Source organism: Burkholderia sp. Ax-1724 (assembly GCF_011752995.1).
Lineage (GTDB): Bacteria > Pseudomonadota > Gammaproteobacteria > Burkholderiales > Burkholderiaceae > Paraburkholderia.
Genome location: NZ_VWWL01000037.1, coordinates 1 through 52,681 on the forward strand (window position 1 = coordinate 1; position 52,681 = coordinate 52,681).

The 52,681-nt window shown below is 65.2% G+C and carries 48 protein-coding genes and 1 pseudogene; 37 read left to right on the top strand and 12 right to left on the bottom strand.

Annotated elements, in window-relative coordinates; genetic code table 11:
• Positions 1–976 (top strand): dihydrolipoyllysine-residue acetyltransferase (locus F3J19_RS30355; RefSeq protein ID WP_167049861.1); only part of this gene is annotated, 976 nt, incomplete at its 5' end.
• Between the two features lie 258 nt (positions 977–1,234).
• Positions 1,235–2,998, top strand: a complete 1,764-nt coding sequence (gene lpdA, locus F3J19_RS30360) for a dihydrolipoyl dehydrogenase (protein ID WP_167049863.1) — start codon at positions 1,235–1,237, stop codon at positions 2,996–2,998.
• 372 nt (positions 2,999–3,370) lie between these two features.
• Here lpdA and F3J19_RS30365 read toward each other — a convergent pair whose 3' ends face one another.
• A complete protein-coding gene (locus tag F3J19_RS30365; protein WP_085480624.1) occupies positions 3,371–3,943 on the bottom strand; it encodes a phasin family protein in 573 nt (190 codons plus the stop codon).
• Between the two features lie 769 nt (positions 3,944–4,712).
• Here F3J19_RS30365 and pbpG point away from each other — a divergent pair.
• Positions 4,713–5,915: a D-alanyl-D-alanine endopeptidase gene (pbpG, locus tag F3J19_RS30370; RefSeq protein WP_167049865.1), complete on the top strand. Its 1,203-nt coding sequence runs from the start codon at positions 4,713–4,715 to the stop codon at positions 5,913–5,915.
• Positions 5,916–6,066: 151 nt separating this feature from the next.
• Here the strand turns inward: pbpG and F3J19_RS30375 are convergent, their stop codons facing one another.
• On the bottom strand, positions 6,067–6,879 hold the full coding sequence (locus tag F3J19_RS30375) for an IclR family transcriptional regulator (protein WP_167049867.1): 813 nt from the start codon (positions 6,877–6,879) through the stop codon (positions 6,067–6,069).
• Positions 6,880–7,057: 178 nt separating this feature from the next.
• Between F3J19_RS30375 and F3J19_RS30380 the strand changes: the two genes are divergently transcribed.
• Positions 7,058–7,783, top strand: a complete 726-nt coding sequence (locus tag F3J19_RS30380; RefSeq protein WP_167049869.1) for a (Fe-S)-binding protein — start codon at positions 7,058–7,060, stop codon at positions 7,781–7,783.
• A gap of 101 nt (positions 7,784–7,884) precedes the next feature.
• Entirely contained in the window at positions 7,885–9,300 is a 1,416-nt protein-coding gene (locus F3J19_RS30385; protein ID WP_167049871.1) for a lactate utilization protein B, read from the top strand.
• Positions 9,301–9,408: 108 nt separating this feature from the next.
• Here the strand turns inward: F3J19_RS30385 and F3J19_RS30390 are convergent, their stop codons facing one another.
• Positions 9,409–9,885, bottom strand: coding sequence for a hypothetical protein (locus F3J19_RS30390; protein WP_167049873.1), 477 nt, complete (start codon positions 9,883–9,885; stop codon positions 9,409–9,411).
• A gap of 277 nt (positions 9,886–10,162) precedes the next feature.
• Here F3J19_RS30390 and F3J19_RS30395 point away from each other — a divergent pair, with 277 nt between their 5' ends.
• The 10 genes from F3J19_RS30395 to iscX all read left to right on the top strand — a co-directional run bounded on the left by F3J19_RS30395 (position 10,163) and on the right by iscX (position 17,414).
• The gene (locus F3J19_RS30395; RefSeq protein WP_167049875.1) at positions 10,163–10,402 is read left to right on the top strand and encodes a hypothetical protein; all 240 of its coding nucleotides are present in this window, start codon (positions 10,163–10,165) and stop codon (positions 10,400–10,402) included.
• Between the two features lie 160 nt (positions 10,403–10,562).
• A complete protein-coding gene (locus F3J19_RS30400) occupies positions 10,563–11,060 on the top strand; it encodes a low molecular weight protein-tyrosine-phosphatase (protein ID WP_167049877.1) in 498 nt (165 codons plus the stop codon).
• A 189-nt stretch (positions 11,061–11,249) separates the two neighbouring features.
• Entirely contained in the window at positions 11,250–11,780 is a 531-nt protein-coding gene (iscR, locus tag F3J19_RS30405) for a Fe-S cluster assembly transcriptional regulator IscR (protein ID WP_167049879.1), read from the top strand.
• 80 nt (positions 11,781–11,860) lie between these two features.
• A complete protein-coding gene (locus tag F3J19_RS30410; protein WP_167049881.1) occupies positions 11,861–13,084 on the top strand; it encodes an IscS subfamily cysteine desulfurase in 1,224 nt (407 codons plus the stop codon).
• Positions 13,085–13,155: 71 nt separating this feature from the next.
• A complete protein-coding gene (iscU, locus tag F3J19_RS30415) occupies positions 13,156–13,569 on the top strand; it encodes a Fe-S cluster assembly scaffold IscU (protein ID WP_167049883.1) in 414 nt (137 codons plus the stop codon).
• Positions 13,570–13,698: 129 nt separating this feature from the next.
• Positions 13,699–14,022 (top strand): iron-sulfur cluster assembly protein IscA, encoded by a 324-nt coding sequence (gene iscA / locus F3J19_RS30420; protein WP_167049885.1) that lies wholly within the window; start codon positions 13,699–13,701, stop codon positions 14,020–14,022.
• A gap of 129 nt (positions 14,023–14,151) precedes the next feature.
• Complete coding sequence (hscB, locus tag F3J19_RS30425) at positions 14,152–14,679, top strand: Fe-S protein assembly co-chaperone HscB (protein ID WP_167049887.1); 528 nt, start codon at positions 14,152–14,154, stop codon at positions 14,677–14,679.
• Positions 14,680–14,785: 106 nt separating this feature from the next.
• The gene (hscA, locus tag F3J19_RS30430; RefSeq protein WP_167049889.1) at positions 14,786–16,657 is read left to right on the top strand and encodes a Fe-S protein assembly chaperone HscA; all 1,872 of its coding nucleotides are present in this window, start codon (positions 14,786–14,788) and stop codon (positions 16,655–16,657) included.
• 202 nt (positions 16,658–16,859) lie between these two features.
• Positions 16,860–17,201 (top strand): ISC system 2Fe-2S type ferredoxin, encoded by a 342-nt coding sequence (gene fdx / locus F3J19_RS30435; protein ID WP_167049891.1) that lies wholly within the window; start codon positions 16,860–16,862, stop codon positions 17,199–17,201.
• Positions 17,202–17,216: 15 nt separating this feature from the next.
• Complete coding sequence (gene iscX / locus F3J19_RS30440; RefSeq protein ID WP_013588918.1) at positions 17,217–17,414, top strand: Fe-S cluster assembly protein IscX; 198 nt, start codon at positions 17,217–17,219, stop codon at positions 17,412–17,414.
• Between the two features lie 162 nt (positions 17,415–17,576).
• On the opposite strand, the gene F3J19_RS30445 is transcribed toward iscX, so the two are convergent.
• From F3J19_RS30445 to F3J19_RS30465, 5 genes are all read right to left on the bottom strand, one after another.
• Positions 17,577–18,311 (bottom strand): glycine zipper 2TM domain-containing protein, encoded by a 735-nt coding sequence (locus F3J19_RS30445; RefSeq protein ID WP_167049893.1) that lies wholly within the window; start codon positions 18,309–18,311, stop codon positions 17,577–17,579.
• A gap of 398 nt (positions 18,312–18,709) precedes the next feature.
• Positions 18,710–20,251, bottom strand: coding sequence for a lysine--tRNA ligase (gene lysS / locus F3J19_RS30450; protein WP_167049895.1), 1,542 nt, complete (start codon positions 20,249–20,251; stop codon positions 18,710–18,712).
• A gap of 184 nt (positions 20,252–20,435) precedes the next feature.
• Positions 20,436–21,540 (bottom strand): peptide chain release factor 2 gene (gene prfB, locus F3J19_RS30455; protein WP_167049897.1). Its coding sequence is split into 2 segments (ribosomal slippage): positions 20,436–21,458 and positions 21,460–21,540, totalling 1,104 coding nucleotides; the frame shifts between segments, so codons are not numbered across the junction.
• Between the two features lie 191 nt (positions 21,541–21,731).
• Positions 21,732–23,438 carry a single-stranded-DNA-specific exonuclease RecJ gene (recJ, locus tag F3J19_RS30460; RefSeq protein ID WP_167049899.1) on the bottom strand — a complete coding sequence of 569 codons (1,707 nt, stop codon included), beginning with the start codon at positions 23,436–23,438 and terminating at the stop codon, positions 21,732–21,734.
• Between the two features lie 64 nt (positions 23,439–23,502).
• Positions 23,503–24,750, bottom strand: coding sequence for a regulator (locus F3J19_RS30465; protein WP_167049901.1), 1,248 nt, complete (start codon positions 24,748–24,750; stop codon positions 23,503–23,505).
• Positions 24,751–25,238: 488 nt separating this feature from the next.
• Here F3J19_RS30465 and F3J19_RS30470 point away from each other — a divergent pair, with 488 nt between their 5' ends.
• The 9 genes from F3J19_RS30470 to ftsB all read left to right on the top strand — a co-directional run bounded on the left by F3J19_RS30470 (position 25,239) and on the right by ftsB (position 36,425).
• Positions 25,239–26,492: a lipoprotein-releasing ABC transporter permease subunit gene (locus F3J19_RS30470; protein WP_167049903.1), complete on the top strand. Its 1,254-nt coding sequence runs from the start codon at positions 25,239–25,241 to the stop codon at positions 26,490–26,492.
• On the top strand, positions 26,485–27,240 hold the full coding sequence (gene lolD / locus F3J19_RS30475) for a lipoprotein-releasing ABC transporter ATP-binding protein LolD (protein WP_205193384.1): 756 nt from the start codon (positions 26,485–26,487) through the stop codon (positions 27,238–27,240). The genes F3J19_RS30470 and lolD overlap by 8 nt, the downstream gene beginning before the upstream one ends.
• A gap of 37 nt (positions 27,241–27,277) precedes the next feature.
• Positions 27,278–28,066 carry a TatD family hydrolase gene (locus tag F3J19_RS30480; RefSeq protein ID WP_167049906.1) on the top strand — a complete coding sequence of 263 codons (789 nt, stop codon included), beginning with the start codon at positions 27,278–27,280 and terminating at the stop codon, positions 28,064–28,066.
• 112 nt (positions 28,067–28,178) lie between these two features.
• Positions 28,179–30,845, top strand: coding sequence for a DNA internalization-related competence protein ComEC/Rec2 (locus tag F3J19_RS30485; protein ID WP_167049908.1), 2,667 nt, complete (start codon positions 28,179–28,181; stop codon positions 30,843–30,845).
• Between the two features lie 57 nt (positions 30,846–30,902).
• Positions 30,903–31,706 (top strand): alpha/beta hydrolase, encoded by an 804-nt coding sequence (locus tag F3J19_RS30490; RefSeq protein WP_167049909.1) that lies wholly within the window; start codon positions 30,903–30,905, stop codon positions 31,704–31,706.
• Between the two features lie 143 nt (positions 31,707–31,849).
• A complete protein-coding gene (locus F3J19_RS30495) occupies positions 31,850–33,523 on the top strand; it encodes a CTP synthase (protein WP_167049911.1) in 1,674 nt (557 codons plus the stop codon).
• Entirely contained in the window at positions 33,520–34,374 is an 855-nt protein-coding gene (gene kdsA / locus F3J19_RS30500) for a 3-deoxy-8-phosphooctulonate synthase (protein ID WP_167049913.1), read from the top strand. Before F3J19_RS30495 ends, kdsA begins: the two co-directional genes overlap by 4 nt.
• Before the next feature lie 225 nt (positions 34,375–34,599).
• Entirely contained in the window at positions 34,600–35,883 is a 1,284-nt protein-coding gene (gene eno / locus F3J19_RS30505) for a phosphopyruvate hydratase (RefSeq protein WP_075301327.1), read from the top strand.
• A gap of 107 nt (positions 35,884–35,990) precedes the next feature.
• Positions 35,991–36,425: a cell division protein FtsB gene (gene ftsB, locus F3J19_RS30510; protein ID WP_167049915.1), complete on the top strand. Its 435-nt coding sequence runs from the start codon at positions 35,991–35,993 to the stop codon at positions 36,423–36,425.
• 153 nt (positions 36,426–36,578) lie between these two features.
• Here the strand turns inward: ftsB and F3J19_RS30515 are convergent, their stop codons facing one another.
• The 3 genes from F3J19_RS30515 to F3J19_RS30525 all read right to left on the bottom strand — a co-directional run bounded on the left by F3J19_RS30515 (position 36,579) and on the right by F3J19_RS30525 (position 38,780).
• Entirely contained in the window at positions 36,579–36,968 is a 390-nt protein-coding gene (locus tag F3J19_RS30515) for a hypothetical protein (protein WP_205193386.1), read from the bottom strand.
• 271 nt (positions 36,969–37,239) lie between these two features.
• Entirely contained in the window at positions 37,240–38,190 is a 951-nt protein-coding gene (hslO, locus tag F3J19_RS30520) for an Hsp33 family molecular chaperone HslO (RefSeq protein ID WP_167049917.1), read from the bottom strand.
• 65 nt (positions 38,191–38,255) lie between these two features.
• Complete coding sequence (locus F3J19_RS30525; RefSeq protein ID WP_167049920.1) at positions 38,256–38,780, bottom strand: gamma carbonic anhydrase family protein; 525 nt, start codon at positions 38,778–38,780, stop codon at positions 38,256–38,258.
• Positions 38,781–39,234: 454 nt separating this feature from the next.
• Between F3J19_RS30525 and F3J19_RS30530 the strand changes: the two genes are divergently transcribed.
• From F3J19_RS30530 to F3J19_RS30575, 10 genes and pseudogenes are all read left to right on the top strand, one after another.
• Complete coding sequence (locus F3J19_RS30530) at positions 39,235–40,191, top strand: ferritin-like domain-containing protein (protein ID WP_240159362.1); 957 nt, start codon at positions 39,235–39,237, stop codon at positions 40,189–40,191.
• Between the two features lie 69 nt (positions 40,192–40,260).
• Entirely contained in the window at positions 40,261–41,145 is an 885-nt protein-coding gene (locus F3J19_RS30535; RefSeq protein WP_167049922.1) for an alpha/beta hydrolase, read from the top strand.
• 307 nt (positions 41,146–41,452) lie between these two features.
• Positions 41,453–42,283 (top strand): 3',5'-nucleoside bisphosphate phosphatase, encoded by an 831-nt coding sequence (locus tag F3J19_RS30540; protein ID WP_167049924.1) that lies wholly within the window; start codon positions 41,453–41,455, stop codon positions 42,281–42,283.
• Between the two features lie 212 nt (positions 42,284–42,495).
• Positions 42,496–43,131 carry an L-threonylcarbamoyladenylate synthase gene (locus F3J19_RS30545; protein WP_167049926.1) on the top strand — a complete coding sequence of 212 codons (636 nt, stop codon included), beginning with the start codon at positions 42,496–42,498 and terminating at the stop codon, positions 43,129–43,131.
• Positions 43,132–43,178: 47 nt separating this feature from the next.
• Complete coding sequence (locus F3J19_RS30550) at positions 43,179–43,841, top strand: site-2 protease family protein (protein WP_167049928.1); 663 nt, start codon at positions 43,179–43,181, stop codon at positions 43,839–43,841.
• A 6-nt stretch (positions 43,842–43,847) separates the two neighbouring features.
• Positions 43,848–45,050: a tryptophan--tRNA ligase gene (locus F3J19_RS30555; RefSeq protein WP_167049930.1), complete on the top strand. Its 1,203-nt coding sequence runs from the start codon at positions 43,848–43,850 to the stop codon at positions 45,048–45,050.
• 28 nt (positions 45,051–45,078) lie between these two features.
• Positions 45,079–45,680 (top strand): annotated as a pseudogene (locus F3J19_RS30560) (class I SAM-dependent methyltransferase).
• 43 nt (positions 45,681–45,723) lie between these two features.
• The gene (gene dapA, locus F3J19_RS30565) at positions 45,724–46,641 is read left to right on the top strand and encodes a 4-hydroxy-tetrahydrodipicolinate synthase (protein ID WP_167049932.1); all 918 of its coding nucleotides are present in this window, start codon (positions 45,724–45,726) and stop codon (positions 46,639–46,641) included.
• Positions 46,642–46,771: 130 nt separating this feature from the next.
• Positions 46,772–47,911, top strand: a complete 1,140-nt coding sequence (gene bamC, locus F3J19_RS30570; protein WP_167049934.1) for an outer membrane protein assembly factor BamC — start codon at positions 46,772–46,774, stop codon at positions 47,909–47,911.
• A gap of 7 nt (positions 47,912–47,918) precedes the next feature.
• Positions 47,919–48,692, top strand: a complete 774-nt coding sequence (locus tag F3J19_RS30575; RefSeq protein WP_167049936.1) for an MBL fold metallo-hydrolase — start codon at positions 47,919–47,921, stop codon at positions 48,690–48,692.
• 134 nt (positions 48,693–48,826) lie between these two features.
• On the opposite strand, the gene F3J19_RS30580 is transcribed toward F3J19_RS30575, so the two are convergent.
• Positions 48,827–49,525, bottom strand: a complete 699-nt coding sequence (locus F3J19_RS30580) for a Bax inhibitor-1/YccA family protein (RefSeq protein ID WP_167049938.1) — start codon at positions 49,523–49,525, stop codon at positions 48,827–48,829.
• A 298-nt stretch (positions 49,526–49,823) separates the two neighbouring features.
• On the opposite strand from F3J19_RS30580, the gene ndk reads away from it, so the two are divergent.
• The 3 genes from ndk to F3J19_RS30595 form a co-directional block, all read left to right on the top strand.
• On the top strand, positions 49,824–50,249 hold the full coding sequence (gene ndk / locus F3J19_RS30585; RefSeq protein ID WP_042322811.1) for a nucleoside-diphosphate kinase: 426 nt from the start codon (positions 49,824–49,826) through the stop codon (positions 50,247–50,249).
• Positions 50,250–50,492: 243 nt separating this feature from the next.
• Entirely contained in the window at positions 50,493–51,644 is a 1,152-nt protein-coding gene (rlmN, locus tag F3J19_RS30590; RefSeq protein WP_167049940.1) for a 23S rRNA (adenine(2503)-C(2))-methyltransferase RlmN, read from the top strand.
• Positions 51,645–51,859: 215 nt separating this feature from the next.
• Positions 51,860–52,681, top strand: an 822-nt coding sequence (locus F3J19_RS30595; RefSeq protein WP_167049942.1) for a helix-turn-helix domain-containing protein, incomplete at its 3' end; no start/stop codon positions are given.

Sequence of the window (52,681 nt, forward strand, 5' to 3'; positions counted from 1 at the left end):
GCCGTCCGCGCTCGCGCAGGCGCCGTCGATCCCGGCCGGCGAGGGCGGTTCGCGCCTGCCGAGCCACGCGTCGCCGTCGGTGCGCAAGTTCGCGCGCGAACTCGGCGTCGACGTCGGCCAGGTGAAGGGCTCGGGTCCGAAGGGCCGCATCACCCAGGCCGACGTGACCGCGTTCGTGAAGGGCGTGATGACGGGCCAGCGCGCGGCGCCGGCTGGCGCGACCGCGCCGGCGAGCGGCGGCGAGCTGAACCTGCTGCCGTGGCCGAAGGTCGACTTCACGAAGTTCGGCCCGGTCGATCCGAAGCCGCTCTCGCGCATCAAGAAGATTTCGGGCGCGAACCTGCATCGCAACTGGGTCATGATTCCGCACGTCACGAATAACGACGAAGCGGACATCACCGAGCTCGAAGCGCTGCGCGTGAAGCTGAACAAGGAGAACGAAAAGGCGGGCGTCAAGTTCACGATGCTCGCGTTCGTGATCAAGGCCTGCGTGGCGGCCCTGAAGAAATTCCCGACGTTCAACGCGAGCCTCGACGGCGACAACCTGGTGTTCAAGCAGTACTACCACATCGGTTTCGCCGCGGACACGCCGAACGGCCTCGTCGTTCCGGTGATTCGCGACGCGGACAAGAAGGGTCTCGTCGACATCGCGAAGGAAATGGCCGATCTGTCGAAGGCCGCGCGCGAAGGCAAGCTGAAGCCGGACCAGATGCAGGGCGGCTGCTTCTCGATCTCGTCGCTGGGCGGCATTGGCGGTACGCATTTCACGCCGATCATCAATGCGCCTGAAGTCGCGATTCTCGGTCTGTCGCGCAGCGCGATGAAGCCGGTGTGGGACGGCAAGCAGTTCGTGCCGCGCCTGACCATGCCGCTGTCGCTGTCGTACGACCATCGCGTGATCGACGGAGCGGAAGCCGCGCGCTTCAACGCGTACCTGGGTTCGATTCTTGCCGATTTCCGGCGTGTGATTCTTTGATGTGGTGAGGTGCGCGGGGCGCGGGCGTGTTGTCTGTGATCCGCGTCTCTCGTTGAACTTGCTTTCATGACGGTCTATTGGCGTCGCCCCTGTGCGGGGCGGCACCTACTTTTCTTTGTCTTCCAAAGAAAAGTAGGCAAAAGAAAGGCGCGTCCTTGGGCGGACGGCAAAGGATGATTCTGTCCGTGCTTGTGGCGCCTGTCCGACCGAATGTTGCGAGTTCTCCGCTCATCACGATCAACAGGAGAAGGGGACACTATGAGTCTCGTCGAAGTAAAAGTGCCGGACATCGGTGACTTCAAGGACGTCGACGTCATCGAAGTCAATATCAAACCGGGCGACGTCATCGAGCAGGAGCAGTCGCTGCTGACGCTCGAATCCGACAAGGCGTCGATGGAAGTGCCGAGCGACACCGCCGGCACCGTCAAGGAAGTGCGCATCAAGCCGGGCGACAAGGTTTCGCAGGGTACGGTGATCGCGCTGGTCGAGGCGGCAGCAGGCGGCGCGACCGCCGCGGCTCCGGCGCCGGCTCCCGCCGCCGCGCCTGCACCCGCTGCCGCACCGAAGGCCGCCACACCCGCGCCGCAGGCCGGCAGCTATGCCGGCGGCGCCGACATCGAGTGCGACATGCTCGTGCTCGGCTCGGGCCCGGGCGGCTATTCGGCGGCGTTCCGTTCCGCCGACCTCGGTATGAAGACCGTGCTGGTCGAGCGTTATTCGACGCTCGGCGGCGTGTGTCTGAACGTCGGCTGCATTCCGTCGAAGGCGCTGCTGCACACCGCGCTCGTCATCGACGAAGCGGCTGATCTCGCCTCGCACGGCATCACGTTCGGCAAGCCGCAGATCGATCTCGACAAGCTGCGCGACTTCAAGTCGGGCGTCGTCAAGAAGCTGACCGGCGGTCTCGCCGGCATGGCGAAGGCGCGCAAGGTCGAAGTCGTGACGGGCACCGGCGCGTTCGTCGATCCGTACCACATGGAAGTGCAGACCGAGGGCGGCAAGAAGGTCGTCAAGTTCAGGCAGGCGATCATCGCCGCGGGTTCGGAAGCGGTGAAGCTGCCGTTCATTCCGGAAGACCCGCGGGTGGTCGATTCGACCGGCGCGCTCGAACTGCGCCAGATTCCGCAGCGCATGCTCGTGATCGGCGGCGGCATCATCGGTCTGGAAATGGCGACCGTGTACTCGACGCTCGGCGCGCAGATCGACGTGGTCGAAATGCTCGACGGCCTGATGGCCGGCGCGGACCGCGATCTCGTCAAGGTCTGGGAGAAGTACAACAGCAAGCGTTTCGCGAACGTGATGCTGAAGACCAAGACCACCGCCGCCGAGGCGAAGGACGACGGCATCTACGTGTCGTTCGAAGGCGAGAAGGCGCCGGCCGGGCCGCAGCGCTACGACCTCGTGCTGGTGGCCGTCGGCCGTACGCCGAACGGCAAGCGCATCGGCGCGGAGAAGGCTGGCGTGGCGGTGACGGAGCGCGGCTTCATCGAAGTCGACCAGCAGCAGCGCACCAACGTGCCGCACATCTTCGCGATCGGCGATATCGTCGGTCAGCCGATGCTCGCGCACAAGGCGGTGCACGAGGGTCACGTGGCAGCTGAGGTCGCGCATGGCGAGAAGGCGTACTTCGACGCGATGCAGATTCCGTCAGTGGCTTACACCGATCCGGAAGTGGCATGGGCCGGCAAGACGGAAGACCAGCTCAAGGCCGCCGGCGTCAAGTTCGGCAAGGCGGTGTTCCCGTGGGCCGCGTCGGGCCGCGCGATCGCCAACGGCCGCGACGAAGGCTTTACGAAGCTGCTGTTCGATGAAGAGACGCATCGCGTGATCGGCGGCGGTATCGTCGGTCTCAATGCGGGAGATCTGATCAGCGAAGTGTGCCTCGCGATCGAGATGGGCGCGGACGCGACGGATATCGGCAAGACGATCCATCCGCATCCGACGCTCGGCGAATCGGTCGGCATGGCTGCGGAGTTGTATGAAGGCGTCTGTACCGATCTGCCGCCGGTGAAGAAGAAGTAAGACGGTTCGGCCTGCCTCGTCGCGATCGCGCGAGGCGGGTCGAAGCGGTCAATAAAAAAAGCGCACCCCTTGCGGAGTGCGCTTTTTTTCATGGCTGGGGAATGTGGCAGAGCAGGGCGCAAGCGTTGCAGTGAACTGCACGCATGCATCGTTTTCCGCATTCACCCGGCGGCGACGGCGGGAAAAAAAATCCCGGCAGTTGCGCCGGGCAAACGATACGTCATTTCAACGTATCGGAGCGTTCGGCCAATCAAACCGTGTGAGCGGCAACGGCACGACGCTGTTGCTTGCAAGAACGCCGGCGCAGCGGGAACGCTGGGCCGGCGTGAAAGCGACGCCCCGACGAATGCGGGGCGTGGACGGATGTGAAACTTAGACCGTCTTCTTGGCTGCGCGCGAAGCTTGCGCGGCGGCTTGCGAAGCTGCCTTCGACGCGGCCGTTGCAGCTGCGTTGAAGTTGCTTTCAGCGATTTCGACAGCCTGGCGGGTTGCCTTGTGGACCGTTTCGTACGTCGTGTTGGCAGCGGTGATCGCCGACTTCATCACGGCGACAGCGGTTTCCGAACCAGCCGGTGCGTTCTTCGCAACGTTTTCGACGAGTGCCTGGACCTTGCGGTTTTGTTCTTCGAATTGGGCTTCAGCGACGCGGGTGAATTCGCCTTGCGTTGCCGAGACGATTTCGTACACGTGACGGCCATACGACAGCGCCTTTTCAGCCACCGGCTGCGCGAGGCTCGCTTGCAGGGCCAGCAGTTCTTGTGCGTCCTTCACCGACAGCGCGCGCTGGGTGTTTTCCTGGCTTTCCGCGAGCGTCGACTTCACGACTTGCAGGTTCAGTTCAACCAGCTTTTCGACGCCTTCGAATGCTTTGGTCGTCAGGCCGAACAGGGTTTCGAAATTGGCTTTCTGGGCTGCGGCGAATTGCTCGGGGGTCAGCAGAGTCATGGTTTACGCTCCTGGATCGCGGTCTGTCTGTGCGGACCGCATTGGGTTAGTGGCGAGACGCAGGTGATCGTCTGCCTGGACCGCGATGTATTGTGCATCGCAGCAATGGTTCCCATTTTAAGATCGCTTCAAAGATTGTCAAGTATTTTTTGTGCGTCGCACAATATTAAGAAAGTGCTGATAAAACAATACGTTATGCGGTAGGCATGTCATACATGTGACGCAGAACGATTTGATCGTTGCACCGCGTCGATGCGAGATAAAGCACTCCATGCTCTCGTTTCGCGGAATTATTTTTCCTGCGGCCGGTGACGATACTGGTGGGGGAGCGAGCATGCGCCCGCAAAAACCGGCAAAATTGCGTTCGATGTAAACCACAAACTGCTACGGAACGTTAAGCGTTCATGACAGTCGAACGCGCGTTGTCGGCTTCGGCAGATGCTTAAGAAATATCTGTCGCCAAGCCACAACGCCCTCGCGGCACGGCGCTGCGGTACGTGCCGATGCCTGACCGTATTTCCCCGGATCAAGGTTGTCTCGAAATTGTCGTTATGCTGCAAGAATCTCCTCGATTCTTGCGCATGGCCGCAATGGCGGGACATGGCTAGCGACGATCGTTTTTTTCGATCGAGTCGCGGCACTTATTTGCGTTTTCGCGATCGGAGCTTACAAGCCGGTTTAAGGAGCGCGTATAAGTGCTTCAAATTGCTAATTTTTCGTTGCTTTACTACACTTGCGGAAACCTCTCGCCGCTCCCTATCGAACACCCATGAAAACCGACATGTTTTCGTCGCTGAAAGTGATCCACGGCGCGGCGCGCAGCACCGCTCTGTCGGTGGCCGTCTCCCTGGCCGTCGCAACGGCGTTTGCCGCGCCTGTCAACACTTTTGCAGCCACGACTGCCGCAACCGCAAAAACTTCCAAACACGTCAAAACGGCTAAAACCGCCAAAAAGCCGGCCCCGGCAGCCGCCACCGCGAAGGTGTCGAGCCGCTCGGTCAAGGCAGGCAAGGGTGCGGTCGTCAAGGCGGCCGCCGCCGAGGACGAAGCACCGCGCGCGGGCGCGCGCCGCAAGCGCGTGACGTTCGCGGCGAACGGCCGCCATCACTCGGCCGTGCGGCGCGTCGCGTATGAGCCGCGTTCGCCTTCGGTCGGGCAGGCTTTCGGTCTGCACGAAACGCCCGACGCGCTGATGCTGCGCTCGAGCGTCGCCTACGTGATCGACCAGAATAGCGGCGAGCCGCTCTTCGACAAGAACTCGCGGGCCGTTGTGCCGATCGCATCGATCAGCAAGCTGATGACCGCGATGGTCGTGCTCGATTCGAAAGAGCCGATGACCGATCAGATCGAAGTCACCGACGAAGACCGCGACTACGTGAAGAACACCGGCTCGCGTCTGTCGGTGGGCTCGGTGCTGTCGCGCGAAGACATGCTGCATATCGCGCTGATGGCGTCGGAAAACCGTGCCGCGGCCGCGCTGTCGCGCTATTACCCGGGCGGCCGCCCGGCGTTCCTCGCCGCGATGAACGCGAAGGCGAAGCAGCTCGGCATGACCGACACGCATTTCGAGAGCCCGACCGGCCTGACGAGCATGAATGTGTCGACCGCGCGCGATCTCGTGAAGATGGTCAACGCGGCGTATCAGTACCCGCTGATCCGCAAGTTCTCGACCGATCACAGCTACGAGGTGTACACGGGCAAGCGCACGCTCGCCTACAACAGCACGAACGCGCTCGTGCGCAACCCGACGTGGGACATCGGTCTGCAGAAGACCGGTTTCATCAACGAGGCGGGTGAGTGCCTCGTGATGCAGGCGACCATTCATGGCCGTCCGATGGTGATGGTACTGCTCGACTCGTCGGGCAAATACTCGCGTTTCGCGGACGCGGCACGTCTGCGCACGTGGATCGACAACGGCGGCGGCGAGCAGCCGCGCATTACGAGCGCCGATGCCGGCGGTTCGGGTATCTGATGTCTGAACGATTGCCGTAGCCGGTTTTCGGACCGGCAGCGCGTACCGGCAGCGGTGATCCTGCAAGAAAAAAGCCTCGCGAATGCGAGGCTTTTTGCATGGCGCCGGGAAAGGTGCCGCGGACGGCGCGGCCGCGTTTCGTCGACTCCCGCTACGTATGCTGGCCGTGCGAGTGCGAATGACCCTGCTGCGCGTGCGGCCGATAACCCAGCGCTTCCGAAATCATCAGTGCGGTCTGACTCAGTTGCCCGAGCCACGAGTCCTGCAGGCGATCCGCCGGCGCCGATAGCGACAGCCCCGCGACGAGCTTGCCGGTATCGTCGTAAATGCCGGCTGCGATGCAGCGCACGCCGAGCTCCAGCTCCTCGTTATCGCGCGCGCAGGCCTGCTGGCGCACATGCGACAACTCGCGTTCGAGTTTCGCCAGATCGGTGATGCTGTTCTGCGTATGGCCGGAGAGGCCGGTACGCGTGGCATACGCGCGCACGCGGGTCGCTTCGTCGGCGGCGAGGAACAGCTTGCCGACCGAGGTCAGATGCAGCGGCGCGCGTCCGCCGATGGCCCGCACCACCTGCATGCCCGAACGTTCCGAATACGCACGCTCGATATAGACGATCTCGTCGCCCTGACGCACCGACAGGTTCACGGTCTGCCCGGTCTGCCGATGCAGTTCGCGCATCGGCGTGAGCGCCGCGTCGCGCACCGAGAGGCGCGCCTTCACCAGATTGCCCAGTTCGAGCAGGCGCATGCCGAGGCGGTAGGTGCCGGGGTCCGACCGGTCGACGAGGCGGCACATCACCATGTCGTTCAGGATGCGGTGCGCCGTGGACGGGTGCAACTCCGTGCGGATGGCGAGTTCTTTCAGGCTGACCGGGTCGCTATGCGCTGCGAGTGCATCGAGCAGGCGCATCATGCGTTCGATCACCTGGATCGAAGTTTTGGGATCCGGGTTCGTATCGCTCATATGAGAATCGGTAGATGCGTCAAACAGCGAAAGCCGATTGTATCTCGTATGGTGAAAAAAGCGAACGCGCTTCGAAGCGCTCCTCGAATCCGCCGCGCGCCGCGTCCTATGCCTTCTGGCCGTTGGTGTTGCGCGGCAAACAGCGGATAATCAGGGACGTTTCCCCGAAGGAGGGTCCATGCGAGTCGGATTGTTCGTCACCTGTCTGATCGACCTGATGCGTCCCGAAATCGGTTTTTCGGTCATCAAGCTGATCGAAGGCGCCGGTTTCGAGGTCGCGGTGCCGCCCGCGCAAACCTGCTGCGGCCAGCCCGCGTATAACTCGGGCGACCGCCGTCTCGCGCGCGATCTCGCCGAGAAGACCCTGCGCGAATTCGAGCAGTTCGACTACGTGGTGGTGCCGTCGGGCTCGTGCGGCGGCATGATCCGCGCGCACTACGGCGACCTGTTCGGCGACGATCCCGAACTGATGAACCGCTTCGGCCGGCTGCGTGCGAAGGTGTTCGAGCTGACCGATTTTCTCGTCAACGTGGCGAAGGTGCAGTTGCAGCCGGGCCGGTTCGAGGGGCAGGTGACCTATCACGACTCGTGCTCGGGCCTGCGCGAACTCGGCGTGAAAGCGCAGCCGCGCGAGCTGCTCGCGCAGGTGGGCGTCGCGGTGACGGAGATGCAGGGCTGCGAACATTGCTGCGGCTTCGGCGGCACCTTCGCGGTCAAGTACGGCGACATCTCGACGGCGATCGTCGACGAAAAATGCGCGAACATCGCCGCGAGCGGCGCAGGCACCGTGGTGCTCGGCGACCTCGGCTGCATGCTCAATATCGAAGGGCGCCTGCGTCGCAACGGGGATTCGACGACGCGCGTGCTGCATATCGCGCAGGTGCTGGCCGGCGACGTGCAATGAGCCGCGGGCCGCGGCGCGCCGCCCGCCATGTGCCGCTTACGCTTCTTTTTGGCGCGCGTGTTTGAGGCGTGCGCCTCGCTCCGATTCCGTCCAAGGCTGCCATGCAAGTTCAATCGATGCAGTTCAAGGTTCGCGCCGGTCAGAAACTTGCCGACCAGCGCCTGCAGCAGAACCTGACCAAGCTGTCCACGAAGTTCGTGTCGGCGCGCGCCAGCGCGATGACCGAGATCGACTTTTCCTCGACCCGCGCCGCGCTCAAGGAGCGCCGCAATCGCGCGCTCGATAATCTCGACGTGTGGCTCGAAACCTTCGAGCGCGAGGCGGCCCGCCGCGGCGTGACGGTGCTGTTCGCCGAGACGACACAGGAGGCCGCGCGGCTCGTCGGAGATATCGCGCGCCAGCATGACGTGAAGAAGGTGATCAAGACCAAGTCGATGGTCACAGAAGAAATGCGCCTGAACGAAGTGCTCGGGCAGATGGGCGTGCAGTCGATCGAAACCGATCTCGGCGAATACATCCTGCAGATCAACGACAACGAGCCGCCGAGCCACATCATCGCGCCGGTCGTCCACAAGGATAAGGACGAGATCGCCGACCTGTTCGCGAAAACGCACGGCCGCCCGCGTCTGACCGAGATTCCCGACATGACGCGCGAAGCGCGCGAGATGCTGCGCCCGCACTTCCTGAGCGCGGACATGGGCGTGACGGGCGGCAACTTTATCGTCGCCGAAACGGGCTCGGTCGTCGTCGTCACGAACGAGGGCAACGAAGGCATGTGCACGGTGATGCCGCGCGTGCATGTGGCCGTCACCGGTATCGAAAAAGTGCTGCCGACGCTCGAAGACCTGGCGACCGCGATGCGTCTGCTGCCGCGCTCGGCGACGGGGCAAACCACGTCGAACTATTTTTCGATGCTGACGGGGCCGCGCGCCGCAGGCGACCAGGACGGACCCGAGCATATGTACGTGGTGCTTGTCGACGGCGGGCGCACAGGGCTCATCGGCGGCGACTTTCAGGAGATGCTCCGCTGCATCCGCTGCGGGGCGTGCATGAACCATTGCCCGGTTTATCAGAAGGTCGGCGGCCATGCCTATGGCTGGGTCTATCCGGGGCCGATGGGCTCGGTATTGACGCCGAGCTATGTGGGCATCGACAAGGCGCTCGATTTGCCGCAGGCGGCGACGCTATGCGGGGAGTGCAATAGCGTGTGCCCGGTCGGCATTCCGCTCTCCGACCTGCTGCGCAAGTTGCGCGAGAAACAGACGGAGCGGCGTCTGCGGCCGTGGAAGGAGCGCGCGGGGCTGGCCGTGTGGGGTTGGCTGGCGTTGCATCCCGATGTCTATGCGCTCGTCACCAAGCTTGCGGTGCGCGTGCTCGAACGCATGGGTGGACGCAAGCGCTCGATTGCCAAACTGCCGCTCGGTGGCGCGGGCTGGACCGATACGCGCGATATGCCGGCGCCGGTGGGACGTACGTTCAGGGAGTTGTATGCGGCGCAGCGCAGCCATATCGGCTGAGCGGGCTGTCGTGATGGGCCGGGAGTCTGCCTGACGCTTGTTCTGTTCTGGCCGTTCAGCCGTTGCGGCGGCGCTGGCGCGCATAAGCGCCAGCCGCCGGCCTGACCTTCAGTGGTCGTTCATCTGCCCGGAGTGACGCGGGGAGTTTCTGCTCCACGAGCCGCCGCCATGTCCGCCGCCGTTGCCGCCTTGCTGCTGGGCTTGCGGTTGCCCCGGCGGCGGGCCGCCCGCGCCCGGACGGGGGCCATTCCATCCACCTGGTCCGCCGTGCGGCTGGCCCGGGCCGCCACCATGGTCGCCATGATCGCCATGGTGCCAGTCGTTGTCGTTCGGTCGGCCTCGGTCCGGATATCCGTGATAGCCCGGGCCCGGCCCATAGTAGCGTTCCGGTCCCGGGTAATTGCCATATCCCATGTAGACATTGGTTTGCGGCACGACGGCTGCGCCGGGCGCGTAGCCGTCATAGCCTTCGTAGCCGCTATAGCCGTATCCGTTGCCGTACATCGGCGTGCCGTCCGGATAGACCGCGCAGCCGCCGAGCAGGGCGGCCACCACGAGGCCGGCGAGAGGTGCAAGACGTTTCATTGGTTGGATCACGTGCAAGGTACCAGGAAATGCTGATGTAAGAATGAGACCCGTATTATCGCCGCCTGTCACGCGAGCTTTGTATGTATTTGTAAGGTCTTCTTTTTCATGCCTTTATGTTCGATCGTGGGGCGAAAGAACCAGCAACTGACTGTTCTATTTCAAGCAACGATCTATCTCGCCAGATCCGGTTTTTCCCGATTGTGAATTTCTATAGCATTTGGGCTGGGAATAGTGGGTCACGAGCCCATGTGTCCCTTAATCGGAAAACGACATCATGAAAAAGACAATATCGGTGTACTGGCCCCTCGTCATTGTTGTGTCTCTCGCCGCGCTCGCCTATCTGCACATTTGCAGCAACGCCGCCTCGCGTGCGTCGCAGTCTCCGCTCGATGCGAACCACCTGACGGCGGAACTCGCGCGCGCGGTTTCGTACGGCATGATCGACGCTGCGTCGGCGTTGCCGGTCAAGCCTGTGCCTGCCGCGACGGCGATACCGCTCTCCGAGGCATCGTAAGCGCGCACCGTCGCAAGCGCTGCGGCTCGCAGCAGGGCGCATGGCTTGCATGGCACGTATCACGCCCGGCGCGATTGTGTCGAGGTTTGTATAATCGCGACGCAATTTGCTCAACGCTATCGGCCCCGCGCGTGGCGCCGTCGCACTTGAATATCCGCAGATGAAAACTGTGTCCGTGTGTTTCGTTTGTCTCGGCAATATCTGCCGTTCGCCGACGGCGGAAGGCGTGATGCGCCACCTCGTCGACGAAATGAAGCTCGCGGACCGGATCCTGGTCGACTCGGCCGGCACCGGCGACTGGCATATCGGCGAGGCGCCCGACGAACGCGCTCAGCAGGCAGCGCGCCAGCGTGGCTACGAGTTGGCGACATTGCGCGGCCGGCAGATCACGGTCGCGGACTTCGAGCGCTTCGATCTGCTGATCGCCATGGACGAGCGCAACGTCGCCGCGCTGCATCAGCTTTGTCCCCCGGCGCAGCGCGACAAAATCCGTCTGCTGCTGGAATTCGTGCCGCAGACCGAGAGCCGCTGGGCCGGCGCGCGCGAAGTCGTCGATCCCTACTTCGGTGGCGCGGCAGGTTTCGAGCAGGTGCTCGATCAGTGCGAGGCGGCCTGCCGCGGCTTGATCGCCGCGCTGCGCCCGCAACTGCTCGCCTAGGAATTGCCAGCGTAAGTCGGGCAGCGCCCGCCGCGCACCTTGGCGCAAGCCGGCAAAGACCGCACCGGGCGGCAAAAAATACGTCGCTCAATTAAGCAAACGACACAAATCGCGTCAGCCATACTTGACTAAATCGCTCATGTATTTATACTTGACAAAACTTGTCGAGAATTGCGGTTCCCACATCATATGAGACTCACCACGAAAGGCCGTTTCGCCGTCACGGCGATGATCGACCTGGCGTTGCGCCAGGAGCAGGGCCCGGTGACGCTTGCGGGTATCAGCCAGCGCCAGCACATCTCCCTGTCTTATCTCGAGCAGCTGTTTGGCAAGCTGCGCCGTCACGAAATCGTCGAGTCCGTGCGCGGGCCGGGCGGCGGCTACAATCTCGCGCGCCGTGCCGAAAACGTCACGGTGGCCGACATCATCATCGCGGTCGACGAACCGCTCGACGCCACCCAGTGCGGCGGCAAGGGCACGTGCGAAGGCACCAAGCAGCACGACGGCCATTGCATGACGCATGAGCTGTGGTCGACGCTGAACCAGAAAATGGTCGAGTACCTCGATTCGGTTTCGCTGAAGGATCTGGTCGACCAGCAGCGCTCGCGCGAAGGCGCGCCGGCGGTGCTGCGCGACAGGCGTACCGATGCGCCGGCGGTCGAGCCGGTCCGCGTGGCGCCGAAAGGGCCTAATTCCGTTTTCAACATGGCCGGTTCCTGACGGCGCGGCAGCGAAATACGACACCCGCCGTCCCATAGAGAACCCAGAAGCCAGAGCACATGACGTCCCCGGAGCAATTGATGAACAACGACTCTCTCCATCTGCCCATTTACATGGACTACAGCGCCACGACGCCGATCGATCCGCGCGTCGTGGACAAGATGATTCCGTATCTGCGCGAGCAGTTCGGCAACCCGGCATCGCGCAGCCACGCGTACGGCTGGGACGCGGAGCGTGCGGTCGAGGAAGCGCGCGAGCAGGTCGCCGCGCTCGTGAACGCCGACCCGCGCGAGATCATCTGGACCTCGGGCGCGACGGAGTCGGACAACCTCGCGATCAAGGGTGCCGCGCACTTCTACAAGAGCAAGGGCAAGCACATCATCACGGTGAAGACCGAGCACAAGGCCGTGCTCGACACCTGCCGCGAACTCGAGCGCGAAGGCTTCGAAGTCACGTATCTGGACGTGAAGCCCGACGGTCTGATCGACCTCGACGTGTTCAAGGCCGCGCTGCGCCCGGACACGATTCTCGTCTCGGTGATGTCGGTGAACAACGAGATCGGCGTGGTCCAGGACGTCGAGGCGATCGGTGAGATCACGCGCGAGAAGGGCATCATTTTCCACGTCGACGCGGCGCAGGCCACCGGCAAGATCGAGATCGACCTGCAAAAGCTCAAGATCGATCTGATGTCGTTCTCGGCGCACAAGACGTACGGCCCGAAGGGCATCGGCGCGCTCTACGTGCGCCGCAAGCCGCGCGTGCGCATCGAGGCGCAGATCCACGGCGGCGGCCACGAGCGCGGCATGCGCTCGGGCACGCTCGCGCCGCACCAGATCGTCGGCATGGGCGAGGCGTTCCGTCTCGCGCGCGAAGAGATGGCGACCGAAAACGAGCGCGTGCGCATGCTGCGCGACCGGCTGCTGAAAGGCCTCTCGGAAATCGAGGAAGTGTATGTGAACGGCGACATGGAAAAGCGTGTGGCGCACAACCTGAACATCAGCTTCAATTTCGTCGAAGGCGAATCGCTGATCATGGCGGTGAAGGACGTCGCGGTGTCGTCGGGTTCGGCGTGCACGTCGGCTTCGCTGGAACCGTCGTACGTGCTGCGCGCGCTCGGCCGCAACGACGAACTCGCGCACAGCTCGATCCGCTTCACGGTGGGCCGCTTCACGACCGAGCAGGATGTCGACTACGTGATCAACCTGCTGAAGACGAAGATTTCCAAGCTGCGTGACCTGTCGCCGCTGTGGGAAATGCACAAGGACGGGATCGATCTGTCGACCATTCAATGGGCCGCGCACTGACGCGCCAGTTGGGCGATGTGGGATACCCCGTTCATCGGATTGCAGGTTGAAACGAATCAAGGAGTGTAATCATGGCTTATAGCGACAAGGTCCTCGACCACTACGAAAACCCGCGCAACGTCGGTTCCTTCGCGAAGGACGACGACGCGGTCGGTACCGGCATGGTCGGCGCGCCGGCCTGCGGCGACGTAATGAAGCTGCAGATTCGCGTCGGCGCGGACGGCATCATCGAAGACGCGAAGTTCAAGACCTACGGCTGCGGCTCGGCAATCGCATCGAGCTCGCTCGTCACCGAATGGGTGAAGGGCAAGACGCTCGATCAGGCCATGTCGATCAAGAACACGCAGATCGCCGAAGAACTGGCGCTGCCGCCGGTGAAGATCCACTGCTCGATCCTCGCGGAAGACGCGATCAAGGCCGCGGTCGCCGACTACAAGCAGCGTCACGGCGAAGCAGCGGTTGCCGAAGACGGCAAGGCCGCCTGAGCCTCGCGAGAGTCGTTGAACCGCTGAGTCACCGGGTAACCGTCAGGCGCGCGTTGCATGCGCGCCTGACACACGGTGCGCGCGGCGCGGCACCCGCGTCGCGCACGCATTGCGCAATTGAGAAACGCTATGGCAATTACGTTGACCGAAAAGGCAGCACAGCACGTCCAGAAGTATCTGATCCGGCGCGGTAAGGGCATCGGGTTGCGCGTCGGCGTGCGCACGACCGGTTGCTCGGGCCTCGCCTACAAGCTCGAGTACGTGGACGAACTCGCGCCCGAAGATCAGGTGTTCGAGACGAGCGGCGTGAAGGTCGTGGTCGACCCGAAGAGCCTCGCCTATATCGACGGCACCGAACTCGACTTCGCGCGCGAAGGGCTGAACGAAGGCTTCAGGTTCAACAACCCGAACGTGAAGGACGAATGCGGTTGCGGCGAGTCGTTCCGCGTGTAGGTTCGGCGGTTTTCCGCGTGCAGCGGATGAAAGGCGGCGCGGGCCGCCTTTTTAGTTTGATCCGCGTACTTCCCGAGCGTGTTTTCAGATCGCACTCCGGTGCGCTTTCATCAACGGACTTTTAATCCGATGGCCTCGCTGAACGACAGCCACTTCGACCTGTTCGATCTGCCCGCGCAATTCGCGCTCGATGCCGCCGCGCTCGATCACGCGTATCGCACCGTGCAGGCGCAGGTGCATCCGGACCGCTTCGCGGCGGCCGGCGACGCGCAAAAGCGCATCGCCATGCAATGGGCGACTCGCACGAACGAGGCGTATCAGACGCTGCGTGATCCGCTTAAGCGCGCGACTTATCTGCTGTCGCTGCGCGGCATCGACGTCGGCGCGGAGAACAACACGGCGATGGAGCCGGCCTTCCTGATGCAGCAGATGGAATGGCGCGAGAACATCGAGGACGCGGCCGCGGCGAAGAACGTCGACGCGCTCGACGCGCTGCTCGCCGAGCTGCGCGACGAAGAGCGCCGGCGCCTCGACAAGCTCGGCGCGTCGCTCGACAGCGGCGCCAATCAGGCGGCGGGCGAAGCCGTGCGGCAGTTGATGTTCATCGAGCGCGTCGCGTCGGAAATCGGCGCGCAGATCGAGCGGCTCGAGGGATAGCGCGGTTTCGCGCACCACAGAAAAACCAGAGCGGCCGCGAGCCGCGGTATCACACCCCAGCAACGCGAAATTCAGGACGGGGCACCACGTCCCCGAGAAGATCCAGATGGCCTTACTGCAAATCTCCGAACCCGGCATGGCGCCGGCGCCCCACCAGCGGCGTCTCGCAGTCGGTATCGATCTCGGCACCACCAACTCCCTCGTCGCCGCTGTGCGCAGCGGCGTGCCCGATGTGCTGCCCGACGAAGACGGGCATGCGCTGCTGCCCTCGGTGGTGCGCTATCTCGAACAGGGCGGCCGTCGCATCGGCCGCAAGGCGAAGGCCGAGGCGGCGAGCGATCCGCGCAACACGATCGTCTCGGTCAAGCGCTTCATGGGCCGCGGCAAAGCGGAAGTGGAGGGCGCCGAAAACGCGCCGTACGATTTCGTCGACGCACCCGGCATGGTGCAGATCCGCACCGTCGACGGCGTGAAGAGCCCGGTCGAAGTGTCGGCCGAAATTCTCGCGACGCTGCGCCAGCGCGCCGAAGACACGCTCGGCGACGAGCTGGTCGGCGCGGTCATCACGGTGCCCGCGTATTTCGACGACGCGCAGCGCCAGGCCACCAAGGACGCTGCGCGTCTCGCGGGCCTGAACGTGCTGCGGCTGCTCAACGAGCCGACCGCGGCCGCGATCGCCTACGGTCTCGACAACGGCTCCGAAGGCCTCTACGCCGTGTACGACCTCGGCGGCGGCACCTTCGACCTGTCGATCCTCAAGCTCACGAAAGGCGTGTTCGAAGTGCTCGCGGCCGGCGGCGATTCCGCGCTCGGCGGCGACGATTTCGACCACGCGCTCTATCGTCACGTGCTCGCGCAGGCGGGCATTGCGCCGCAAACGCTCGCGCCGCAGGACGTGCGTCTGCTGCTCGACGGCGTGCGCGACGCCAAGGAGGCGTTGTCGAGCGCGCCGCAGGCCAGCCTCAAGGCAACGCTTGCGAACGGCACCGCGCTCGATCTGACGATCGACGAGGCCATCTTCGAGACGATCACGCAGGAGCTGGTTCAGCGCACCTTCGGTCCGACGAAGAAGGCGCTGCGCGACGCGAAGGTTGCGACGAAAGACATCAAGGGCGTCGTGCTGGTCGGCGGCGCGACGCGCATGCCGGTGATCCGCCGCGCGGTCGAAGCGTTCTTCGGCCAGCCGCCGCTCGTCAATCTCGACCCGGACCAGGTCGTCGCGCTCGGCGCGGCGATCCAGGCCGATCTGCTGGCCGGCAATCGCGGCGCGGAAGGCGACGAGTGGCTGCTGCTCGACGTGATTCCGCTGTCGCTCGGCGTCGAGACGATGGGCGGCCTGACCGAGAAGATCATCCCGCGCAACTCGACGATTCCGGTCGCGCGCGCGCAGGATTTCACGACCTTCAAGGATGGACAGACCGCGATGGCGATTCACGTCGTGCAAGGCGAGCGCGAACTCGTGAGCGACTGCCGTTCGCTCGCGCGCTTCGAATTGCGCGGCATTCCGCCGATGGCGGCCGGTGCGGCGCGCATTCGCGTCACGTATCAGGTCGATGCGGACGGCCTCCTGTCCGTGTTCGCGCGCGAGCAGACCTCGGGCGTGGAGGCATCGGTCGTGGTCAAGCCATCCTACGGTCTCGCCGATGACGACATCGCGCGCATGCTCGAAGACAGCTTCTCGACCGCCGAGGTCGACATGCGCGCGCGCGCGTTGCGCGAGGCGCAGGTCGAAGCGCAGCGTCTTGTCGAGGCGACCGACGCGGCGCTTGCCGCCGACGCCGAACTGCTCGACGACAGCGAACGTGCGGCGCTCGACGCGCTGCTCGCCGCCTTGCGCAACGTCGCGCAAAGCGACGACGTGAATGTGGTCGAAGCGGCCACCAAGGCGCTCGCCGAAGGCACGGACGAATTCGCCGCGCGCCGCATGAACAAGGGCATCCGCCGCGCACTGTCGGGTCGCAAGCTCGACGAGATCTGAGCGCGGCGTGAGCGGTGGCATGCGGCGGGCCGGGCCCGTCAAGCGCCGCGCCCGCTAAGTCCCGTGGAACCATCCTCGGGCGACTGGAACAACCGAAGCGCGCCTTGCGGACTTAAAAAGTCCGCAAGGCGCCAGTAGAATGGCACGGAGCCTGTACGGCATCGCTGGCAGCCACCGTGCCTCAGACCCAAACGGAAACCGTATGCCTCAAATCGTTGTGCTGCCTCACGTCGAACTGTGTCCGGATGGCGCCGTGATCGACGCCGTTCCCGGCAAGAGCATCTGCGACAACCTGCTCGATCACGGCATCGAAATCGAGCACGCGTGCGAGAAGTCCTGCGCGTGCACGACCTGTCACGTGATCGTGCGTGAGGGTTTCGCCGCCTTGACGCCGTCCGAGGAAGACGAGGACGATCTGCTGGACAAGGCGTGGGGGCTCGAACCGGCTTCGCGTCTGTCGTGCCAGGCGATCGTGCCGGACGAGCAGGATCTGGTCGTCGAAATTCCGCGTTACTCGATCAATCACGCGAAGGAAAACCACTAACAGGAGGACGCAGCCATGAAGTGGACCGATACGCAAGACATCGCGATGGCCCTGACGGACAAGCACCAGGACGTCGATCCTCAGCAGGTGCGCTTCACCGATCTGCACCGCTGGGTGACCGAGCTCGAAGGCTTCGACGACGATCCGAACCGTTCGAACGAAAAGATTCTCGAGGCGATCCAGGCGGCATGGATCGAAGACGCGGATTATTGAGCGCGTTGAATGCGTTAAGTGCTTGTGAGGGGGCGCGGTTCCGTACCCGCTTCCGTGCACTGTGGCGATGATGTTGCGATTAGCCGAAAAAGGCGATTCCAGTCGGAATCGCCTTTTTCGTTGCCGCGGCGGAAAAATAGCCTCGAACCCTGGCTGCGGCCATCAGCCCGCGACCAGCGCGCCGTTTTCGATTCGCACGCGTTGACCTTGCTGGAACGGCGGCGCTTCGTGATACGTGAAGTAGCGCGTCTTGCCGTTCTCCATCCGCACGCGCACCGAATACGCGGTCGAGCTGCGCAGATGCTTTTCGACCGAGTTGCCCGCGAACCCGCCACCGAGCGCGCCGAGCACCGTCATCGCGGCGCGGCCACCGCCGGCGCCGAACTGGTTGCCGATCACGCCACCGGCCACCGCGCCGCCGACCGCGCCGATCCCGGTGCCATGGCCCTCATGACGAACGGCCGAAATTGCGACGACCGTGCCGCAGGTCGAGCAATAGGCGGGCTGCGGCGCCGGCTGCTGGGCGTACTGTGGCGCGGCCTGCGCCTGCTGCGGCTGCGCATATTGCGGCTGCTGTGCCGGGACGGCCGGCACAGGCTGCGGGATCTGTGCGGCCTGAGGCGCTTGTCGTTGAGCCGGCGCGTCGACTGGCGCCGCCGAATCGACGATACCCGGCTGCTGCGCGTCCTGTTGCGCCTGCTGTTGAGCTTGTGCTGTGACCTGCGCGGCTTGCGTCTGATCGCTCTGCGCGCCGTTGCTCGACGCTTTCGGGAATACGCCGGTAATCGCCGCCGTGGCGACCAGACTTGCGACGAGCACCGCGCCCGCGGCGGTCGCAATCAGCGGATGAAGACGACGCGGTTGCGTCGGTTGCGTCGGTTGAGTGGGGTTGTCCATATTGGCCTCCGTTTCTGACAGAGCCGGCTTTTCTTGATGCTCGCTCTCTGGTGCTTTCGTTGCTGCGCTTGATGAGATCGAGTGTCAGGCAATTCGAGCGGGGTGGCGTTTCAATTTGTAACCCGGGCGGCGCGGGCAGCGCGCGAGGGCAAGTGGCTGGCGCACGGCGGGCCTTGGGCTGCGCAAGTTTCGAAACCCGGCCTCGCCCGAACCGCCGGGGCGGCATCGCGCAGCTTTTACTACTGGTTACAAACCATCGGTAGCAGAAAACGGTCCTGTTCCCTTTCGAGCGGATGCGAGTGAGTAATACAAAACGCCCGGCAGGGCCGGGCGTTTTCGGAGACGTCTGCGCGGGTCGCATGCCACGAACGGCAACGACCCGCAACCCGCAACGGCGATCAGTCCTCGCGGCGCAGATGCGGGAACAGGATCACGTCGCGGATGCTCGGGCTGTCCGTCAGCATCATCACGAGACGGTCGATGCCGATACCGCAGCCGCCGGTCGGCGGCATGCCGTATTCGAGCGCGCGGATGTAGTCGGCGTCGTAGTACATCGCTTCCTCGTCGCCGGCGTCTTTCTGGTCGACCTGCTTCCTGAAGCGCGCGGCCTGGTCTTCCGGATCGTTCAGTTCCGAGAAGCCGTTGGCGATCTCGCGGCCGGTGATGAACAGCTCGAAACGCTCGGTGATGCCTTCCACCTTGTCCGACGCGCGCGCGAGCGGCGACACCTCGATCGGGTAGTCGATGATGTAGGTCGGTTCCCACAGTTGCGACTCGGCGGTCTCTTCGAACAGCGCCAGTTGCAACGCGCCGACGCCCGCATTGAGGAACTGCGGCTGCGACGCGTCGACGCCGAACTTCTTCAGCTCGGTGCGCAGGAACGCGCTGTCGGCGAGTTGCTCGCTCGTGTATTGCGGCGCGTATTTCTGGATCGCCTGCGTGATCGTGAGCCGATGAAACGGCTTGCTCAGATCGAGCTCGCGGCCCTGATACGTGATCGTGGCCGTGCCGAGCGCGTCGATCGCGGCCTGGCGGATCAGGCGTTCGGTGAAGTCCATCAGCCACGTGTAGTCGGTGTAGGCCGCGTAGAACTCGATCATCGTGAATTCCGGGTTGTGGCGCACGGAGACGCCCTCGTTGCGGAAATTACGGTTGATCTCGAACACGCGCTCGAAGCCGCCGACCACGAGCCGCTTCAGATACAGCTCGGGCGCGATGCGCAGGAACATCTGCATGTCGAGCGCGTTGTGGTGCGTCGAGAACGGCTTGGCCGCCGCGCCGCCCGGAATCGGGTGCAGCATCGGCGTTTCGACTTCCATGAAGTTCGCGTCGGCCATGTACTTGCGGATCGACGCAATCGCCCTGGTGCGCGCGATGAAGGTCTTGCGCGTTTCCGGCGTGACGATCAGATCGACGTAGCGCTGGCGGTACTTCATTTCCTGGTCGGCGAGACCGTGGAATTTGTCGGGCAGCGGACGCAGCGACTTCGACAGCAGACGCAGCTCCGTGCAGCGCACCGACAGCTCGCCCTTGTTGGTGCGAAACAGCACGCCGCGCGCGGCGACGATGTCGCCCATGTCCCACTTCTTGAACGCGTCGTAGGTCTCCTGGCCGACGTCGGCCGGGGTGATGAAGAACTGGATCTGACCCGAGCCGTCGCGCACGGTCGCGAAGCTCGCCTTGCCCATCACGCGCTTGAGCATCATGCGGCCGGCGATCGCGACTTCGAGCGGATTCGCTTCGAGCGCGTCCTTGTCGCTGTGCTCGTATTGCCGCTGCAGGTCGTCGGCGTGATGGGTGGGGCGGAAGTCGTTCGGATAGGCGACGCCGTGCTCACGCAGCTCGCGCAGCTTTTCGCGGCGCTCGGCGATGATCTTGTTGTCGTCCACCTCGGGCGCGGTGTTCGGCTGGGCCGAATTAGGCTGGGTCGGTTCGGTCATGATGATGTGGTGTTCGGTGGCCCGCGGCGGAGTGCTCCGCGCGGGAGGCCAGTCAGTGTAAAAACCTCAGGCGGTACTGGGAAAACGGGGCAAGCAAACGGACTGCGAGCAAAGACGGCAATCGGGGACCGCAGGCCGGCGGCGAGCCAGCGGCGCAGGCCATGCCATGCCGCGCCGCCCGCGCTTAGACGCCCTGTTTCAGGCTCGCGCTGATGAACGGATCGAGGTCGCCGTCGAGCACGCTCTTCGTGTTGCTGATTTCGACGTTGGTGCGCAAATCCTTGATGCGGCTGTTGTCGAGCACGTACGAGCGGATCTGATGACCCCAGCCCACATCGGTCTTACCGGCTTCGAGCTTGTCCTGCTCGGCCTGACGCTTGCGGATTTCCGCTTCGTACAGGCGCGATTTCAGCATCGCCATCGCTTCGGCGCGGTTGCGGTGCTGCGAGCGGTCGTTCTGGCATTGCACGACGATGCCCGACGGCATGTGCGTGATCCGCACCGCGGAGTCGGTCTTGTTGATGTGCTGACCGCCCGCGCCCGAGGCGCGATACGTGTCGATGCGCAGATCGGCCGGGTTGATGTCGACTTCGATCGAGTCGTCGATTTCCGGATACACGAACACCGACGAGAACGACGTATGGCGGCCGCCCGACGAGTCGAACGGCGACTTGCGCACGAGCCGGTGCACGCCGGTTTCGGTGCGCAGGAAGCCGTAGGCGTATTCGCCCTCGATCTTGATCGTCGCGTTCTTGATGCCGGCCACGTCGCCTTCGGTTTGCTCGAGCACCTCGGTCTTGAAGCCCTTGCGCTCGCAGTAGCGCAGATACTGGCGCAGCAGCATCGAAGCCCAGTCGCACGCCTCGGTACCGCCGGCGCCGGCCTGGATGTCGAGAAACGCGTTGTTGGGGTCAGCCGGGTTCGCGAACATCCGGCGAAATTCCATGTCGGCGACGCGCGCCTCGATGGCCTGGGCATCGCCCTCGCAGGCGGCGAGCGTGTCGTCGTCGCCTTCCTCGCGCGCCATCTCGAACAGGTCCTGGGCGTCGCGCACGTCGTTCGTGATCGACGTGAGCTTGCCGACCGTGTCGTCGAGCAGCTTCTTTTCCTTACCGAGTGCCTGGGCGTGCTTCGAGTCGTTCCAGACGTCCGGGTCTTCGAGTTCGCGGTTGACTTCGATTAGACGCAGTGCTTTGTCGTCGTAGTCAAAGATACCCCCGTAGGTCGTCCGCGCGCTTGCGCAGGTCGGCCAGAGAGGCTTCGATCGCGTTGAGACGTTCCGCTTCCATGTCGATCTTTTATAGCTTCGTAAAAAAGGTGAAATTATAGCCGATCGGCACGCCGCGCCGGAGCCTTCGGGGCAATCCGGCGCGTGTTCGCAGTTGATTTTGCGGAGATTTTTCGCGGTTTCGCGAAGGACGGCGTGATCTGCCGGGGCGAGCGCGCCATGGGCGGCGGTGGCCGGCGTGCGCTGGCGGCGTCAGCTTGCCGCATGCTCGACGATCAGCTGCACGCGCGACACGCCGTTCCACGTATCGCTTGCGAGCCGGTAGGCGACGGTCGTGCGCGCGGGCAGCGTATCGGTATGGTTGAACCAGATCGCGTTGAAGCGCTGGCGGCCGCGCAACAGCTGCAGCTTCAGGTGCTTGTCCTTCACGAGCGCCTGCGAGGCGACCTCGAACTCGCCCGAAAACACCGGCGCCGGGAAGCCCTGGCCCCACACGGCCGCGTCGAGCATCTCGACGAATTGCGGCGTGAAGTACGCGTCTTCGAGCTCGCCGTCGGTTTCGACGGTGCGCGCGAGCGCCTCTTCGGACAGCCATTCGCGGCCGACCGCTTCGAACGCGGCCGTGAAGCGCGGCACGTCGGCGGCGGCGAGCGTCAGGCCCGCGGCCATCGCGTGGCCGCCGAACTTGACGAGCAGGTCCGGCTCGCGCTTCGAGATCAGATCGAGCGCGTCGCGCAGGTGAAAGCCCGCGATCGAGCGGCCCGAGCCCTTGACGGTGAGGCCGCTGTCGTCGGCGGGCGCGAACGTGAACGAGGGGCGGTGGAACTTCTCCTTGAGCCGCCCCGCGACGATGCCGATCACGCCCTGATGCCAGCCCGGATTGAACAGCGTGATCGTGGCCGTGCCCTCGGGGTTGACCGTCGAGAGATCGTCGAGCGCCTGCTGCTGCATGCCGGCTTCGATCTCGCGGCGCTCGCGGTTCATCGTGTCGAGTTGCTGGGCGAGTTCCCAGGCGCGGCCGACGTCGTCGGTGGTCAGGCATTCGATGCCGAGCGACATGTCCGACAGCCGGCCCGCCGCGTTCAGGCGAGGGCCGAGCGCGAAGCCGAGGTCGAAGCCCGAGGCGCTGCGCGCATCGCGCGCGGCGGCGCGAAAGAGCGCCGCGATGCCGGGCTGCATGCGGCTTTTGCGGATGCGCTGCAAACCCTGCGCGACCAGCACGCGGTTGTTGCCGTCGAGCTTCACGACGTCGGCGACGGTGCCGAGCGCGACCAGATCGAGCAGGCCGTCGAGGCGCGGTTCGGGCAATGCCTCGCCGAACGCACCGCGGCGGCGCAACTCCGCGCGCAGCGCGAGCAGCACGTAGAACATCACGCCGACGCCGGCAAGGCACTTGCTCGGGAACGTGCAGCCCGGCTGGTTCGGATTGACGATCGCGCGTGCGGCGGGCAGTTCGTCGCCGGGTAGGTGGTGGTCGGTGACGAGCACGTCGATGCCGAGCGCGTTGGCGGCCGCGACGCCGTCGACGCTCGCGATGCCGTTGTCGACCGTGATCAGCAGATCGGGCTTGCCGGCCGCGCCGCACGTTGCCAGATCGACGATCTCCGGCGTGAGTCCGTAGCCGTGCTCCATGCGGTTCGGCACGAGATAGTCGATGCGGCCGCCGAACATGCGCAGCCCGCGCACCGCGACCGCGCAGGCGGTTGCGCCGTCGCAGTCGTAATCGGCGACGACGAGCATGCGGCGCTGTTGCTGGATCGCGTCGGCGAGCAGCGCGGCGGCTGCCTCGCAGCCCTTCAGTTCGGCAGGCGGCACGAGCCGCGCGAGGCCGGTTTCGACGTCCTCGGGCAGGCATACGCCGCGTGACGCGTAGAGGCGCGCGAGCACCGGATGCAGGCCGTGGCGGGTGAGGACTTCGGCGTCGACGGGAGAGCAGGCGCGCGTAACGATTCGGGTCATGCGAAAGGGCCGTAGGGGATTCGAAGGGGCTGGCGGTGGCGCATGGCATGGCTCATGCGTTGGCTCACTCGATAAACAGCGAGGCCAGCACGCGCCGTCGCCAGAATTTGCGCAGATCGCCACGCGTGACCGTCAGCGTCACGGAGCCGGTGTCGCCGCACAGCGTGAGGCCGAGTTCGGCGAGTTCGCCCGCCTGCAAGGCCGCGAGCGCGGGCTCGAACCAGTCGGTCTGCAGCGCGGCGAAGGCCTGGTTCCAGCGCGCCCAGTCCTGTTCGATGTAGGGCGCGGAGAACGGATCGAGTTCGACGAGCGTGGCGCCTTGGCCCGGGCTGCCGGTGCCGCCGACTTTGTCGTTGGCGCTGGCGCCGCCATCATTGCCAGGATTGCCGCCTGAACCGCCTGAACCGCCTGAACCGCCGGTCGACGCGGCGTCAGCGGCGTTTGCCATGTCCGCATGCTTGCCTCTCGTCGCACCGCACCGCGCCGCCGTCAATTCGCCGAACGAAGCGGGCGGTGTGCCCGTCGCCGCGCCCGCGCTTAGCGCGAGGCCGCGCGTGGCCGTGGCATCGGACAACACCTGCGCGAACGGACTGCGCACCGGCCGCGCCGCGCCCTGCGCGTGAAACCAGATCGAATTGACGGCCGGCAGCCCGCGCACCTCGCGCGCTTCGTTGACCGGATGCTCGAACCATGCCATCTGCACTTCGTTCTGCAGCTTCATCCACGCGCGCGAGCGCTCGCCCGAATGCGCTTCGTGCGGCAGCCAGATTTCGATGTTGCGGCCGCTCGCGCGCAGCGGCGAGGCGCCCGCGAGCGTACCGAACGCGTCGCTCGACAGATACCAGCGCGCCGGCTTCGGCGCCTCGATGCGCACGCCGAGTTCCTCGATCAGTGGACGCGCGACCGCGAGCAGCGCGCTCGCTTCGTCGTCGGACAGGTCGAGCGAAGCGGGATCGATCAGCACGAGGTGGTCATGCGCGATGCGCACGTGCACCGGCTGCACGCAGGCCCATGTCGCGTTGCCGGGTTCGCCGCCGTCGGCGCGCAGCATGTAGGGCGCGAGCGGCGCTTCATCGGCGGCGGACGTCGCGCCGTCGGGCAGCGCGCCGAATTGCCGGGCGACCCAGCGCTCGTGCGGCAGCGTGCGCTGAAAATCCTCGCCGACCACGCGTTCGACGAGCGTCGCGCGCGCGATCAGCTTGTCGAGCGCCGGGCAGCGGATGTCGTGGAGGGCGGTGGAGGCGTCGGCCGCGGCGGGCAGCGCGAACGGCAGCAGAAGGTGGAAGCGGTCGGCAGGCATGATGTTGCGCATTGTAGGGTAAAGAGTGCGAATATTTCGACCGGAACGCTCACCGCGAGGCGGCCACGGGGCAGGTTGTAAGGCAGGACGATGCCGGATCGGATCGATATCGGACGGGCATGCCGGACGCACATAAGCGGGGTCGGTCAGCCGGGCGGATGGGAGCGGGCAGTCCGAGCGCCTCGCGTGAGCCGGGCGAACCGGAGCGAACCCCGGCCCGCCCGTGCCGCGCTTGCAGGACTAGCAGGACAGGCGCGCGCCATACGGTTCTGCGCCACGGGACACGACCGGCACGGCCGTTGCGGGCCGTTGCATTATCCGGCGCCATTTGTATGGCAAACTTCGCGCTTGATCGCAGAAGGCGGTGGCCGCGCTTCGCACCCCACGCGGAACGATCCGCGCCGCCGCGAGCCCAACGATCACGACGCCCGGGCCGCACGGCGGGCGCCACGCGCCGGTGGTGCACCGCACTCAGTCGAAGAACGCAGAAAAGGATTCGCTTGAAATTTCCCTACGAATGGCAGATTGGCTGGCGCTACACGCGCGCCGGCAAACGCACGACCGGTAACGGCTTCATCTCGTTCATCGCGCTGGTGTCGATGTCGGGCATTGCGCTCGGCGTCGCGGCGCTGATCGTCGTGTTGTCGGTGATGAACGGCTTTCAGAAAGAGGTGCGCGACCGCATGCTGTCGGTGCTCGCGCACGTCGAGATCTTTTCGCCGACCGGCTCGATGCCCGACTGGCAACTGACCGCGAAGGAAGCGCGGCAGAACAAGGAAGTGATCGGCGCGGCGCCGTACGTCGAGGCGCAGGCGCTGCTCACGCGCCAGGACGCGGTGAGCGGCGTCGCGCTGCGCGGCGTCGAGCCGACGCTCGAACCGGAAGTGTCCGACATCGGCAAGGAAATGAAAGGCGGCAAGCTGACCGACCTCGTGCCGGGCGACTTCGGCATCGTGCTCGGCGCGGACCTCGCCGCCAATCTCGGCGTGCAGGTCAACGACAAGATCACGCTGGTCGCGCCCGAGGGCACGATCACGCCGGCCGGCATGCTGCCGCGCCTGAAGCAGTTCACGGTGGTCGGCATCTTCGAGTCGGGGCATTACGAATACGACAGCACGCTCGCGCTGATCAACATCAAGGACGCGCAGGCGCTGTTCCGGCTACCCGCGCCGAGCGGCGTGCGGCTGCGCCTGACCGACATGCAGCGCGCGCCCGAGGTCGCGCATCAGCTCGCGCGCACCCTGTCGGGCGATCTCTACATTCGCGACTGGACGCAGCAGAACAAGACCTGGTTCTCGGCCGTGCAGATCGAAAAGCGCATGATGTTCATCATCCTCACGCTGATCATCGCGGTCGCGGCGTTCAACCTCGTGTCGTCGCTCGTGATGACCGTGACCAACAAGCAGGCCGACATCGCGATCCTGCGCACGCTCGGCGCGCAGCCCCGCTCGATCATGAAGATTTTCGTCGTGCAGGGCGTGACGATCGGCTTCATCGGCACGGCGACCGGCGTCGCGCTCGGCTGCCTGATCGCGTGGAGCATTCCGTGGCTCGTGCCGATGATCGAGCATCTGTTCGGCGTGCAGTTCCTGCCGCCGTCGGTGTACTTCATCAGCGAGCTGCCGTCCGAGCTGATTCCGGCCGACGTCGCGCGCATCGGCATCATCGCGTTCGTGCTCTCGGCGCTGGCCACGCTCTACCCGAGCTGGCGCGGCGCGAAGGTCCGTCCGGCGGAGGCGCTGCGCTATGAATGACCGCCTTGCCCATTCTTCAACCGAATCGTCCATGACCGCTCAGGCCCCCGCGTCGTATCCGTACGTGCTCGAAGCAACCGGCATTTCCAAATCGTTCGTGCAGGGCGGGCTGAACGTGCGGGTGCTCGACAATACGCAGCTTTCCGTGCGGCGCGGCGAGAAGCTCGCGATCGTCGGCGCGTCGGGCTCCGGCAAGAGCACGCTGCTGCACGTGCTCGGCGGTCTCGACGATCCGAGCGCGGGCCAGGTGTCGGTGCTCGGCAAGCCGTTCACGAAGCTCTCCGAGCGCGAGCGCAACGATCTGCGCAATCGCGCGCTTGGCTTTGTCTATCAGTTTCACCATCTGCTGCCGGAATTTTCCGCGCTCGACAATGTCGCGATGCCGCTGCGGATTCGCCGCGAGACGACCGAGGCCGCGCGCCGCGAGGCGCTTGCCGTGCTCGAACAGGTCGGCATGGGGCATCGTGCGAAGCATCGGCCGGGCGAGCTGTCGGGCGGCGAGCGCCAGCGCGTCGCGATCGCGCGGGCGCTGGTCACGAAGCCCGCCTGCGTGCTCGCCGACGAGCCGACCGGCAACCTCGACGGCGGTACCGCCGACACGGTCTTCAACCTGATGCTCGAACTGTCGCGCACGCTCGAAACGAGCTTCGTGATCGTCACGCACGACCCGGAACTGGCCGGGCGCTGCGACCGCATCATGCGGCTGCGCGACGGCGTGCTGCACGAGGAGCCGCCGGTACCGGTTTGAGTGCGCGGGGGCGCGCCCGCCGCTTGCGAGACGACTCATGTGGATCGATACGCACTGCCATCTCGATGCTGCCGAATTCGACGCCGATCGCGACGCGGTCGCGGCGGCCGCGCGCGGCGCGGGCGTCTCGCGCATCGTGATTCCGACGATCGGGCGGCAGAATTTCGCGGCGGTGCGCGAACTCGCGCATCGCGTCGAGGGCGGGGCGTACGCGCTCGGCATTCATCCGCTCTTCACGCCCGGCGCCGACGATGCCGACCTCGACCTGCTGCGCATGGAGATCGAGGCGAGTCTCGACGATCCGCGCTTCGTCGGCATCGGCGAGATCGGGCTCGACTATTTCGTCGAAGGTCTCGACGACGCGCGCCAGCAATTCTTCTACAACGGCCAGTTGCAGCTCGCGCGCGAATTCGATCTGCCGGTGATCTGCCACGTGCGCAAATCGCAGGATCAGGTCATCAAGGGGCTGCGGCGGCATCAGATCCATCGTGGCATCGCCCACGCATTCAACGGCAGTTTCCAGCAGGCTCAGGCGTATCTCGACCAGGGGCTGCATCTCGGCTTCGGCGGCAATCTGACGTTCGAGCGCGCGCGGCAAATCCGGCGTCTCGCCGAGCAACTGCCGTTCGATGCGCTCGTCGTCGAGACCGACGCGCCGGACATCGCGCCGTCGTGGATGTACAGGCAGCGCAACTCGCCCGAGCAGATTCCGGCAATCGGCGCGAGCCTCGCGCAGCTCCGCCATGTCACACCCGACTCAGCCGCCCTAAGCACAACGGCTAACGCGCTCGCCGCGCTGCCGCGACTCGCGCTTTCCTCTGCATAATCGATTCCATTGATCGAAGGGTTCGCGCCGGGCGACACCCCCGCCCGGTGGGCTTGCTGTCGCCTGTTCGCCGCGCGTGGGTTCGCCTCGCGTGGGGCGGCGCGGAGGGCGGATGCGAGCAGTGTGGTGCGGTTTTGCGTTGGGTGTGATCGGCTTGCAGCGGCAGGCGGCATTGCCGCGGACGGCCGGCTGGTGGACGCTGGTTTTGCTGGGTGGCGCGGCGCTGGGTGTGGCGATTTGGGGCTTGCGGGAACGCGCCGCGACGCCCCTTGCGTACAGGTGCGCGTTGCCGGATTCGCTGGCGTGGCGGTTGGCGTGTCGCCTGTGCCGCATGTACCGTAAGGCGAGCGTGCGGCGGATGATCGGCTGGAGCGCCGTGTGGTGCGCGGCAATCTGCGCGGGCTTTGGTTATGCCGCCGTGCGCGCGCATACGCGGCTCGTGGTGAGCTTGCCGCACGCGTGGGAAGGGCGCGATATCGAGGTCGCCGGCAGCATCAAGGGTTTGCCGTCGCATGACGAGAAAGGCGCGCGATTTCTGTTCGAAGTCGAGACGAACGATGCCGGGCTCGCCGCTTTTCCGCAGGTGATTCAACTCTCGTGGATCGCTCGCGACACACCGGCGCCGCCGCTCGAACCCGGTCAACGCTGGCGTCTGCCCGTGCGGTTGAAGCGTCCGCACGGCAATGCGAATTTCGGCGTGCGCGATGCCGAAGCGAGTCTGCTCGCGCGCAACGTGCGGGCGGTTGGTTACGTGAGCGCGGCGGATCGCGCGGTGCGTTTGCCGGGCTATGCGCGCGGGCTTGCGGTGTGGGTCGACCGTTCGCGTGCCGCGTTGCGTGCGCGGATCGACACGGTGCTCGCCGATGCGCCGCATCGCGGGATCGTCGTCGCGCTCGCGACCGGCGCGCAGGACGAAGTGAGCACCGCCGACTGGCAATTGATGCGCGGCACCGGCACGAGTCATCTGGTGGCGATTTCGGGGCTGCATATCGGCTTCGTCGCGGGACTGGCCGGCTGGCTGGCGGCCGCGGTATGGCGGCGCTCGGGCTGGCTCGGGCGCGGCTGGCCGTTGCGGCTGCCCGCGCAGATCGTCGGCGTGACGGCCGGTGCGCTGTTTGCCGCCCTGCATGCGGCGCTCGCAGGCTTCAACGTGCCGGCGCAGCGCACGCTGTGGATGGCGGCGGTCGTCGCGCTGGCATTCGTCGGCGGGCGCAATCTGGCGCGCTCGACGGTGCTTGCGTGGGCGCTCGGGCTCGTGCTGCTGATCGATCCGTGGGCGGTCGTGTCGGCGGGATTCTGGCTGTCGTTCTGCGCGGTCGGCGCGATTCTGTTTGCGATGTCGGGGCGGCCGCGCGTGCGCAGTCGTCTGCGCGGGCGGGGCGATGAACGTTGGGGCGAACGCGGCGATGAATGCGGCGGTGAATGCAACGAGGCCGCCCCCGGAACCGGCCTGCGGGCGCTGCGCGCCGCTTCGAGTCGGCGTTTGCGCGCGCTCGTCGAACGCCTGCGCGGCGCCGCGCACGTGCAGATCGCGGTGACACTCGCGCTCGCGCCGCTCACCGTCTACTGGTTCGCGCAGATTCCGCTCGTCGGGCCGCTGGCGAACGCGTTCGCGATTCCGTGGGTGAGTCTGCTCGTCACGCCGGCGGTGCTCACGGGCGTTGCGTTGCCCGCGCCGCTCGACGCATTCGCGTGGCACGTCGCCCATACGTTGCTCGACGTGCTCGCGCTCGGCCTGCAGGGGTTGACGGGGCCGCGCTGGACGCTCTGGTGGTTGCCGCAACCCGCTGCATGGGCGCTTGCCGCGGCGGCGGTCGGCGTGCTCTGGTGCCTCGCGCCACGCGGCTGGCCGCTGCGCTGGGCCGCGCCGCTGACGTGGCTGCCGTTGCTGATGCCCAGCGCGGACGGCGCGCTTGCCGCGCCGGCGGGCGCGTTCCGTCTGACGGCGCTCGACGTGGGGCAGGGCGCGTCGATCCTCGTGCAAACCGCGCATCACGCATTGCTGTTCGATGCCGGGCCGGGCGCGGAATCGACGCACGCGGGCGAGCGCGTGGTCGTGCCGTTCCTGCAGGCGCAGGGCGTGACGACGCTCGACACGCTGATCGTCAGCCACGCCGATTCCGATCATGCGGGCGGCGTGCCTGCCGTGCTCGATGCGATCGAGGTGCGTCAGATGGTGGGCTCGCTCGCGCCGGACAATGCGCTGTGGCCGTACGCGCAGCGGCACGGCGCGCGGACGCTGCCGTGCGCGGCGGGGCAGCGCTGGCAATGGGACGGCGTCGAATTCGCGATACTGTGGCCGGATGCCGGGCCCGCGAGCGGCAAGAACAACGATCGTTGCTGCGTGCTCAGGGTCAGCACGTTGCCGCGCGCGGGGCTCGCCGCGACATCGCGCGCTCGCACAGAGACGACGCGTTTCGCGGCCCTGCTGACCGCCGACATCGAGGCGCCGGTCGAGCGCACGCTGCTCGCGCGCGATCGCGGCGCCTTGCGCGCCCAGGTGCTGATGGCGCCGCATCATGGCAGCAGGACCTCGTCGACCGAGCCGTTCCTCGACTCTATCGAGCCGTCCATCGCGCTATTTCAGGTAGGCTACGAAAATCGTTTTCATCATCCGAATGCGGGCGTGTTCGAGCGCTACGAGGCACGCCATATCGAACTCGGGCGCAGCGATCGGGACGGCGCGGTGCGGGTGGACGTCGATCCCGGCGCGGACGGCCCCGCGCTCACGCTCGAGCGCTATCGCGAGACGCGGCGGCGCTACTGGATGGCGCGTTGAGCGCGCGAGACGCCTGTCAAAGGCGCACGCAAAAAACAGAAACGGAGATAGCCGCAGTTGAAAAACATCATTCATTTCTCTCATGCGAACGGCTTTCCGGCTTCCACCTACCGGACGATCTTCGCCGAACTTTCCGACGACTACGAGGTGCGCTTCATCGAGCGCATCGGCCATGACACGCGCTTTCCGGTCACGCAGGACTGGCCGCATCTGGTCGAGCAGTTGCTCGAAGACATCGGCCGCGCGTACGAGCAGCCGGTATGGCTCGTCGGACATTCGCTGGGCGGCTATCTGTCGCTGATGGCCGCACTGAAAAAGCCGCAGTGGGTGAGGGGCGTGGTGATGCTCGACTCGCCGGTGATCGCCGGTTGGCGCAGCAGCATGCTACGTGTCTCGCAATGGACCGGGCTCGACGAACGGCTCTCGCCGGCCGCCGCGACGCGCACCCGGCGCACGCAGTGGGCAAGCCGCGACGAAGCGTGGCGGCACTTCCATTCGAAGCCGGCGTTCGCGCGCTGGGACGAGCGCATGCTGTCCGACTACATCGACTTTGGCATTCCGCAGAGCGCGCCGGACGGCACGCGCGCGCTCGCATTCGACCGCCGCACCGAATACCGGATTTACCGCACGCTGCCGCACACGCTCGGCGCGCGGCTCGCGCACGGCGCGCCGGTGCCGGTCGGTTTCATCGCCGGCACGCGCTCGAAGGAAATCCGCCAGGCCGGTCTCGATGCGACGCGCCGCGCGACCGGCGGCCACCTTGAGTGGATCGAAGGCAGCCATCTGTATCCGATGGAGCGGCCGATCGAAACGGCGCGCGCGGTGCAGCGGATGTTGCGCGAACTGGAGCGGCTTGCCTGAGGCGCTGCGCGTGCGACTTGCGTGGCAAATGGCGGCGCCGGGTTGCACGCGAGGAGGGGGCGGCGCGCGCCGGGCCGGTCGTTTTTTGCTGGGTCGGGACCATCCTTTACGGTATAATCCGTTTTTCCCGCGAGCATCCAGCGATGACCAAATATGTTTTCGTCACCGGCGGCGTAGTTTCTTCCCTCGGCAAGGGTATTGCCGCCGCTTCCCTCGCCGCGATCCTCGAATCGCGCGGTCTCAAAGTCACCCTCCTCAAACTCGATCCGTACATCAACGTCGACCCCGGCACGATGAGCCCGTTTCAGCACGGCGAAGTGTTCGTGACGGAAGACGGAGCGGAAACCGACCTCGACCTCGGCCACTACGAGCGCTTCATCAGCACGAAGATGCGCAAGGCCAACAACTTCACCACGGGCCAGATTTACGAATCGGTGATCCGCAAGGAACGCCGCGGCGATTATCTCGGCAAGACGGTGCAGGTCATCCCGCACATCACGAACGAAATCCAGGCATTCGTCGAGCGCGGCGCGGCTTCCGCGACGTGCGGCGAGCCCGATGTCGCGATCGTCGAAGTGGGCGGCACGGTGGGCGACATCGAATCGCTGCCGTTCCTCGAAGCCGCGCGTCAGATGAGCTTGCGCCTCGGCCGCAACAGCGCGTGCTTCGTGCACCTGACGCTCGTGCCCTGGGTTGCCACGGCCGGCGAACTGAAGACCAAGCCCACCCAGCACAGCGTGCAGAAGCTGCGCGAAATCGGCATCTCGCCGCACGTGCTGCTGTGTCGCGCCGACCGGCCGATTCCGGACGACGAGCGCGCGAAGATCTCGCTGTTCTCGAACGTGCCCGAAGACGCGGTGATTTCGGTGTGGGACGCGGACAGCATCTACAAGATTCCGCAGATGCTGCACGACCAGGGGCTCGACGCGATCATCTGCGAAGAGCTCAGGCTCACGCCGAAGGCCGCGGACCTCGCGATGTGGTCCGACCTCGTCGAGAAGCTGCAGAATCCGAAGCACGAAGTGACGATCGGCATGGTCGGCAAGTACGTCGATCTGACCGAGTCGTACAAGTCGCTGATCGAAGCGCTGCGCCATGCGTCGATGCACACGTCGACGCGCGTGAACATTGAGTACATCGACTCCGAAGAGATCGAGACGCAAGGCGTCGAGAGCCTCAGGCATCTCGACGCGGTGCTCGTGCCGGGCGGCTTCGGCCGGCGCGGCACCGAGGGCAAGATCGCCGCGATCCGCTATGCGCGCGAAGCGAAGGTGCCGTATCTCGGCATCTGCCTCGGCATGCAGCTTGCCGTGATCGAATTCGCCCGCGACGTGGTCGGCCTGAAGGACGCGAACAGCACCGAGTTCGATCAGGAAACGAAGAACCGCGTGGTCGCGCTGATCACCGAGTGGTACGACCGCGAAGGCCGCGTCGAGAAGCGCACCGAAGAGTCGGACCTCGGCGGCACGATGCGCCTCGGTTCGCAGCGCTGCCCGATCAAGCCCGGCACGATGGCCGAGGAAATCTACGGCCGCGACGTGAACGAGCGCCATCGCCACCGTTATGAAGTCAATAACCGTTTCGTGCCCCAACTCGAAGCCGGCGGCCTCATCATTAGCGCCCGTACGCCGAGCGAGGACCTGCCGGAAATGATGGAACTGCCGCGCAGCATGCACCCGTGGTTCGTCGGCGTGCAGTTCCACCCGGAATTCACGTCCACGCCGCGCGATGGCCACCCGCTGTTCAAGTCGTTCGTCGAGGCGGCGCTGGCGCATCAGCAGTCGCGCACCGCGAACGCAGTCAGGGAGAAAGCATGAAGCTGGGCGATTTCGAAATCGGTCTCGACAAGCCGTTTTTCCTGATCGCCGGTACCTGTGTCGTCGAATCGGAACAGATGACGATCGACACGGCCGGCCGCCTCAAGGAAATCTGCGCGAAGCTGAACATTCCGTTCATCTATAAATCGTCGTACGACAAGGCCAACCGCAGCAGCGGCAAGTCGTTCCGCGGTCTGGGCATGGACGAAGGTTTGCGCATCCTGTCGGAAGTGAAGCGTCAGCTCGGCCTGCCGGTGCTGACCGACGTTCACGCCGAACACGAAATCGAACAGGTCGCGTCGGTTGTCGACGTGCTGCAAACGCCGGCGTTCCTGTGCCGGCAAACGGACTTCATTCACGCCTGCGCGCGCTCGGGCAAGCCGGTCAATATCAAGAAGGGCCAGTTTCTCGCGCCGCACGACATGAAGAACGTGATCGACAAGGCGCGCGACGCCGCGCGCGAAGCGGGTCTGTCGGAAGACCGCTTCATGGCGTGCGAGCGCGGCGTGTCGTTCGGCTATAACAACCTCGTGTCGGACATGCGTTCGCTCGCGATCATGCGCGAGACCAACGCGCCGGTCGTGTTCGACGCGACGCACTCGGTGCAGTTGCCGGGCGGCCAGGGCACGAGCTCGGGCGGCCAGCGCGAATTCGTGCCGGTGCTCGCGCGTGCCGCGGTCGCGGTGGGCGTTGCGGGTCTCTTCATGGAAACGCATCCGAACCCGGCGCAGGCGAAGTCGGACGGGCCGAACGCGGTGCCGCTCAAGCGCATGGCCGATCTGCTCGAGACGCTCGTCACGCTCGACCAGGCCGTCAAGCGCGGGCCGTTCCTCGAAAGCGATTTCAACTGATTCAGGCATGCACCGCGTGTCGCGATTTTCACGATCCACCTCGATAATCGGCGCGCGGCGTTTTCGCATAATGGCCGTCGAACGTATCGGCGCGCGAGTTGTCTGTCGGGGAGACCGGCGGGTGCTTTGCAGGGGACGGGAGTCGGCACTTAAGCGCCAACTCCGGATCGGCAGCGCGATACAGTGTCACAGTAAAGAATTCAACGTCATTTCTTTGAGGAAACCATGAGTGCTATCGTAGACATCATCGGTCGAGAGATTCTCGATTCGCGAGGCAACCCCACCGTCGAATGCGACGTGCTGCTTGAATCGGGCACGATGGGCCGCGCAGCGGTGCCGTCGGGCGCGTCGACCGGCTCGCGCGAAGCGATCGAACTGCGCGACGGCGAAGCCGGCCGTTACGGCGGCAAGGGCGTGCTGAAGGCCGTCGAGCACATCAACACTGAAATCTCCGAAGCGATCATGGGCCTCGACGCTTCCGAACAGGCTTTCCTCGACAAGACGCTGCTCGAACTCGACGGCACCGACAACAAGTCGCGCCTCGGCGCGAACGCGATGCTGGCCGTGTCGATGGCCGTCGCGAAGGCCGCCGCTGAAGAAGCCGGCCTGCCGCTGTATCGCTACTTCGGCGGCTCGGGCGCGATGCAACTGCCGGTGCCGATGATGAACATCGTCAACGGCGGCGCGCACGCGAACAACAGCCTCGACATCCAGGAATTCATGATCGTGCCGGTCAGCCAGCCGACCTTCCGCGAAGCACTGCGCTGCGGCGCCGAAGTGTTCCACGCGCTGAAGAAGATCCTGTCGGATCGCGGCATGAGCACGGCCGTCGGCGACGAAGGCGGCTTCGCACCGAACTTCGGCAGTAACGAGGAATGCTTGTCCACGATCCTGCAGGCGATCGAGAAAGCAGGCTATCGCGCCGGTGAAGACGTGCTGCTCGCGCTCGACTGCGCGGCGAGCGAGTTCTACCACGACGGCAAGTACCAGCTGGCGGGCGAAGGCCTGCAACTGTCGTCGACGGAATTCGCGGACTACCTCGCGAACCTCGCCGACAAGTTCCCGATCGTGTCGATCGAAGACGGCATGCACGAAGGCGACTGGGAAGGCTGGAAGGTGCTGACCGACAAGCTCGGCAAGAAGGTGCAACTGGTCGGCGACGACCTGTTCGTGACCAACACGCGCATCCTTAAGGAAGGCATCGAGAAGGGCATCGCGAATTCGATCCTCATCAAGATCAACCAGATCGGCACGCTGACGGAAACCTTTGCGGCGATCGAGATGGCGAAGCGCGCGGGCTACACGGCCGTGATCTCGCACCGCTCGGGCGAAACCGAAGATTCGACGATCGCCGATATCGCGGTGGGTCTCAACGCGGGCCAGATCAAGACCGGTTCGCTGTCGCGTTCGGACCGTATCTCGAAGTACAACCAGCTGCTGCGCATCGAGGAAGATCTCGGCGATATCGCGAGCTACCCGGGCAAGTCGGCGTTCTACAATCTGCGCTAAACAGCAGCTTGTTCGCGCTGATCGATGAGACGGTTATCCTTCGTTTCTGATTGACCTCGCCGCCCTGCGTATAGCGCAGGGCGGCGCGTATTTATTGTGCTTACTTCATGCGGCTTGTCACTGCTGTCCTGATCGTTCTGCTGGCGCTGATCCAGTACCCGCTCTGGTGGGGGCATGGCGGCTGGCTGCGCGTGCATGAGTTGCAAGGGCAACTCGCGCAGCAACTGCAAAAGAATGCCGACGCGAAGGTGCGCAACGAGCGCATTCAGGGCGAGGTGCAGGATCTGCAGAACGGCACGGCCGCGGTCGAAGAGCGGGCGCGCTACGAGATGGGCATGGTCAAGGACGGCGAGGTGTTCGTGCAGTTCGTGTCGCCGAACCAGCCGTTGCCGGCGTCGAACGGTCCGTCGGTGAATACGTCGACGCGCGGCGAGGTATCGGCCGCGCCGCTGCACGTGGTGCCGAATCCGGAGTCGCGCGCGAAGCCGGATCGCAAGCGTGGCGGGAAGACGGTAGCGAAGGAGAAGAAGCCGGCGCATTGAAGTTGGATGCGTTGTCCCGGCCTGGTGGGCTCTCAACGGGCTCAATGGGCTCGGCTGAGTCAGTCACGAAGGACGCAAAAAAAGCGCGGTTCATTTTGAACCGCGCTTTTTTATTGCCCTGTTCCTTTGTACTTTGTACTGTCGCCGTCGATCCTACCAACCCCAGTACGGCCCGAAGCCGACGCCAATGCCTGTGCCCCATCCGCGCCGTCCCCAACTGCCGGTCGAAAAGCCGCCGGTCACGGTGATGGGCGGCGCTGGCGAGCCATAGCGCGACCACGCCTGAGCGGCGGCTTCTGCGGCCATCGACTGATTCTGCTCGTACATGACCTGGCGATCGATCGCGTCATAGCGCGCACGCTCTTCCGGTGTCAGCGTTTGACCGGTGCCGGCCGCTGGGGCCTGATCGGACGGCAGGCGGCTCAGAATCGGCATTGGGCCAGGCGGGTCGATCGTGCAGCCGGCGAGTGCGGCGCTACCCGCGACCACGGCCAGTACGGTCAACGTGCGCGCATGACGTATCAGCAAAAGAGGGGGCTTCATGTTCGAATCTCCATCGGTTCGACGCGTTGGCGGGCGAGGCCGACATGTGCCGTGAGCGGCGCGAATGGTTCAACGCACATTCACCACGGCGATCAGGCTCGGCGGTCAGAAAGGCCGCGGCCGGAGAAAGCCAGTGCGCCGCCCGAGCCATGACGGCAGTGGGCGGCGCGGTGGCGGCTGCCGTTATGAAAAGCGACGAAGCACCTATCACGCACGGCAGCCAGGGCAAGCTCGGACGTTCACGCAACCTGCCCAGGCACGCGCTGCAGCCTCAGTGCCGCTGATCGGTAGCCGGCGTCACGCCTTGTGAAAGTCCGCTTGCCACGAAAAGTTGCGCGACGTCGACCGGGTCGAACTCGTAGCGCTGGTTGCAGAACTCGCAGTGAATCTCGACGTGGCCGCGTTCTTCGATCACGCCGTCCACTTCGTCGCGGCCGAGCATCTTCAGCATCGCGCCGACCTTTTCGCGCGAGCACGTGCATTCGAAGCGCGTCGTGACCGGCTCGAAATGCAGCACGTTTTCCTGCCAGAAGAGCCGGCGGAAAACCGTCTCCGGTTCTTCCTTCAGCAGTTCGTCCTGCGACAGCGTGCCGCCGAGCGTGCAGACGCGCTCCCACGTGTCCGCATCGAGCTGGCCCGGATGCGGGACGATGCCGCCGTCGCCGGGCAGCTTCTGCAACAGCATGCCGACCGCGCGCTCGGTGTTCGCCGCGAGCCACATGCGCGTGTCGAGCTGCTCCGAGTGATGCATGTAGTGTTCGAGCACCTCGGCGATCGACTTGAGCGGCCCGTCGACGCCCGAGAGCGGCACGATGCTCTGGTACGGCTGCTGGCCGGGCTGTTTGTCGGCCGGGTCGAGCGTGATGACGCAGCGGCCGTGGCCGCTCGCGTTGACGAGATCGACGAGCGAGGTCGTGTCTTCGAGCGCCGGGCCGTTCTCGCCCGAGAGCTTCGCGGTGGCGCGCATCGTCAGGTTCGAACTGCACTGCACGACCAGCATCTTGACCGGGCCATCGCCGAAAATCTGCATGACGAGCGTGCCGTCGAACTTCAGGTTCGCCGACAGCAGCGCGCACGCGGCCATCATTTCGCCCAGGATCGTTCGCACGGGCGCCGGATAATCGCGCCGCGTCAATACTTCCTGCCACGTATTGCGCAACGAAACGATCTCGCCGCGCACCGGCGCCGCGCTGAACATGAATTTTTGCAACTGGTCGCTCACAACTTTTCCTCGATGGAGTGACGCGGCGCGATGCCGCGTCATTGCGCACCGCGCGCGCCGGCCGTCTAGCCGATGCGCACGAGCTGCGCCTTGAAATACTCGCGGCGCTCGACATAACTTGCCGCGCCGCGCCGCATGTTGGCGATATCCGCTTCCGTCAGTTCGCGCACGACCTTGGCGGGCGCGCCGAGAATCAGCGTATTGTCGGGAAACACCTTGCCCTCGGTGACGACGGCACCCGCTCCGACCAGACAGTTGCGGCCGATCACCGCGCCATTCAAGACCACGGCCTGAATGCCGATCAGCGAACCTTCCTTGATCGTGCAGCCGTGCAGCATGACCTGGTGGCCGATCGTCACGTTCGGCTCGACCGTCAGCGGATAGCCGGGGTCGGTGTGCAGCACCGCGCTTTCCTGCACGTTGCTGCCGGCGCCGATCGTGATCGGCTCGTTGTCGCCGCGCAGCGTCGCGCCGAACCACACGCTCGCGTTTTCCTCGAGCGTCACGTTGCCGATGATGTTCGCCGAATCCGCGACGAACACGCTTTCATGGATGTTCGGGGCGGCTTCGCCCAGCTTGTAAATCGTCACAATGTCTCCTGTTGATCGGTCGCCGCATGCGGCGCCTGGCCGCTGTCGCGCGTTGCCGGCCTGACTTCGCGGGCCTGACGGACGCGCCCGCAGGCGCGCCGGATGGTCGAATCGGGTATTGTAAACGGTTGTGTGGCCGGGCCGCTCGGCGCGCGCGCCAAGGTGCGCGCTTGCGATTTCGCGGTGATTGCCGGCGAGAACGTGAGAGAAGCGGCGCCGTGGTGTCCGGTTCGTCGCCGCATGGGCTTGTTGTGCGTAGCGGTTACGCATGGCCACTCGTCGCGTGGGCCGCATGCCGTGGCGCTTCTGCGCGTTTTGTCGCGCGTTGGCGGTACGAGCGGGGCTCGACTTGGCCACGTTTACCGCAGCGTCTCCGGCCGCTTTATCCGTTGCCTCAGTTGATTTCGTTGCCGATCCGCTTCCCATGACGTCCGCCGCTTCGCCTGTTTCATCCATGTCCTGCGCATCGGATTCCCGCGACGAGCCTTCGTGCGCGCGCCGTGCCGCGCTCGCCGCCTTGCGCGACAGCGATCCGGCCATCAAGGCGGATGCGGCTCGCGCACTGTATGCCGCCGTGCTCGACGGTCGCGCCGTCTGTCACGCCGATCTCGAACTGGCCGAGCCGGCCGGCCTGCCGGGCCGTCCCGTGCGGCCCGAACTCGTCGAGCCGCGCCAGCTCGGCCGGCGCAGCATGCAGTCGCCGCAGGGCCGCGCGGTATTGCTGCATGCGCTCGCGCACATCGAGTTCAACGCGATCAATCTCGCGCTCGACGCCGTATGGCGCTTCTCCGGCATGCCCGCCGGGTTCTATGCCGACTGGCTCAAGGTCGCCGCCGAAGAGGCCTATCACTACTCGCTGCTCGCCGCGCGGCTCGCCGAATACGGCCATGCCTACGGCGACTTCCCGGCGCACGGCGGCCTGTGGGACATGTGCGAGCGCACCCGCGGCGACGTGCTCGCGCGCATGGCGCTGGTGCCGCGCACGCTCGAAGCGCGCGGCCTCGACGCCTCGCCGCCGATTCGCGCGCGTTTGCAGCAGGCGGGCGATCAGGCGTCGGCGGCGATTCTCGACGTGATCTTGCGCGACGAGATCGGCCACGTGCTGATCGGCAACCGCTGGTTCCGCCACCTGTGCGGGGCGCACGGGCTCGATCCGCACGAGACCTATCAGCGTCTCGCCGATCAATACCACGCGCCGAAGTTACGCGGTCCGTTCAATTTCGAAGCACGTCGCGACGCCGGTTTCGACGAAGCCGAACTCGCCGCGCTCGCGGGGCTCGACGCGCAGCCGCAACCGCAACCGCAACCGCAACCGCAACCGCAACCGCAACCGCAACCGCAACCGCAACCGCAACCGCAGGGGCCGACGCCGGACCCGACCGACGCGGACGACCGAACACCGCTTCGATAATCGCTCTCCCCGTATCAGCCGGCGGTCTCTATAATCGAACGATCATTCTTTTTTGTGGGTGCGCCGCTCATGAATACTTCCCGCTCCGAGTTCGTCGCCGTGCGCGGCGTCCGTCTGCACGTGCGGCGTTGGGGCCGTCCCGACGCGCCGATCCTGTTCATGCTGCATGGCTGGATGGACGTGGGGGCCTCGTTCCAGTTCGTCGTCGAGGCGCTCGGCGGCGACTGGCAGGTGATCGCGCCCGACATGCGCGGCTTCGGCCTGTCTGACTGGCCGGTTGCCGAGCGCGGCGGCGGCAGCTACTGGATTCAGGACTATCTCGGCGATCTCGACGCGCTCGTCGACCACTACGCGCCAAAAGGCGAGGTCAATCTGGTCGGCCACAGCATGGGCGCGAACATCGTGTGCGTGTACGCGGGCGTGCGGCCGGAGCGGGTGCGGCGCGTGGTCGATCTCGAGGGCTTTGGGCTCGCGCCGTCGCATCCGGCGCAGGCGCCCAGGCGCTTGCTCAACTGGCTCGACGAATTGCGCGATCCGCCGCAGCTGAGGCGCTATGCGTCGCTCGACGAGGTGGCCGCGCGCCTCACCAAAACCAATCCGCGGCTCGATCCGCGGCGCGCGAAGTTTCTCGCGCGGCACTGGTCGAAGCCGGATGGCGAAGGGCGCTTCATGCTGCTCGCCGACCCCGCGCACAAGGTGCGCGGGCCGACGCTGTATCGCCTCGACGAGGTGATGGCCGTATGGCGCAAGGTGAGGGCGAGGGTGCTGCACGTCGAGGCCGCCGGGTCGCCGACGCTCGCGCAGATCGCCGGCGAGATTCCGCTCGACGAATTCAAGGCGCGTTTTCAGGCGTTTCCCGACTGGCGCGAGAAGATCATCGACGAGGCCGGGCACATGGTGCATCACGACCAGCCGGAGCAGATCGCGGCGCTGATCGAGGGGTGTTGCGCTTAGGCGGCTTTATTAGGCGGCTTCATTGCGAAGGTCTGGAGAGGTTTTAGGGGGGCGGCGTTTGTTGCCAGTGTTGGGCCGTCTGCGCGCAGGCGCGCTTGCCTGTATTCGAGCTTCTATCCGCGCCCGCAACCGAGCCCGCGGCCCGTATCCGCCGTGACGCGGCGCGGCACGCGTCCGGCGCCGGCGCATGCAGCAAGTGCCGGCAGCAAGCGTGCACAGCAAGCGCCCGCAGCCGCCACCGCAAGATAGCCCTGCGGGCCCTTACTGCGTTGCAGTAAAATGGCTGGAGAATCTCTCCAGGACCACGATGAACGCCGATCTTCACTGCCACTCCACCGTTTCCGACGGCCAGTTCGCGCCGGCCGACGTCGCGCGCCGTGCGCACGCGAACGGCGTGACGCTGTGGGCGCTCACCGATCACGACGAAGTCGGCGGTCAGCACGAAGCGCGCGCCACCTCCGAAGCGCTCGGTATGCGCTATCTGAGCGGCGTCGAGATTTCGGTCACATGGGCGGGGCGCACCGTGCATATCGTCGGGCTCGGTATCGATCCGACCAGCCGGATTCTGATCGACGGTCTCGCGCGCACGCGCGACGGCCGTGCCGCGCGCGCCGAGGCGATCGGCGAGCAACTGGCCGCGCTCGGCATTCCCGGCGCGTACGAGGGCGCGCTCGAATACGTCTCGAATCCCGACATGATGTCGCGCACGCACTTCGCGCGCTTCATGGTCGAGCACGGCCACTGCGGCACTACGCAGGAAGTGTTCGACCGCTATCTCGGCGACGGCAAGCCGGCCTACGTCGCGCACCGCTGGGCGAAACTCGCCGACGCGGTGGGCTGGATCCAGGCCGCGGGCGGCGAGGCGATCGTCGCGCATCCGGGTCGCTACGCGTATTCACCGCTCGAATTCGACGCGTTTTTCGGCGAATTCATCGACCTCGGCGGCAAGGCGATCGAGGTGGTGACGGGCAGCCACACGCCCGACCAGTATCGCGAATACGCAGACGTCGCGCGCCGCTTCGGCTTCGAGGCCTCGCGCGGGTCCGATTTCCACGCGCCCGGCGAGGGCCGCATCGAACTCGGCGCGCTGCCGCCGCTGCCCGCCGATCTCAAGCCCGTCTGGGAACGCTGGCTGTGACCGCGCGCCGTGCCATGACGGCACGTCACGCGCGCGGGCTGGCCCGATCAGGCGAGCGCGTGCGCACCAGCCCCCTGGCGGCGCCGTGCCATGCGGATGCCTCTTCGAGGCATTGCATTCCGCGGGCCAGCCGTCCTCCATTCGCAGGGCACGTGCGATCCGTTTGCCGCATGCCAGCCGCAGCCGTTCATCCGCCGTCATCGTGAACCACCATGTCCCAATACTTCCGGCTTCATCCCGACAATCCGCAGCCGCGCCTCGTCAAGCAGGCCGTGCAGATCATCAACGACGGCGGCGTGGTCGCGTTGCCGACCGATTCGACCTATGCGCTCGCCTGCCATCTCGACGACAAGGATGCGGTCGAGCGTCTGCGGCGCATTCGCGGGCTCGATGAAAAGCAGCTGCTGTCGCTGCTCGTGCGCGATCTGTCGGAGCTCGCCAATTTCGCGATGGTGGACAACCGGCAGTACCGGCTGCTCAAATCGGTGACGCCGGGCCCGTACGTGTTCGTGCTGCAGGCGACGAAGGAAGTGCCGCGGCGCGTCTCGCATCCGTCGCGCAAGACGATCGGCCTGCGCGTGCCGGATCATGCGATCACGCTCGCGATTCTCGAGGAACTCGGTCAGCCGCTGCTCGGCTCGACGCTGATCATGCCCGACGAAACCGAGCCGCTGAACGATCCCGAGGACATTCGCGCGCGGCTCGAAAAGCAGCTTGATCTCGTGATCGACGGCGGCCCTTGCGTATGCGAGCCGTCCACCGTGATCGACCTGACCGGCGCGGAGCCCGTACTGGTGCGGGCAGGGCGGGGTTCGCTCGCGCCGTTCGGCCTCGCGGAAGCGGCATGAGCGAAAGCGGGCAGACGCGCGCAAGCGCATTGTTACAATAACGGCATATGGATTCTTCCCTGATACAGACCGTCGCGGTCTACGCGCTTCCGGTTATTTTCGCGATCACGCTGCACGAAGCGGCGCACGGCTACGTCGCGCGCTGGCTCGGCGACAACACCGCCTACGTGCTCGGCCGCGTGTCGCTGAACCCGATGCGCCATATCGATCCGCTCGGCACGATCGCGATTCCGCTCCTGCTCTATTTCGCGACGAGCGGCGCGTTCATGTTCGGCTACGCGAAGCCGGTGCCGGTCGCGTTCGGCAATCTGCGCAATCCGCGCTGGGGCAGCCTGTGGGTCGCGGCGGCCGGTCCCGTGTGCAACTTCATCCAGGCGCTGGCGTGGGGCGTGTTCGGCGTCGTGCTCGCGGTGCTCAATATCGACGAACCGTTTTTCACGCGCATGGCCGGCGCGGGCGTCGGCGTGAATCTGGTGCTCGGCGTGCTGAACCTCTTTCCGCTGCCGCCGCTCGACGGCGGCCGCGTGCTGATGGCGCTGTTGCCGCCGAAGCAGGCGATTTCGCTCGCGCGGCTCGAACCGTACGGCTTTTTCATCGTCATGGCGCTCGTCATGACGGGCACGCTCACGCGTTTCTGGTTAAAGCCGCTCGTCACGCTCGGCTATAGCGCGATTACCGCAATTCTGACTCCACTTGTTTCGCTTTTCTAAATAACCATGTTCCCAGACCGTATCTTCTCCGGCATGCGGCCCACCGGGTCGCTGCACCTCGGCCACTATCACGGCGTACTGAAAAACTGGGTGCGGCTGCAGTCCGAGTACCCGTGCTTCTTCTGCGTGGTCGACTGGCACGCACTGACGACGCACTACGAAACGCCCGAAGTGATCGAAAAGAACGTTTGGGACGTGCTGGTCGACTGGCTCGCTTCCGGCATCGATCCGGCCCAGGCAACGCTGTTCATCCAGAGCAAGGTGCCCGAGCATGCCGAGCTCGCGCTGCTGCTCGGCATGAGCACGCCACTCGGCTGGCTCGAACGCGTGCCGACCTACAAGGAGCAGATGGAAAAGCTCAAGGACAAGGACCTGTCCACCTACGGCTTCCTTGGCTACCCGGTGCTGATGGCGGCCGACATCCTGCTGTATCGCGGCTCGCTCGTGCCGGTCGGCGAAGACCAGGTGCCGCACGTCGAAATGACGCGCGAAATCGCGCGCCGCTTCAACTACCTGTACGGCCGCGAGCCGGGTTTCGAGGAAAAGGCCAACGAGGCCGCGAAGAAGCTCGGCGGCAAGCGCTCGAAGCTCTATCACGAGTTGCGCAACGCGTATCAGCAGGAAGGCGACGACGAGGCGCTCGAACGCGCGCGGGCGCTGCTGCAGGAATCGCAGAGCCTGTCGATGAGCGATCGAGAGCGTCTGTTCGGCTATCTCGAAGGCTCGCGCAAGATCATCCTCGTCGAGCCGCAGGCCATGCTGACCGAAGCGTCGCGCATGCCGGGTCTCGACGGCCAGAAGATGTCGAAGTCGTACGGCAACACGATCGGCCTGCGCGAAGACGCGGAAACGATCACGAAGAAAGTCCGCACGATGCCGACCGACCCGGCGCGCGTGCGCCGCACCGATCCAGGCGATCCGGACAAATGCCCGGTGTGGCAACTGCACCAGGTCTACACCGACGAAGCGACGCACGAGTGGGTGCAGAAGGGCTGCCGCTCGGCGGGCATCGGCTGTCTCGACTGCAAGCAGCCGGTTATCGAAGGCATTCTGCGCGAGCAGCAGCCGATGCTCGAGCGTGCGCAGAAGTACATGGACGACCCCTCGCTGCTGCGCGCGATCGTCGCCGACGGTTGCGACAAGGCGCGCCGCTTCGCGACGGAAACGATGCGCGACGTCCGCGAGGCGATGGGGCTGTCGTACAACTGATGGGCCATCGAGCTACCGCCGCGCAGCAATGAGCACACCCACTGCCGCCGGCATGCACGGCCTCGGTGAAGCGTCGCGCTGGGTGCGCGACTGGGCGCATCTGGTCGCGCCGGGTGGCGCGGTGCTCGACGTCGCCTCGGGCGCGGGGCGTCATGCGCGGTTTTTCGCGTCGCGCGGGCATCCGGTGACGGCGCTCGACCGCGACGCGGCCGCGCTCGGCATGTTGCGCGCCGCGCCGCTCGTCACCCCGCTCGTGGCCGACCTCGAAGGCGCGCCGTGGCCGCTTGCCGACACCGCCGGATTTGCTGCGGTCGTCGTGACGAACTATCTGCACCGGCCGCTTTTCCCATCCCTTCTGCGCGCGCTCGCGCCGGGCGGCGTACTGGTTTACGAGACCTTCGCGCAAGGCAACGAAAGCGTCGGCAAACCGTCCAACCCGGCGTTTCTACTGGCGCCGGGCGAGCTTCTCGAGAGGGTGCGCGGCCAGTTGCGGGTAGTCGCATTTCAGGATGGATTTCTCGCGGAACCGCGCCCGGCCTACGTTCAGCGCATCTGCGCGATTCGCGAGCCGGCGCCCGCGCATGATCCCCCCAGGCAACAGCCCCGCCTTGTTACGAGTTGGCGGGCTAATCCGCTACAATCGCGGTTTACCTGATCATATTCATGGCTTTTCATGACTAACGGCAACCAGAGCGGCGCCAACGGCGGCGTGCAGATTCGCGGCAGCATTCCTGCCATCATCACCCCGATGTTCGAAGACGGCAGCCTCGATCTGCCGGCGTTCCGAAAACTGGTCGACTGGCACGTCGCGGAAGGGACGGACGCGCTCGTCGTGGTCGGCACGAGCGGCGAATCGGCCACACTGTCGGTCGAAGAGCACGTGCTCATGGTCAAGACCGCGGTCGAGCACTGCGCGGGCCGTATTCCGGTGATCGCTGGCGCGGGTGCCAATTCGACGTCCGAGGCGATCGAACTGACGCGGCATGCGAAGGACGTCGGTGCCGACGCGACGCTGCAGGTCGTGCCGTATTACAACAAGCCGACGCAGGAAGGCATCTACCGCCATTTCGCGAAGATCGCCGAAACCGTCGATCTGCCGGTGATCCTCTACAACGTGCCGGGCCGCACCGTTGCCGACATGAGCAACGAGACCATCCTGCGCTGTGCGCAGGTGCCGGGCATCGTCGGCGTGAAGGAAGCGACCGGCAACATCGACCGCGCCGCGCATCTGATCAAGGCGGCGCCGGCCCACTTCGGCATCTATAGCGGCGACGATCCCACCGCGATCGCGCTGATGCTGCTCGGCGGCCACGGCAATATCTCGGTCACGGCCAACGTCGCGCCGCGCGCCATGAGCGATCTGTGCAAGGCCGCGCTCGCCGCGGATGCGAAGACCGCGCGCGAAATTCATCTGAAACTGCTGTCGCTGCACAAGTACCTGTTCGCCGAGGCGAATCCGATTCCGACGAAATGGGCGCTGCAGCAACTCGGGCGTGTGCAGGGCGGTATCCGTTTGCCGCTTACGCCGCTCGACGCGCAATACCACGATGTGGTGCGCGGCGCGCTGCGCGAAGCGGGCCTGCTAGGTTAAGCGGGCCGGCCCGACAGTTCGCCCGTATCTACGCCAGGCCGCCACCGGCATTTCCTTAACCGACGTCGCTTCAGCCCACGTTCCCGGCAGATCGAACGAGGCATCGCGTTCCAGCATCACGAAGGACCTCATGAAACGTTCCGCACTTTCCCTCCACGCAACCCGCATGGCGGCGCTGGCGCTTGCCCTGACGACGCTCGCCGGCTGTGACACGCTGAACGACTGGTTCGCTTCCGATCGCGTCAACTACAAGACGACGTCGAGTGCGCCGCCGCTCGCCGTGCCGAGCGATCTGAGCAGCACGCCGACCGACCAGCGCTATGTGGCGCCGCCCGCCAATCTGGCGCTGGGCGGTGCGACCGCACGCGCGGTGACGGCGGCTGGCAATACGACCGAAGGCCAGCCGAATGCGCAGGACCCGCTCGGCATGCACATCGAGCGCGACGGCGACCGCCGCTGGCTGGTCGTCGACGGCCGCTCGCCGGAGCAGCTGTGGCCGCAACTGCAGGAGTTCTGGCAGGAAAACGGCTTCGTGCTGAAGACCGACGCACCGGCAACCGGCATCATGGCGACCGACTGGGCTGAAAACCGCGCAAACATTCCCGACGACTGGTTCCGCCGCACGGTGGGCAAGGTCATCGACTTCGCGTATTCGTCGGGCACCCGCGACAGCTTCCGTACGCTCGTCTCGCGCGGGCCGGGCGGTGCCACCGATATCTCGATCACGCATAGCGCGATGGAAGAAGTGCTGACGGGGCAGGACAAGACGTCGTCGCGCTGGGAAGAGCGTCCGCGCGATCCGGCGCTCGAAGCGATGTTTCTCGCCAAGCTGATGCAGAAGTTCGGCCTGACCGAGGCGCAGTCGAAGCAACTGCTGACCGACGCGCACCCGGCCGTGGCGCCGGCTACGATCGAGCAGAGCGCGGGCGCGTCGACGCTCGATCTGCAGGAGTCGTTCGACCGTGCATGGTTGCGCGTGGGCCTGGCGCTCGACCGCACCAACTTCACCGTCGACAACCGCGATCGCGAAAAGGGCATCTACTACGTGCGCTACGCGGATTCGATGCAGGAGCTGAAGCGGGAAGGGCTGTTCGGCAAGCTGTTCTATAGCGGCAATTCGGCGCGCAAGCCGGGTCAGGAATTCCTCGTCAACGTGCGCGCGAAGGGCGATACGGTGACGCAGGTCGCGGTGGTGGACGCGAACGGGCAGATCGACACCTCGTCGGACGCGCAGCGCATCGTGTCGCTGCTGCACGCGCAGTTGAACTAGGCGGGCCGTGCGGTTCGCCAGTCTTGGCAGCGGCAGTGAGGGCAACGCGCTGCTGGTGGAAGCGCAAAGCGGCGTGACCACTACGCGCGTGTTGCTCGATTGCGGTTTTTCCGCGCGTGAAGTCGAACGGCGTCTGACGCGGCTCGGTGCGAGCGTCGAAGGTCTCGACGCGATTCTTATCACGCATGAGCATAGCGACCATATCGGCAGCGCGCTGACGCTGGCCCGCAAGTGGTCGATTCCGTTGTACATGAGCTGGGGCACCGCGCGCGCGGTCGGTGCCGACGAAGCCGATGTCGATCTGCAGGTGCTGTGGGGCGACGAGGCGGTGACGATCGGCGACCTCAGCGTTCTTCCTTATACCGTTCCTCACGACGCCCGCGAGCCGCTGCAATACGTGTTCTCGAATGGTGCGAGCCGGCTCGGCGTGCTGACCGACGTCGGGACGTCCACGCCGCATATCAGCGCGGTGCTGAGCGGCTGCGACGCGCTCGTGCTCGAATGCAATCACGATGTGCAGATGCTGGCGGGCAGCCGCTACCCGGCGTCACTGAAGGCGCGTATCGGCGGCAATCATGGGCATCTGAACAATGACGCGGCGGCCGATATCCTGGCCTCGCTCGATCGTTCCCGCCTGCGGCACCTCGTTGCCGCGCACCTGAGTCAGCAGAACAATCTGCCGGAGTTGGCGCAGGCCGCGCTGGCTGGCGTGCTCGGCGCGGTGTCCACTGACGTGGTCGTCGCTTCGCAAAGTGATGGCTTTGCGTGGCTTTCGGTTTGACGCGATTCCGTTTGCCTTGACGCGTACATTTATTGTCGCGTGCGACGCAATGAAAAAAGCCCATAACGAGCAAACGTCATGGGCTTTTCTTTTGAGCGCGGCACCTGAAGAGCGCGCCGCGCGATCAGTCGGACTTAATTGCGGTTGCCGCCGAAAATGCCGAGCAGCGCGAGCAGGTTGACGAACACGTTGTACAGATCCAGGTAGATCGCGAGCGTGGCGGTGATGTAGTTCGTTTCGCCGCCGTTCACGACGCGCTGCACGTCGAACATGATGTAGGCGGAGAAGATCACGATGGCCATGACCGAAACCGTCAGCATCAGCGCCGGCAGTTGCAGGAACATGTTCGCGACCGACGCGAGCAGGATCACGATCACGCCCATGAAGAGCCACTTGCCGAGCCCGGAGAAGTCGCGCTTGCTGACTGTGGCGATGGTTGCCATCGCCGCGAAGATCACACCAGTGCCACCGAACGCGAGCATGATCAGCGACGGGCCGTTCGAGAAACCGAGCACGAACGCGAGGATGCGCGACAGCATCAGGCCCATGAAGAACGTGAAGCCGAGCAGCACGAACACGCCGACGGCGCTGTCCTTGGTGCGCTGGATCGCGAACATGAAGCCGAAGGCAATCGCGAAGAACGCCAGCATGCTCATCGCGGGGCTGGTGGCGGCGAACAGCGAGAAGCCCGTGGCGAGACCGACCCATGCGCCGAGTACGGTCGGAATCATCGACAGCGCGAGCAGCCAGTAGGTGTTCCGTAGCACGCGGTTGCGCGTTTCGGCCGTGGTCACCGCGCCGTTGCGGCCAAACATATACGGATGTTCGTTCATGGTCTCTCCTTACCTCAGAAGCGTGTTGCGTAATGGGCGATGCGGGATGATGCGGCAATTCGCGAAGCGCCGGCGGACATCCGTTGCGCGCGGCGCGCCGCATTCATTCCTAAGATTAGCGCGGCGGCCGGGAGTTTCAATACCCCGGACTTCGCGCACAGGCTTACGCTACCAGTATTTTGAACCCTTCGGGTGGATTCTTTCAATACTGTAAGGGTTCAATCGCAATCATACACGGGAACATGCTACAATAGCGGATTCATTTAAATCTGTAACCTCTTAATTTTTTGGAGTTTTTATGGCGATCGAACGCACCCTGTCGATTATCAAGCCGGACGCAGTGGCGAAGAACGTGATCGGTCAGATCTACACCCGCTTCGAAAACGCTGGTTTGAAGATCGTGGCATCGCGCATGGTTCATCTGTCGCGTGCCGACGCCGAGAAGTTCTACGCCGTGCATGCCGCACGTCCGTTCTTCAAGGATCTCGTCGAGTTCATGATTTCGGGCCCGGTCGTCGTGCAAGCGCTGGAAGGCGAAAATGCGATCCTGAAGCATCGCGATCTGATGGGTGCAACGGACCCGAAGAAGGCGGAAAAGGGTACGATCCGCGCCGACTTCGCCGACAGCATCGACGCTAACGCAGTGCACGGTTCGGACGCAGCGGAAACGGCTGCTGTCGAAATCGCATTCTTCTTCCCGCAAGTCAACGTCTACTCGCGTTAAGCGCCGCGCGCTCGAGCTAGGTGTTCGCTTCGGGCGTCCAGGCGCGAACGGGCGCCTGCAGGCGTGTTTGAAGCGGTTTCTCGCGTCGCGCGGTTCGTGCAGCCGAACAGTTTTATCGCACGAATCGCACGCGGGGCCCGGCAAAGTAGTAAGGTAAAAGCAGCAGGAATGGGCGCGAACGGCATTGCGTTCATGCAGCTTGTTGCATGAACGCAGTCTCGCACTGAAATGGCAGGATTCGATATGACGAGCAGTCCCACCGTCAACCTTCTCGACCTCGACGCCCAAGGGCTTGTCGCCTATTGCGACAGCCTGGGCGAGAAACCGTTTCGCGCCAAACAGTTGCAGCGCTGGATTCATCAATACAACGCTGCCGACTTCGACGGCATGACCGATCTGGCGAAGTCCTTGCGCGAAAAGCTCAAGGGGCGCGCCACGATCTCGATGCCCGGCATCGTCAGCGACCATGTTTCGACCGATGGCACACGCAAGTGGCTCATCGACGTCGGCAACGGCAATGCCGTTGAAACCGTGTATATCCCCGAAGAAACGCGCGGCACGCTGTGTGTGTCGTCGCAAGCCGGGTGCGCGGTCAACTGCCGGTTCTGCTCGACCGGCAAGCAGGGGTTCTCCCGCAATCTCACCACCGGCGAAATCATCGGCCAGTTGCGCATGGCCGAGTTTGCGCTGCGCGCGTCGCGCGGCGATGCGGCCGGTCGCGCAATGGGCGGCGACAGCAAGGGCGAGCGTGTCGTCACGAACGTCGTGATGATGGGCATGGGCGAGCCGCTGCTCAATTACGAAGCGGTCGTGCCGGCCATGCGCCTGATGCTCGACGACAACGCATACGGCCTGTCGCGCCGGCGCGTGACGCTGTCCACTTCGGGCGTCGTGCCGATGATGGACAGGCTCGGCGCCGATCTGCCGGTGGCGCTCGCGGTGTCGCTGCACGCGCCCAACGATCCGTTGCGCGACATGCTGGTGCCGCTGAACAAAAAGTATCCGTTGCGCGAATTGATGGCGGCGTGCGAACGCTATCTGAAGGTCGCGCCGCGCGATTTCATTACGTTCGAATATTGCATGCTCGACGGCGTGAACGACAGCGAGGCGCATGCACGCGAATTGCTGGCGGTTACGCGCAACGTGCCGTGCAAATTCAATCTGATCCCGTTCAATCCGTTCCCCGAATCGGGCCTCGTTCGCTCGAAGCCGGAACAGATCAAGCGGTTTGCGCAAGTGTTGATGGACGCGGGTGTCGTCACGACAGTGCGCAAGACTCGCGGCGACGATATCGATGCTGCCTGCGGTCAGCTGGCCGGTGCGGTGAAGGACCGCACGCGTCTTGCTGAGCGTTCCGGGAAGGCGGCGAAGGTGATCGAGGTTCGCGCCGTGTAAGCATCCGGGGCGGAATGGCGCCGGCGTTCGCGCGGAAACCCCTGCGAGCGAGGAAAGGCCCCCATGCCGCCCTCGGCTGAAAAGAAAGTTTGCAGAATCGATCGGAAGCGGCGCACGAAGCCGCGCATTTTGTTATAAACGGTCTGCGATTTGGACGTGAGGCTCGAGCCCGTCCGGTTGCACGAGTAAAAAGAATCGACGCGAAAGGATTTGGGATGAGTGAGCCGCAGCACCCGCAGCCGCACGAAACAGACACGAACGAAGGCCACCCGGCACCTGTTGCGCGGGCGGCGGTGCAGCCCGCCGTGCAACCGGCGCTCGATTCGTTGGCGGCCGTTGGCGCGCGCTTGACCCAATTGCGTGAATCGAAGGGCTGGACGATCGAAGACGTGTCGGCGCGGCTGAAAGTGTCGGTCGTCAAGCTCGGCGCGCTCGAAGCGGGCGACATCAGCCATTTGCCGGACACGACGTTCGCGCTCGGCGTGGTGCGCAGCTATGCGAAGATGCTCGGCGCCGATCCGGCGCCGTTCACGGCGGCGCTGCGTCGCGAGAAGGGTGTGCCGGCGCCGAATCTGTCGATGCCGGCGTCCTCGGGCAAGGACCTGCCGCGCGGCAAGGTTTCGTTAACACTGGGTGACAGTGGTCACAAGAGCCGTTCATGGCTGTGGGGAATCGCGGCGATCGTCGTTGCGGTCATCGCGCTGGGCATGTGGCGCACCAACGTCGGCGATTCGTCCGCGTGGCTCGCGCGTCTGAAAGCGAGCGCGAGCGGTTCAGCGAGTAACGAGACCGGCGCATCGGACGCTGTGGCGCAAGGCCAGGTGCCCGCGCAGGACGCCGCGTCGGCGCCGGAAGCGGCCGCCACCGCCGAAAACCCGGCGAGTGCCGACAATGCGGCTTCGGGTACGCCGATGCCCGCGCCGCTCGCCACCGGTACGACGCCGTCTTCGGCGCCGGCCGTGACGGCGGCGACGGCTGCCGCGCCGGCGGCGGGTTCGCAGGCGGCACCGGCTGCCGCAACGGGCGCAAGCGCGCCG

Coding starts and splice junctions, on each gene's coding strand:
- F3J19_RS30375 (WP_167049867.1), bottom strand. CDS start 6,879: ATGAGCGATACGAACCCGGATCCCAAAACTTCGATCCAGGTGATCGAA.
- iscU (WP_167049883.1), top strand. CDS start 13,156: ATGGCTTATAGCGACAAGGTCCTCGACCACTACGAAAACCCGCGCAAC.
- lysS (WP_167049895.1), bottom strand. CDS start 20,251: ATGACCGAACCGACCCAGCCTAATTCGGCCCAGCCGAACACCGCGCCC.
- hscA (WP_167049889.1), top strand. CDS start 14,786: ATGGCCTTACTGCAAATCTCCGAACCCGGCATGGCGCCGGCGCCCCAC.
- F3J19_RS30580 (WP_167049938.1), bottom strand. CDS start 49,525: ATGAACGAACATCCGTATATGTTTGGCCGCAACGGCGCGGTGACCACG.
- F3J19_RS30480 (WP_167049906.1), top strand. CDS start 27,278: ATGTGGATCGATACGCACTGCCATCTCGATGCTGCCGAATTCGACGCC.
- F3J19_RS30395 (WP_167049875.1), top strand. CDS start 10,163: ATGAAAAAGACAATATCGGTGTACTGGCCCCTCGTCATTGTTGTGTCT.
- F3J19_RS30515 (WP_205193386.1), bottom strand. CDS start 36,968: ATGAAGCCCCCTCTTTTGCTGATACGTCATGCGCGCACGTTGACCGTA.
- rlmN (WP_167049940.1), top strand. CDS start 50,493: ATGACGAGCAGTCCCACCGTCAACCTTCTCGACCTCGACGCCCAAGGG.
- eno (WP_075301327.1), top strand. CDS start 34,600: ATGAGTGCTATCGTAGACATCATCGGTCGAGAGATTCTCGATTCGCGA.
- kdsA (WP_167049913.1), top strand. CDS start 33,520: ATGAAGCTGGGCGATTTCGAAATCGGTCTCGACAAGCCGTTTTTCCTG.
- iscX (WP_013588918.1), top strand. CDS start 17,217: ATGAAGTGGACCGATACGCAAGACATCGCGATGGCCCTGACGGACAAG.
- iscA (WP_167049885.1), top strand. CDS start 13,699: ATGGCAATTACGTTGACCGAAAAGGCAGCACAGCACGTCCAGAAGTAT.
- lolD (WP_205193384.1), top strand. CDS start 26,485: ATGAATGACCGCCTTGCCCATTCTTCAACCGAATCGTCCATGACCGCT.
- recJ (WP_167049899.1), bottom strand. CDS start 23,438: ATGACCCGAATCGTTACGCGCGCCTGCTCTCCCGTCGACGCCGAAGTC.
- F3J19_RS30485 (WP_167049908.1), top strand. CDS start 28,179: ATGCGAGCAGTGTGGTGCGGTTTTGCGTTGGGTGTGATCGGCTTGCAG.
- F3J19_RS30555 (WP_167049930.1), top strand. CDS start 43,848: ATGTTCCCAGACCGTATCTTCTCCGGCATGCGGCCCACCGGGTCGCTG.
- ndk (WP_042322811.1), top strand. CDS start 49,824: ATGGCGATCGAACGCACCCTGTCGATTATCAAGCCGGACGCAGTGGCG.
- F3J19_RS30400 (WP_167049877.1), top strand. CDS start 10,563: ATGAAAACTGTGTCCGTGTGTTTCGTTTGTCTCGGCAATATCTGCCGT.
- dapA (WP_167049932.1), top strand. CDS start 45,724: ATGACTAACGGCAACCAGAGCGGCGCCAACGGCGGCGTGCAGATTCGC.
- F3J19_RS30535 (WP_167049922.1), top strand. CDS start 40,261: ATGAATACTTCCCGCTCCGAGTTCGTCGCCGTGCGCGGCGTCCGTCTG.
- F3J19_RS30380 (WP_167049869.1), top strand. CDS start 7,058: ATGCGAGTCGGATTGTTCGTCACCTGTCTGATCGACCTGATGCGTCCC.
- hscB (WP_167049887.1), top strand. CDS start 14,152: ATGGCCTCGCTGAACGACAGCCACTTCGACCTGTTCGATCTGCCCGCG.
- pbpG (WP_167049865.1), top strand. CDS start 4,713: ATGAAAACCGACATGTTTTCGTCGCTGAAAGTGATCCACGGCGCGGCG.
- F3J19_RS30545 (WP_167049926.1), top strand. CDS start 42,496: ATGTCCCAATACTTCCGGCTTCATCCCGACAATCCGCAGCCGCGCCTC.
- fdx (WP_167049891.1), top strand. CDS start 16,860: ATGCCTCAAATCGTTGTGCTGCCTCACGTCGAACTGTGTCCGGATGGC.
- F3J19_RS30445 (WP_167049893.1), bottom strand. CDS start 18,311: ATGGACAACCCCACTCAACCGACGCAACCGACGCAACCGCGTCGTCTT.
- F3J19_RS30495 (WP_167049911.1), top strand. CDS start 31,850: ATGACCAAATATGTTTTCGTCACCGGCGGCGTAGTTTCTTCCCTCGGC.
- F3J19_RS30410 (WP_167049881.1), top strand. CDS start 11,861: ATGAACAACGACTCTCTCCATCTGCCCATTTACATGGACTACAGCGCC.
- F3J19_RS30390 (WP_167049873.1), bottom strand. CDS start 9,885: ATGAAACGTCTTGCACCTCTCGCCGGCCTCGTGGTGGCCGCCCTGCTC.
- bamC (WP_167049934.1), top strand. CDS start 46,772: ATGAAACGTTCCGCACTTTCCCTCCACGCAACCCGCATGGCGGCGCTG.
- F3J19_RS30550 (WP_167049928.1), top strand. CDS start 43,179: ATGGATTCTTCCCTGATACAGACCGTCGCGGTCTACGCGCTTCCGGTT.
- lpdA (WP_167049863.1), top strand. CDS start 1,235: ATGAGTCTCGTCGAAGTAAAAGTGCCGGACATCGGTGACTTCAAGGAC.
- F3J19_RS30530 (WP_240159362.1), top strand. CDS start 39,235: ATGTCCTGCGCATCGGATTCCCGCGACGAGCCTTCGTGCGCGCGCCGT.
- F3J19_RS30465 (WP_167049901.1), bottom strand. CDS start 24,750: ATGCGCAACATCATGCCTGCCGACCGCTTCCACCTTCTGCTGCCGTTC.
- F3J19_RS30540 (WP_167049924.1), top strand. CDS start 41,453: ATGAACGCCGATCTTCACTGCCACTCCACCGTTTCCGACGGCCAGTTC.
- F3J19_RS30385 (WP_167049871.1), top strand. CDS start 7,885: ATGCAAGTTCAATCGATGCAGTTCAAGGTTCGCGCCGGTCAGAAACTT.
- F3J19_RS30365 (WP_085480624.1), bottom strand. CDS start 3,943: ATGACTCTGCTGACCCCCGAGCAATTCGCCGCAGCCCAGAAAGCCAAT.
- iscR (WP_167049879.1), top strand. CDS start 11,250: ATGAGACTCACCACGAAAGGCCGTTTCGCCGTCACGGCGATGATCGAC.
- ftsB (WP_167049915.1), top strand. CDS start 35,991: ATGCGGCTTGTCACTGCTGTCCTGATCGTTCTGCTGGCGCTGATCCAG.